The sequence below is a fragment of the Janthinobacterium sp. EB271-G4-7A genome (assembly GCF_020858075.1).
Taxonomy (GTDB): domain Bacteria; phylum Pseudomonadota; class Gammaproteobacteria; order Burkholderiales; family Burkholderiaceae_D; genus Janthinobacterium; species Janthinobacterium lividum.
In genome coordinates this window covers 1,290,371-1,348,041 of the sequence record NZ_JACYMI010000001.1, presented here as the reverse complement: position 1 = coordinate 1,348,041, position 57,671 = coordinate 1,290,371, and the positions used below count along the sequence as shown (strand labels likewise).

Below are 57,671 nucleotides of genomic sequence, written 5' to 3'. Positions count from 1 at the left end.
TATTTTCCGAATTTGGCCTGCCCAGAGAATAACATTTTGTCTAGCTGGAAAATACACGAAATCTCACTCGCCGATGACATGAACCAGGATGCGCCGAAAGGCGGGGCTCCACGAGGACTTAAAAAAGTTGGGGTTCGATGGGGGCTTACGACAGGGTCGCGGCGTTCGCGAGGACATGGAGGGGCGTCAAGTAGGCCTGGTCAATTCGGCCAGCAAACAAACATGCTCGGGCCTGGGAAAGAATCGTCAGTAGGAAAAACCTGTTTCAACCCATGCCAAATAATTGCAAACAAGCCCATGTTTTCGTAGGGGTAAATGCAGGGATAAAAACTCTCACCAAAGAAAAAGGCCACTCCGAAGAGTGGCCTAAGTCCTTGAATCTAATGGTCGGGGCGAGAAGATTCGAACTTCCGACCCCATGCACCCCATGCATGTACGCTACCAGGCTGCGCTACGCCCCGACGAGGTGGGAATTATAGCAGAGCCTTTTAGGTTTTTGCCATGCTTTGCGCATGATTCATATCGAACTGCGCAAACTTTTTTGCATGGCCCCGGCAAGCGGCCTATTCGTTCAGCAGCAGCGCCGTCAGGACGATGCGGAAGCCCGCGATCAACGGCTCGACTTTCACGTCCGGATTGTGAATGAGGCGCACGGGCAAGCCCTGGTAAATGGCGACGAGGGCATTCAGGCGGCCTTCCAGCATCTCTTCATCGGCCGGCAAGCCGCGCTTGATGCGCGCATCGCGGATGATGGAGAGAAACAACTGGCGCGAACGCTGGTCCGAGCATTGCAGCATTTCCGCGATCACCGGATTGCGCGATGCTTCCGCAAAAATTTCCAGCGGCATCATCCACGTTTTCGGGTCCAGCGCTTCGAGCACATGCTCGCCCGCATTGTCGATCACAGCCTGCAGCGGGTCTTCGCGCTGCGCCAGGTCCTGCATCAGGTTCGACACCCGCTCCGTATTCTGCATGACGAAGGCGGCGATGATCGCATCCTTGCTGTCAAAATAATTATAGATGTGGCCCGCGCTCATGCCGGCCGCTTTCGATATCTCGGCCATGCTGGCGCCGTGGAAGCCACGGCGGCTGAAACAGCTTTCGGCCGCATCGAGCACCTGCTTGCGCCGCGTGTTGGCGCGCTCGGGATCCGGATGCTTCTTTTCAACTTGGTTCATGATTTTCCAGTAGCGCGCCGGCCCTGCCCTTGCGGGCAAGGCCGGCGTCGGCGTCCCCGTGATTATTGGGCGCCGCCAGCCGCCGCGACGGCTGTCTGCTCAGGCTGCCAACCGCCGCCCAGTACCTTGTACAAGGTCACCAGGTTGGTCGATTTGGCCAGGCGCGCCGTGATCAGGCTCTGCTGCGCCGTGTACAGCGCGCGCTGGGCCACCAGGGCGTTCAGGTAGGACTCGGCGCCCTGCTTGTAGCGCGCGTCGTGGATGGTGTAGCTCTTCGTCGACGCCTCGACCAGCGAGACCTGCGATTGCAGGCGCTCGTCGATGGTGCCGCGCTGGGCCAGCGCATCTGACACTTCACGGAAGGCGACCTGGATCGCCTTTTCGTATTGCGCCACGGAGATTTCACGCTGCACCTTGGCGATATCGAGGTTGGCGCGGTTCACGCCGCCATCGAAGATCGGCAAGCTGATCTGCGGAATGAAGCTCCACGTGCCGCTGCCCGCCTTGAACAGGCCCGACAGGTTGTCGCTCAGCGAACCGGCCGTGGCCGTCAGCGAAATGCGCGGGAAGAAGGCCGCGCGCGCCGCGCCGATGTTGGCATTGGCAGCGCGCAAGGTGCGCTCGGCCGCCAGCACGTCGGGACGGCGTTGCAGCACGTCCGACGGCAAGCCGGACGGAATGTCCGCCAGGGCCGTGACGGCGCCGAACTCGCCTTGCGGCAGCAGCTCGGCCGGCACGGGGCCGCCCACCAGCAAGACCAGCGCATTCTGATCCAGCGCTACCTGGCTCGTGTAGACAGCCACGTCGGAACGGGCCGACTCGACGCTGGTCTGGGCATCGTACTTGTCCAGGCCGGAAGTAGCACCGGCACTGAAGCGGCGCACGGCCAGGTCATACGACGACTGCTGGCTCTTCAAGGTATCTTGCGCCACGCGCAGGCGCTGCTGGTCGGCCACCAGGTTCAGGTAGGTGCTGGCCACTTCGGCCACCAGGCTGATCTGCTGTGCACGGCGTGCTTCTTCCGTGCCCAGGTATTGTTCCAGCGCGCTGTCGGACAGGCTGCGCACGCGGCCGAAGAAGTCCAGCTCGTACGCCGACACGCCCAGGTTCGCCGTGTACTGGCGGTTGATGGACGCTTCGCCGTTGGCGCTGGCGTTCTTCGGCACGCGGCTGGCCGACTGGCCGCCGGACGCCGACAGGGTCGGGATCAGCGCGGCGCGTTCGATGCCGTACGTGGCGCGCGCCTTCTCGATGTTGAGGATCGAGACGCGCAGGTCGCGGTTGTTGGCCAGCGCCAGTTCCAGTACCTGGCGCAGGCGCGCATCGGCAAAGAACTCGCGCCAGGCGACGTCCGCCACCGGCTTGGCGTCGGCGGCGGCAGTGTCGGCCTTGTAGGAAGGACCGGTCGGCCAGCTTGTGGGCGCCGGCGCTGCCGGACGCTCATACGTAGGGGCCAGGCTGCAACCGGCCAGCAAGGCCAGTGCCGCCATGGAGAGTAGCGATTTTTTCATATTAATGTGCATCCTTGGAAAGCGTGACGGCTGGCGAACCAGGCGTCGCCGGCGTGGTTGGCGCGTCCGACTTCGAGAAGAAGCCGCGCACCAGCACGAAGAACACCGGCACGAAGAAGATACCGAGGAACGTGGCCGTCAACATACCGCCCAGCACGCCGATACCGATGGCGTTCTGGCTGCCGGAACCGGCGCCGCTGGAAATGGCCAGTGGCAACACGCCCAGGCCGAAGGCAATCGAGGTCATCAGAATCGGACGCAGACGCAGACGCACCGCGTGCAAGGTCGCGTCCAGCAGCGACATGCCCGATTCCTGCATTTCCTTGGCAAACTCGACGATCAGAATCGCATTCTTCGCCGACAGGCCCACCACCGTGAGCAAGCCCACCTGGAAGTACACGTCGTTCGACAGGCCGAACATCCACGTACCGAGCACGGCGCCGATCACGCCCAGCGGTACCACCAGCAGCACGGAGAATGGAATCGACCAGCTCTCATACAGCGCGGCTAGGCACAGGAAGACGATCAGCAGGGACAGCGCGTACAGCTGCGGCGTCTGCGAACCGGATTCGCGCTCTTCCAGCGACACGCCGGTCCAGCTGAAGCCGATGCCAGGCGGCAGCTTGGCCACCATTTCTTCCATCGCGTTCATGGCGGCGCCCGTGCTTTGGCCCGGCGCCGGCGTACCCAGGATCTCTACCGACGGCAAGCCGTTGTAGCGTTCCAGGCGTGGCGACGCGTAAATCCACTTGCCGGTGGCGAAGGCCGAGAAAGGCACCATCTGGCCGGCGGTATTGCGCACGAACCACTTGTTCAAGTCTTCCGGCAGCATGCGCGAACTGGCGTCACCCTGGATGAACACTTTCTTCACGCGGCCACGGTCGAGGAAGTCGTTCACATACGAACTACCCCAGCCGACGCTCAGCACGCGGTTGATTTCCGAGATCTGCAAGCCCAGCGCCGTTGCCTTCTGCTGGTCGATGTCGATCTTGTACTGCGGCGTATCTTCCTGGCCGTTCGGGCGCACGCCGACCATGGCCGGATTCTGCGACGCCATGCCCAGCAACTGGTTACGCGCCGCCATCAGGGCGTCATGGCCGACACCGCCGATATCCTGCAACTGCATGTCGAAACCGGTGGCGTTACCCAGTTCCAGCACGGCAGGCGGTGCAAACGTAAACACCATCGCATCCTTGATCTGCAACAACTTGCCCATGGCGCGGCCCGCTACTGCCGGCGCTTTTTGCGCCACGTCCTTGCGCAGCGACCAGTCTTTCAGGCGCACGAAGGCGATACCCGTATTCTGGCCGTTACCGCCGAAGCTGAAACCGGCCACGGCAAACACGGAAGCGACGTTATCTTTCTCGCTGTTCATGAAGTGGTCTTCGACCTGTTCGATCACTTTCAGGGTGCGCTCTTGCGTGGCGCCCGTCGGCAATTGAATCTGCGTAAACAGGATGCCCTGGTCTTCTTCCGGCAGGAACGACGTTGGCAAGCGCATGAAGATGAACACCAGGCCGGCCAGCAACAGCACATACAGCAGCATCGAGCGGGCGCGGTGCGTAATCATGGCGCCAACCATGCCCTGGTACTTGTTGCTGCTGCTATCGAAGCTGCGGTTGAACCAGCCGAAGAAACCCTTGTTGGTCGCGTGATGGCCCTTTTCGACCGGTTTCAGCAAGGTGGCGCACAAGGCTGGCGTAAAGACCAGCGCGACGACGACGGACAGCACCATCGACGAGACGATCGTGATCGAGAACTGGCGGTAAATCACGCCCGTCGAACCGCCAAAGAAGGCCATTGGCACGAACACGGCCGACAGCACCATGGCGATACCGACCAGCGCGCCCGTGATCTGCGTCATGGACTTGCGCGTCGCTTCCAGCGGCGACAAGCCCTCTTCGCTCATCACGCGCTCGACGTTTTCCACCACCACGATCGCATCGTCGACCAGCAAACCGATGGCCAGCACCATGGCGAACATGGTGAGGGTATTGATCGAGTAACCGAATGCATTCAGGATGCCGAAGGTACCCAGCAGCACGACCGGCACGGCCATGGTCGGGATCAGGGTAGCGCGGAAGTTCTGCAGGAACAGATACATCACCAGGAAGACCAGGATGACCGCTTCGACCAGGGTTTTGACCACTTCTTCGATGGACAGTTTCACGAACGGGGTCGTGTCGAACGCCACCTGGTAGCTCATGCCTTCAGGGAACTGCTTGCTCAGGTTGCCCAGCATGGCTTTCGCCGCATTGGCCGTATCGAGCGCGTTGGCGCCCGTCGCCAGCTTGATCGCCACGCCGGTTGCCGCATGGCCGTTGTAGCGGGCCACGGTGTTGTAGTTCTCGCGGCCCAGCTCCATGGTGGCCACGTCCTTCAGGTGCACCATGGCGCCGTCGGTCGTGGTTTTCAGCAAGATGGCACCGAACTGCTCCACCGTTTGCAAACGGCTTTGCGCCGACACGGTAGCGTTCAGCTGCTGGCCCTTGATGGAGGGCGTGCCGCCCAGTTCACCGGCCGACACTTCCGCATTCTGTGCCTGCACGGCCGTGATCACGTCCGCCGGGGTCAGGTTAAAACTTTGCAGCTTGGCCGGATTGAGCCAGATACGCATGGCGTACTGCGAACCGAACAGCGTCACATCGCCCACGCCGGCAACACGGCTCAGTGGGTCGACGACGTTGGCGGCCACATAGTCGCTCAAGTCGGTCTGGTCCATCTTGCCGTTTTCGGAAATGAAGCCGAACACCATCAGGAAGTTCTTGGTGGCCTTCGACACGACGAGACCCTGTTGCGTGACAGCCGTCGGCAGCAGTGGCGTGGCCAGCTGCAGCTTGTTCTGTACCTGCACCTGGGCGATGTCGGGATTGGTGCCGCTGGTAAACGTCAGCGTAATGCTGATGCCGCCAGTGGCGTCACTCGACGAAGCCATGTAGCGCAAGCCGTCGATACCCTTCATCTTTTGTTCGATGACCTGGGTGACGGCGTCTTCCACGGTCTTGGCGGAGGCGCCAGGATAGGAGCCGCTGATCGAAATCGACGGCGGAGCAATACTCGGGTACTGCGCGATCGGCAGGCTGAGGATCGAAATCACGCCGGCAAGCATGATGACGATCGCGACCACCCAGGCAAAAATCGGGCGGTCAATGAAAAAACGGGCCATTAATATTCTCCTGAATTAGTGGGCGCTGGCAGCCGATGCTGCGGCAGAGGCGGCAGCGGCAGGCGCGGCAGGCGCCTTGGCCGGCACGGCAACGGCTGGTGCGCCTGGCTTGACTTTTTGCAAGCCTTCCACGATCACGCGATCGCCTGCGGCCAGGCCGGACGTCACCAGCCAGTCGTTGCCGACCGTACCGCTGGTGGTCAGCACGCGTTGCTCGACCTTGTTTTCCTTGTTCAGGATCAGGGCCGTTGCCTGGCCCTTCTGGTTGCGCGTCACGCCCACTTGCGGCACGGTGATGGCTTTTTCATCGACGCCCGTTTCCAGCTGGGCACGTACGTACATACCTGGCAGCAATTCGCCTTTCGGGTTCGGGAACAGCGCGCGCAAGACCACGTTGCCGGTGGTCGGATCGACCGTCACGCCAGCGAACTGCAGCTTGCCCGGTTCGCTGTACTTGCTGCCATCCGGCAAGATCAGGTCGACCTTGGCCTGGCCTTCGCCCACTTTTTTCAGCGAACCGTCGGCCATCTGGCGCTTCAGGCGCAGCAAATCCGTGCTCGACTGTGTCACGTCGACATAGATCGGATCGAGTTGCTGCACGGTGGTCAGTGCTTCCGCCTGGCCCGCCGTGACCAGCGCGCCGGCCGTCACGGTCGAGCGGCTAGTGCGGCCGCTGATCGGCGCCGTCACGGTGCTGTATTTCAGGTTGATATTCGCCGATTCCAGCGCCGCTGTGGCGGACTCGACGTCTGCCTTCGCTTGCTCGAACGCCGCGACGGCGTCATCGTATTCCTGGCGGCTCACGCCTTCGATGGCGACCAGTTCCTTGTAGCGCGACGCTTTCGGACCAGCCGTCAGCAGGTTGGCCTTGGCTTTCGACAAGGCGGCCTTGGCCGAATTGTAGGCCGCCTGGTAGGTGGCCGAATCGATCTGGTACAGGGCCGTGCCTGCTTTCACATCGCTGCCTTCGACGAACAGGCGCTTCTGGATCAAACCACCGACTTGCGGGCGCACATCGGCGACCTGGTAGGCATTCGTGCGGCCGGGCAGTTCGGCGCTCATCGGCAACGCGGCCGGATTAACAGTAAACACGACCACCTGTGGCGCTTGCTGCGCGTGAGGTGCTTCCTGTTTTTTACTGCAGCCGGCCATGATTACAGTGGCGCACAGAACGGCAATAGCGCCGCTCGTACGCGGCGACGTCAGGGAAAAAGTTGGTTGCATCTTGGACTTTCTGAAAAAGAAGCTGGCTAGTGTCGTTAGAAATGACTAAATTTATTAACGCAGATCAAAGAATGAACGATCATTCTAAAATCGTCAAGCATCGTTACAATTGAAACATAGTAACTATCAAGCGAATTAAATTATCAATGAAGCAATAAAATGAGGACAGCGACAGCGTCTGCACGTCAGCCAATTGGAACAGGAAGCTGGCGGACGGCGGCAAAACGGCAATGCGGGAAAGTTGGATTGAATGAATACTGTAGCAGGGTAATGCGTTTTTTGCTGAAGCCTTGATCGCGCGCGCAACACTGCCCCACGCGCGGCCGCTGGCCGCCATGAATATTTACCAATGGTATCGAAAAGACATGCCGCGGCGAACGCGCTAGTATAGTCTCCACAGCGTGGCAAAGCGGGGGCGCAACGATGACAGCACAGGCGCGAAAAACACGGCGGCAGGATGGCGCCAGCGGCCCGGACACGCCGCCACTGCTGTCGACCGGCGTCGACGGCCTCGATGCCATCCTCTCGGGCGGCTTGCTGGCCGAGCGCCTGTACTTGGTCGAAGGCGTCCCCGGCACGGGCAAGACCACCCTGGCGCTGCAATTTCTGGCCGAAGGCGCGCGCAGCGGCGTGCCCGTGCTGTATATCGCCCTGGCGGAATCCGAGATCGAACTGCGCGGCGCGGCCCTGTCGCATGGCTGGGACCTGGCCGGCATCGCCATCGAAGAAGTGGCGCCCAACGACGACATCCTCGACCCCGAGCGCCAGTACACCATCTTCCACCCGTCGGAAATCGAACTGGCATCGACCAACCAGCGCATCCTCGCCGCCATCGAAAAGCACCGCCCTGCCCGCCTGGTGCTCGACTCGCTGTCCGAACTGCAACTACTGGCGGAAAACCCCCTGCGCTACCGGCGCCAGGTCGTGGCATTGAAACAATACCTGGCCAGCCGGCACTGCACCACCCTGCTGATCGATGACCGTTCCGCAGTGGACGACGGCTTGCAAGTGCGTAGCGTGGCCCACTGCGTCATTTCCCTGGAGCTGCAAAACCAGGATTATGGCAATGACCGGCGCCGCGTGCGGGTGGTGAAATACCGGGGCGTGCCGTTTCGCAGCGGCACCCACGACTACAAGATCGCCCATGACGGCCTGCTCGTCTTTCCGCGCCTGGTGGCGGCCGACACGCGCCGCGATGGCGACCATCGGCGCCTGTCGAGCGGCGTGCCCGAACTCGACACCATGATAGGGGGCGGCCTGGAAGAAGGCATGAGCACGCTCATTTCCGGCCCGGCCGGCAGCGGCAAGTCCACCCTGGCGGCGCAATTCGTGCACGCGGCCACGGCGCGCGGCGAATCGTGCGCCATGTTCCTGTTCGAGGAAGCGCGCAGCAAGCTGCTGAACCGGGCCGACAACGTGGGCATGCGCCTGCAGGCGGCGCTCGACTCCGGCCTGCTGAGCGCACAGCAGATCGATCCGGCCGAGCTGACCCCGGGAGAATTCGCCCAGGCCGTGGTCGACGCGGCAGAACGGGGCGCCCGGGTCATCGTCATCGATAGCCTGAACGGCTACATGCACGCGGTGCCAGACGAGCGCTTCCAGAGCACCTATCTGCATGAACTGCTCAATTACCTGGGCCAGCGCGGCGTGGCCACCCTGCTCGTCGGCGTGCAGCAAAACATGCTGGGCACCGCAATGACGACCTCGGCCGACGCCAGCTACCTGGCCGACGGCGTCATCATGCTGCGCTATTACGAAACGGAAGGCGAGGTGCGGCAAGCCATTTCCGTCTTCAAGAAGCGCGGCAGCGCGCACGAGCGCAGCATCCGCCGCTTCGAGATCAGTCCGCAGGGCATCCGCATCGGCCCGGCCCTGGCCGGCTTTCACGGCATCCTGTCCGGCTTGCCCACCGTCGGCGGCACGCCCTTCCCCTAGGAATGCCATGGAGCAGCGTATCCTGATCTACGCGCCTGGCGGCCAGGACGCCTCCCTGACCACCAGGGTACTCGCCAGCGTAGCCATCGCCAGCCACGCCTGCCGCTCCGCCGGCGAGCTGGCCGAGCAGCTGGCGCTGGGCGCCGGCGGCGTGCTGACGGTGGACGAGGCCTTGCATGCAGGCGTCTACGCCGTGCTCGACACCTACACCCGCCAGCAGCCGGACTGGTCCGATTTGCCCATCATCCTGCTGACGCATGCGGGACTCGACTCCTTGCCCTTGCGGCAAGCCGTCGCCACCCTGGGCAACCTGACCCTGCTGGAACGCCCCGTGCACATATTGACCCTGATCACCTCGGCCCACGCCATGCTGCGCGCGCGCCAGCGCCAGTACCAGGTGCGCGAGACGCAGCGGCGCAAGGACGAATTCCTTGCCAGCCTCGGACATGAACTGCGCAATCCGCTGGCGCCCATCAAGACTTCGGTGGCCCTGCTCAAGCACCTGTATCCGGCCTCGGAGCAGGTCAGCAAGGTCAGCGGCGTGATCGAGCGCCAGGTGACGCATCTGACGCGGCTGGTGGATGACTTGCTCAACGTGGCGCGCATCACCAACGGCAAGGTACTGCTGCAGCGCGAAAATATTGAATTACAGCAAGTACTCGACCATGTGATCGAACTGTGCCAGCCCGCTGCCGACAGCCGGCACATCAGCATCACGCAGACGTTGCCGACGCTTGCCATCACGCTGCACGCCGACTATGCCAGGGTGGTGCAGATCTTTGCCAATATCGTTTTGAATGCCGTGAAGTTCACGCCGGAGGGCGGCCGCATCCACATCACGGTGCGCCTGGCGCAGGGGCAGCTGCAGGTGACGATCGAAGACAATGGCATCGGCATCGAGCCGGACGCCATCCCGCGCATCTTTTCCATGTTCGAACAGGGACGCACGGTGGAAGGCCAGATGGCCAGCGGCCTGGGCATCGGCTTGAGCCTGGCGCGCCAATTTGCCGAGATGCATGGCGGCAGCATCGACGCGTACAGCGACGGCCCCGGCCGCGGCAGCCGCTTCATCGTCACCTTGCCGGCCAGCGCCGGCGACGCCCAGACAGCCACCCCGGCCACCCCGGCAGCAGCCGGCAGCGAGGCGCCCACCGGCGCGGACCCGCCCGTGCAAGTGCTGGTAGTGGATGACAACCTCGATGCGGCCGATTCATTGCAAAGCCTGTTCCAGCTCGAAGGTTATGCCGCCAAGGTCGCGTATGGCGGCGCGCAGGCGCTGGCGGCCGTCGATATGGCGTGGCCACAACTGATCGTGATGGACCTGGGCATGCCGGACATGGATGGCTATGAGGCGGCACGCCAGATACGCCAGCGTGCGCAGGGACGCGAGGTGCTGCTGGTCGCTCTGACGGGCTGGGGCCAGGGCGAGGCGCGCTCACGCACGGAACAAGCCGGCTTCGACCATCACCTGACGAAACCGGTGGATTTCGCCGCCATCGCCGCCCTGCTGGAACAGCACCTGGCGCGGCGGACGGGGACAGCTACGCGGACAAAATAGCGTTTATTTCCACTTGCCGCGCAATTCCTGCACCCTTTGCTGCAGCAATTCCGGCGTGGCGGCCTCGGGCGCCACGGGCATGCCCACGGCCAGCGACAAACGCGAGCGCAAGCCCGCCTTGAAAGCGCGCTCGAACAAATGGCCATTGCGATGGCTCAGCAGATGCCCCCACAAGCCGCGCAGCGCCAGCGGAATCACGGGTACCTTGCTGCGCTCGACGATCTTGGCGATGCCGCCCTTGAATTCGCTGATCTGGCCCGTGCGCGTCAGCTTGCCTTCCGGGAAGATGCACACCAGCTCGCCTTCGTGCAGCGCTTGCGCGATATCGATGAAAGCCTTTTCCATGAGAAACGGGTCTTCCTTGGCCGGCGCGATGGGGATGGCCTTGGCCGTGCGGAAGATCCAGCCCATCAGCGGCATCTTGAAGATGCGGTGGTCCATGACGAAACGGATGGGGCGCGGACTGGCCGCCATGATGACGATGGCGTCGACATAGCTGACGTGGTTGCATACCAGCACGGCCGCCCCTTCCGTAGGGATGCGTTCGCCATCGACCACTTTGACGCGGTGCACGGTCTGGATGAGTATCCACGCGAGGAAACGCATGAGGAATTCCGGCACCAGCGAAAAGATGTAGGCGGCCACCAGCGCGTTCAGGATGGCCGTGACGAGGAACAGCTGGGGAATCGTAAATCCTTGTCCCAGCAGCACGATGGCCACGCCGGCCGCCGCCACCATGAACAGCGCGTTGAGGATATTCATGCCGGCGATCGTGCGCGAAATGTGTTTCGGGTCGCAGCGCGTCTGGATCAGGGCGAACAGGGGCACGATGAAGAAGCCGCCGAAGACGCCGATCATGACGATGTCGATCAAAATGCGCGGCACGCCCGCCTGGCTGACGAACGCCAGCGCATCGACCACTTGCGTATTCGCATACGCATTGCTGGCGAAATACAGGTCGATGCCGAACAGCGACAGGCCGATGGAGCCGAACGGCACCAGGCCAATCTCGATCTTGTGGCCGGACAGGCGTTCGCACAGCAAGGAACCCGTGCCGATGCCGACGGAAAACACCGTCAGCAGCAGCACGAACACGCTGTGGTCGCCATGCAGGAAATCCTTCGAGTACACGGGGAACTGCGCCAGGATCAGGGCGCCATAGAACCAGAACCAGGAATTGCCCAGCATGGCCAGGAAGACGGGACGGTTCTTGCGCGAAAAATTCAGGTTGCGGAACGATTCGGCAACAAAATTCAGGCTCACCTTCAAGTCCGGCTCCGGCGCCGGCGTGCGCGGCACGCGGTAGCTGGCGACCAGGCCGAACACAGCCACGGCGATGGTCGCGCCAGCCACCAGTTCCACGCCCAGCGGCTTGTGCACGATCAGCACGGCGCCAAGGATTTCGCCCAATAAAATACCGACAAAGGTGCCCATCTCGATCAGGCCATTGCCGCCAACCAGTTCCTCGGGTTTGAGCTGCTGCGGCAGGTACGCATACTTGACGGGGCCGAACAGGGTCGAATGCACGCCCATGCCCACCACGGCCGCCACCAGCAGCCACAGCGTATGCGTCATCCAGCCGGCGGCGGCCACGGCCATGATGGCCAGTTCCATCCATTTCACAAAACGGGCCAGGCCCGCCTTTTCAAACTTGTCGGCCAGCTGGCCCGCCGTGGCTGAAAACACGACGTAGGGCAGGATGAACAGGCCGGGAATCAGGTTGGTGATGGTGGACGGATCGAGCGTGGTCCAGCTCAGCGCATCGTAGGCGAGGATCACCATCAAGGCCGTCTTGAACAGATTGTCGTTGAAGGCGCCAAAGAACTGGGTCCAGAAGAAGGGCCCGAAACGGCGCTGCGACAATAAGGAAAACTGGCTGCTTTGACTCATGGCATGGGGAACTGGCAATTAAGGAATTGCTAAAATACAGCACTATCTTGCGCACGACAATCTGAATGTCGACATCTTGCTTGGCGTCAATATGGAAAACGGCATGCCGCGTCATGCTCGCCTTGCCGCTCCATGCGCTGGCTGGCACTTACCCTGACACAACAGAAATCGCTTGTTTCTTGATAATAAGGTAATGTGCGCATACCGCTGGCGCCCTTGCCCGCCCCTCCCGGAAAGCTCCCCGACATGTCTGGATTCACATCATTGACCATCCTGGCCTTGCTGGTCACCGCCTTCGTGCTGGTGCTGCAGCACCGCAGGAAAGTAGCGGATCTGGAGTTGCTGACGGCGCGTTTGCGCAAGGAAGTCGACAGTATCCAGCAGCGCCTGCGGGCGCTGGAAGGCCAGGCCGAAGCGCCTGCGGCTACGTCCGTCGTTGCCGTAGCACCCGCCGAGCCCGCCAACGTGGCGTCGGTGGCCGTGCCGGCGCCCCTGCCGACGCCCAGCCCCGTGCCGCAGGCGGCAGCGCTCAAGGTGGCCGAAGTGGCGCAGGCCGCGCCGGCAGCAGCTCCCGCACCCGCCGCGCCCGTGCCGCCAAAACCAGCCCCGCCGATTCCAGCCCGGCCCGTTCCTGCCGTCCCCAACACCCCTTCCTGGATCGCGCACCCGGACGGCCTCGTTGCCAAGGCAAAGAACTGGCTATTCACCGGCAACCTGGTTGCCAAGCTGGGCTTGCTGATCCTCTTCCTCGGCGTCAGCTTCCTGCTCAAATATGTGTCGGCGCAGGTCACGCTGCCCATCGAACTGCGCCTGGCCGGCATCGCGCTGGCCGATATTGCCCTGCTGGCCTGGGCCTGGCGCATCCGCCTCAGCCGTCCCGGCATCAGCCTGCCGCTGCAGGGCACGACGCTGGCGATATTGATGCTGGTGACGTTTGGCGCCTTCCGCCTGTATGAACTGATCCCGGCCGGCCTGGCGTTTGCCGTGCTGTTCGTGCTGACGGCGTTCACGTGTCTGCTGGCCGTGCTGCAAAACGCCGTCTGGCTGGCCGTCTTCGGCATCGTCGGCGGCTTTGCCGTGCCCCTGCTCGTGTCGACGGGCAGCGGCAACCATATCGGCCTGTTCAGCTATTACGCGCTGCTCAATGCGGGCGTCTTCGCCATCGCCCTGAAACGCGCCTGGCGCGTCCTGAATGTGCTGAGCTTTGGCTTTACCTTCGTCGTCGCCACCACCTGGGGCCTGCTGCGCTACACGCCCGAGCACTACCTGTCGACGCAGCTGTTTTTGATCCTCTTCGTGCTGTTCTATATCGGCATCGCCATCGCCTACTGCGCGCGCCAGGCGCCGCGCCTCAAGCATTACGTGGATGGCACCCTCGTCTTTGGCACGCCGCTGGCGGCCATGGGCTTGCAATACGGCCTGGTCCAGCACTTTCACTTCGGCCTGGCCTTTTCCGCGCTGATTGCCGGCCTGGGCTACACGGGATTGGCCGTGGCACTGTGGCGCCGCGCAGGTTTCAAACTGCTGGCCGAAGCCTTCCTCGCGCTGGGCATCGTCTTCGGCACCCTGGCCATTCCGTTCGCCCTCGATGGCCGCTGGACCTCCGCCGCCTGGGCGCTGGAAGGCGCGGGCATCGTCTGGGTCGGCTTGCGCCAGCGCCAGACACTGGCCTGGGCCTTCGGCCTGCTGGTGCAGGGGGCCGCCTGGATTGCCTTCCTGATCGCCATGCAGGAACTCGATACGGCCGCGGCCCTGCACGCCAACATCTGGCTCGGCTGCGCGCTGCTGGCCGCCGCCGCGCTGGTGATGGCCTACAATTTCCGCCGCCACGCCAGCCATTTGCATCAGGAGTTCATGAGCAGCCTGTCCGTGCTGTTCCTGACGGCCGCCGCAGCCTGGCTGCTGGGCGGCATCTGGAGCGAAATCCTGCTGCGCACGGATGCCACTACGCAATTGAACCTGCTCACCGTCAGCGCGCTGGCTGTGGCCGCCTTGCTGGCGGTGCTGGCGCGGCGCGAACAATGGCATGCACCGCGCGCGCTGCTGCTGGCCGTGCAGGTGCTGGCCGGCATGGTCATGCTCAGCCGCGCCAGCTGGGCCTGGGACCAGCACCCGGCCAGCCTGTTCGACGGTTCCTTCCTCAGCGCGCTGCTGCTGGGCGCCGCCGCCTTTGCCAGCGCCCGCTTCCTTGCGCTGCGCGCGCGCGGCGGCGACGAACTGCTGGCCCTGGCAGCGCGCCCCCTGCTGGTCTGGAGCGGCTTGCTGTGGTTTGCCGCCATCCTCGTGCCGCTCGTCAGCTGGCTGCTGCGCCTGATCGACGGTAACCTGGAGCTGCAGCCGCACGCGGGCGAGCACTGGCTGGCGCTGTACCTGATCGCCGTGTCCGTCACGACGCCCGCGTTCGCCCTCCTGGCGCGGCGCCTCGATTGGCCGCAGCTGCGCTGGTTCACCGTCGCCACCTGGCTCGGTCTGGGCTTGTGGAGCGCCAACATGCTGCTGGCGCTGTACCTGCGCGATTACCTGCCGACCGGCTTGAGCTGGCTGGCGCTGGCCAGCGCCCTGGCGGCAGGCGAATACCTGCTGCTGGCCTGGCCGCAAGCGGGCTGGCAACTCGGCCTGCGGGCGCAGCGCCTGCTGCATACGCTGCGCACTGCCGCGCCATGGCTGATGCTGTGGCCGGTCGGCGCCATGCATGTCAACGCCTGGCTGGCACAGCATGAAGACCGCGTCAGCCCGGCCTGGGCCCGCTACTTGCCAGCCTGGGCCATGATGCTGGTGCTGGCCTTGCTGATCCGCCGCTGCCGCGCGGGCGCCTGGCCGGTGGCGCCGATTGCAGAGTGGTACCAGCGCACCTTGATACCGCTGGGCGCACTCTGGTCGCTGCTGCTGATTGCCGCCTGGAATATCTTCGACGATGGCGCCATGGCCCCGCTGCCCTACTTGCCGCTGCTCAATCCGCTGGACTTGAGCACGGGCTTTGCCATCCTGCTGGCCATTGCCAGCTACCGCCTGCTGCCGGCGAAGCAGTTGCCCCTGCCTGCCCTGTGGCAAGCACGTCTGCCTGCCGTGGCCGCCTGCTGCGTGTATCTGTGGTTCAACCTGATGCTGCTGCGCACGGTATCGCACTATGTCGGCGTGCCGTATACCTTTGACGCCATGCTGGCCTCGCAATTCGTCCAAGCGATGCTGTCGCTGGTATGGAGCATCACGGCCCTGCTGCTGATGCGCCACGCGGCGCGCCATCAACGGCGCCAGCAATGGAGCATGGGCGCTGTGCTGTTGGGACTGGTTGTCTTGAAACTGTTCCTGATCGACCTGTCGAACGTGGGCGGCATCGAACGCATCATCTCCTTTGTCGGTGTCGGCTTGCTGATGGTCTTGATCGGCTACCTGGCGCCTTTCCCCAAGGCTGCCGCGCCAGCGCCAGCCGAACCGCAACAAGGAGCAGCATGAAACACTCATTGATCTGCTGCAGCCTGCTGCTGGCAGGCGCCGCGCTGGCCGCACCTGGCCAGGACAGGCCACAGGACTACGGCTGGAGCATGCCGGTGACCGTGCCGGCCGGCGCGGGCATCGTCAAGCTGGCATTGCCCAAGGAAGTCTACCTGCACGCCAGCTCGGCCAGCCTGGCCGACGTGCGGCTGTTCGATGCCGACGGCAAGCGCCTGGCCTATGCCATCGGCGCGCCGCCCGCCCCATCGGCGACGCAGCGGACAGCCATTCCAGTGCGCATTTTCCCCGTGACGGGCGCGCCGGCAACTGGCGACGGCTTGCAAGGCATCGACATCCGCACGGCGGACGATGGCCGCTTGCTGTCGGTCAGCACCCGCGCCGGCACGGCAGCGGCCACGGCGGCGCTGCAAGCGCTGATCCTCGACCTGGGCAAGCAGACGCAAGACAGGCGCATCGCCGCCTTGCGCTTCACGCCACCGGAGCGCACGCAAAATTACAGTGCGCAAGTGCTGCTGGAAGTGAGCGACGACCTGAAGCAATGGGACGCCATCGGCACCACCACCTTGAATTGGCTCAGCAACAGTGACACGCAAACGCTGGCCAACGACAGCATCGCTTTTGCGCCACGCGCTTTCCGCTACGCGCGCCTGAGCTGGCAGGAAGGCCAGCCGCTGGTGTTTGCATCGATTGCGGCGCAAGCCGTCAGCGAAACCGAGGCGGCGCCGCCACGCGCGAGCATCGTGCTGCGCGGTGCGCCAGGCAAACTTGCTGGCGATTGGGCGTATGCCACGCCGATCGCCATTCCCGCCGACAGCATTGCGCTGCAATTCAAGGAGCGCAACGTGGTGCTGCCCGTCACCCTGGGCGTGTATCGCCAAAATAACTATGTGCCGCAGCGCCGGCTGTCCCTGCACCGACAAACGCGACCGGCAAATGGCGAATATTTTGAGCCGCTGCTGACCACCAGCTTTTACCGCATCAGCGAGGCTGGCAAGGAACGCGTCTCCGGCGACCTGGCCATGCCCGTGGTGCAGACCACGCAATGGGTGCTGCGGCCCGAGTCGCAAAGTACGGCGATGCCGACCAGCGCGCCGCTGTTGCGCCTTGGCTGGACGCCGGAAACGCTGGTGTTCCTGGCCGGCGGCAAGGGACCATATCATCTGGTGTTCGGCAAAGCCGACGCGCAACCGGTGGCGCAGCCGCTGTCGCAGGTGGCACCAGGCTATCGCGACGGCGAATTGCAGGCGCTGCCGATTGCCACATTGGGTGCGTTGACGGCGCGCGCTGGCGCAAGCGACGCCGCGCCGGCACCGGCTGGCACCAGTGCGCCATGGCGCCTGGCCGCGCTATGGGCGGCCCTGCTGCTGGGCGTAGGCGTGCTGGGCTTTTTTGCCTGGCGTTTGCTGACGCAGATGAAAGAGGAACAAGGCAGTACCGACAAGCAGCAACATTAGCCGGTTGGCCGCGATATCGCTGCCTTATTGCCGCAGCAGCGCCTTGAACGTCTGCGGCATCCACGGCCGCGCCGCCAGCATGAAGCTGATGGCCAGGCGCTCCTCACCAGGCAGGCGCGCGTCTTCCTGGTGTTGCTGCGAGAATTCCACCGCGACTTGCTTCAGGCGCTCCAGCAAGGCCGCCGTGGACTTTTTCGACAGCATCACGTTCACCAGGCGCAGCAATTCCGTTTCGCCATCGAATTGCGAATTCAAATAGTCGCCATAGGCTTCCTTTTTGAAATACGTATGGATGGGACCGTTCGGTATCCACGCAAACGTGCGCGCCACCAGCAGTTTGACCCGGTTATTCGGCAGCAGTTCCAGAAAACCGATCTTGTCGAGACGCAGCAGGTATTTCACGGCTTGCGCTTCGCTGATGTCGTAGATGGCGACGATCTGTTCCAGCGGCAACAGATTCAGGGCGGACACGGCCACCACGAACAGCCGGGTGTCCTCGATGATTTCCTTTTCCTGCGCATACGTCAGCCCCGTAATCAGGGTGGGCGCGGCCTGGGCTGACTGCACGGCCAGCGCCAGCTGCTGGAAATCGCTGCCGATGGCCACCAGGATCTGATCCAGCCGCTGCAGGGTAAATTGCTTCTGCGAAAACATCCGTTTGACGCTGGCTTCGGATACGCCGATGCGCTGGGCCAGCTCGGCATACGTGACGGAACGCGCTTTCAACAGGCGTTTCAAGGCTTCGATCAAGGCGTGGGTTTGCGGCATGCACTTCCTTTATATAAATAGCATCGGTTCCAGCGGCAAAAAAGTAGCGCAATACGCTACCTGCGGTATGCCTGCCCGCTACGAGTAGCGTTTTCATTGACCAATTGCCCACAGTCTACAATGATGGCGTTGCCACTTGGCACACTTGAAGGAGAAACACATGAAACGCCTGCTGCCCCTCTGCCTGTCCCTGTCGCTGTTGACGCTCTCCGTGGCCGCTCCCGGCCTGGTCCACGCCGCCGCCTCCGAGAACCTGTCGAAAGGCTCGCAAAACCTCAGCCAGGGTTCCGCCGTGGTCGTCGCGGGTTCCATGTCGATGCTGGTCGCCTCCGGCCAGGTGGTCGTCGCCAGCGTGGAAACGGTGGGCGAAGGCATCGTCATCGTGCTGAAAGGCGCGTCCGAAGCGGGCGGCGCTTCCATCCAGATGAGCGCGCAAGCGGCCAAGGGCCTGTCGCTGGCAGCCGGCACCGTGGTCAACGTGGTGGCGCTGTCCACCGGCCACATGCTGGTCATGTCCGGCAAGGCCATCGCCTTCATCCCGAACGAACTGGGCAAGGCGCTGCTGCACCACTCCAAAGCGTAAGCACCAATGAAGAAAGGACATCCCATGAAACACTTGCTCGCCACCGCCCTGCTGTGCGCCGCCATGGCGCCGCTGGCCCAGGCCGCCAATTCCGACACCACCAACGCGTCCGACAACGCCAGTATGGCCTCGGCCATCGTCCTGGTCGGCTCCATGTCGGTGCTGGCCGCCGCCGGTGAAATTGTCATCGACAAGGTGGAAGACGTGGCCGACGGCAGCGTCCTCGTGCTCAAAAGCACGGCCAAGGGTGCCTCGCAGGCTGCCACGGCCTCCGTCAAGCTGAGCCAGAAGGCCACGCAAGGCCTGTCGCTGGCGGCCGGCACGGTCGTCAACGTGGTGGCCGTCTCGACGGGCCACATGCTGGTGCTGTCGGGCAAGGCCATCGCCTATTTGCCGAACGCCGCCGGCCACGCCATCCTCTACCATTCGAAAGCGTGAATCCCATGAAACGCCTGACCGTGATTGTCATCAGCCTGGCCCTGGCCGGCGCCGCCCATGCGGGACGCTCGTGCGAGGAAAAGCAAACAGATGCGAGCACCCTCGTCAAATCGATGGACCTGGCGCAAAAGACCCTGCAGGCGCTCGATGGCTCGGGCGCGCAGGTGGCGCTGGTGGCGCGCGCCGGGCAAGACCTGTCGAAGTACAATTTGCGCTATTCGCACATGGCGCTGGCCTGGCGCGACCACCCGAAGGGCCGCTGGCTGGTGGTGCATGAACTCAATGAATGCGGCACCGCGCAATCGTCGCTGTACAACGAAGGCTTGGGCAATTTCTTCATGGATGATGTGTTCATGTATGAAACCCTGATCCTGATTCCCGGCCAGGATACGCAGCAGCAACTGGTGCGCCTGCTGACGTCGAACACGCCCAAGCGTCTGCATGAGCCGCACTACAATATGCTGGCCTACCCGTTTTCCACCAAGTACCAGAATTCGAATCAGTGGGTGCTGGAAACCCTGGCCGCCGCCAGCAACGAGCCGGGCAAGATCGAAACGCGCGCCGAAGCGCAAGGCTGGCTGCGCAGCGCCAGCTACGCGCCGCAAACGCTCAGCATACCCGCCGCCACGCGCCTGGGCGCGCGCATGTTCCGCGCCAATATCGCTTTTGACGATCACCCGTTCGAACGCCGCATGACGCGCCAGATCGATGTCGTCACCGTCGACTCCATCGTGCGCTTCATGCGCCAGCGCGAACCGAAGGTGCAGGAAATCGTCGTGCGGGGGAATTAAGGACGCGGCAGCACGGACGAGGTGGCCAGCATGGCCACCTCGTCATCGTTAAAACACCCAGAGCTTATCGGCCGGCATGTGCAGCCAGTACTTGCCCGCCTCGAGCTTGTGGCGCGAGTACGCGCGCAGGCTGATGTTCTCGGCGCCACCGCGCTCGAACAGGCATTCCCAGCGGTCGCCCAGGTACATGCACGTCAGCAGCGGCAGCTCGATGGCGTTGTCGACCTGCGTGGCGCTGATCTTCACTTCCTCGACGCGGATCATGGTGGTCACTTCCGTGCCCACGTTGGCGCCGCGCGCCACGCCCTGCATGGACGCGCCATCGACCAGCAGGCGCACCTGATTGCCTTCGCGCTGCACCACCTTGCCGGGCAGGCGGTTGTTACTGCCCATGAATTCAGCCGTGAACAGGGTGTCCGGCGTTTCATACATGCTTTGCGGCGTGCCCTGCTGCTCGATCTTGCCGTTATTGAGCAGCAGGATGCGGTCGGAAATGGCCATCGCCTCGCCCTGGTCATGCGTCACCATCAGGGCCGACAGGCCCAGGCGCACGATCAGTTCGCGCAGGAAGGCGCGCGCTTCCTCGCGCAGTTTGGCGTCCAGGTTCGACAGCGGTTCATCGAGCAGGATCACGGGCGGGTTGTACACCAGCGCCCTGGCGATCGCCACGCGCTGCTGCTGGCCGCCGGACAGCTGATGCGGATAGCGCTCGCCCAGGTGGCCCAGGCCCAGCTGCGTCAGCACTTCCTTGATGCGCGCGGCGATCTCCGTGCTGCCCATCTTGCGCAATTTGAGGCCGTAGGCGACGTTGTCGAATACGGTCTTGTGCGGCCACAGCGCATACGACTGGAACACAAGTCCCAGATTGCGATGCTCGGCCGGCATCTCGAAATGCTGCGCGCCGTCGAAGACATTGCGCTCGCCGATCTGGATGGTGCCCGCCTTCGGGCTTTCCAGGCCGGCGACGGCGCGCAGCAAGGTGGTCTTGCCGCTGCCCGAAGGCCCCAGCAAGGCGACCACTTCGCCTTTTTTCAGGTGCATCGAGACACCCTTCAGGATCTGGTTGGCGGCGGCGCCGGTGCCGTAGTCCAGGTACAGCTCATTGACGGTCAATTCATTCATGATGTGGTCTCAGTTCTTGTATTTAGTTATGCAACTCAGTTGTGTAACTTGACGCCGAAGCGCAGCGCGATGCCCAGGCCGATGGCCACCAGGGTGATATTGATGAAGGACAGCGCCGCCACCAGGTCGGTCGAGCCGCCTGCCCACAGCGATACCAGCATGGCGCCGATCACTTCCGTTCCCGGCGAGAGCAGGTACACGCCCGTCGAATATTCGCGCTCGAAGATCAGGAACACCATCAGCCAGGCGCCCAGCAAGCCGTACTTGATCAGCGGCAGGGTCACATCGCGCGTCACCTGGCCGCGGTTGGCGCCGACGGCGCGCGCCGCCTCTTCCAGCTCCGGCCCCACCTGCAGCAGCGCCGTGGAAATGAGGCGCATGCCGTAGGCCATCCACACCACCGAATACGCGAGCCACAGGGCGAAGATCGTCGAGCGCACTTCACGCAGCACGGGAATCACATGGCCGCTCAGCCACAAGGCCACGCCGTTGTCCATGCCTTTCAATATGCCGTCGAGCCAGGCCGGCACGAACAGGAACACCCACAGGAACGACAGGCCGGCCAGCAGACCCGGCACGGCGCGCGGCACCAGCACGCTGTAATCGAGCAGGCGCGTGATGCCGTCCTGCTTGCGGTGCATGGCCAGCGCGATGAAGCTGTAGCAGCCCACGGCCAGCGCGCCGCCGACGACGCCGATCAGGATGGTGTTGACGATGCCGCGCACCAGCGATGGCTGGTCAAAAATGTCGCGGAAATGCTGCAGGGTCAGCACGTCGGCCAGGTGCACGCCTTCGCCCCAGTACTGCACGAAGGAGCGCAGCACGATGCCTGTCAACGGCAGGATGATGGTGAAGATCAGCCAGCCGGCCAGCAAGGCAAACGCCAGCCACTTCCAGCGGCCCAGCGGCATGGCCTTGCTGCGCGCGCCCTTGCCCTTGATCGACACATACTTGTTCGCCGACTTCAGCAGCCAGCGCTGTATCATCACCAGCGGCATGGTCACCATCACCAGGCAGACGGCGACGGCGGCCATCAGGTGGTACGACGGCGTGCCCAGCTTGTTCGTCAGCTTGTACAGATAGGTCGGCAGCACCAGGTGGCCTTCCGGATCACCGAGCACCAGCACCAGGCCGAACACTTCGAAGCCGAGGAAGAACACCAGCACGCCCGCATACGCGAGCGCCGGCATGATCATCGGCAGCGACACGTTCAGCATCACCTGGATCGGGGAAGCGCCGGCTACGCGGGCCGCTTCTTCCACGTCCGAGCCCAGGCTTTTCAGGGCCGACGAGGCATACAGGTAGACGTGCGGCACGTGCGTCAGGCCGGCGATAATGACGATACTGGTGAATGAATAGATATTCCAGGGCACGAAGCCGAACAGCTCCTTGGCCCAGATCGAATAGAAGCCCACGGGCCCCATCGACACAACGTAGCCAAAGCCCATCACCATCGGCGACACAAAGATCGGCACCAGCAGCATGGGCGCCACCCAGCTGCGGCCCGGCAAATCCGTGCGCACCATCAGGAAGGCCAGCATGCCGCCCAGCGGCACGGCGATCACGGTCAGGCCGCAGGCCAGCATCAGGCCATTCTTGAAGGCCATCGAGAAATCGGGATCATCGAAGATGAAACGGTAGGAGTCAAAGCCGAATTCGCGCACGGGCATGAAAAACGGCGCGTTCAAAAAGCTCTGGTAAAAAATCAGGAACAGCGGCAGGAAGATGGCGATCAGGGTAATCGTCACGACCACGCCGCGCGACCAGTTCAGGCGCGACAAGGGAGAGCGCGACCGTGCAGGCAGCGGCAAGATAGCAGTTTGCATGATGAATCCAATGAATGAAGGGTGCGGCGTGCGCCCGCGAGCCAGGCTCGCGGGCGGCTAAGTCGGCGTTATTTCTTGCCGGCTGTTTCTTTCCATTGTTTTAAGAAGGCCATGCGCTTGGCAGGTCCCAAAAATTGCAGGATGATCGGATGCACGGGAATCGGCTTGACGTTGGCCGCGCCGATTTCCTTGATCAGGTCCGCCGAGGTGGTCTCGCCCGTGACGTCGGCGCGAATCGCGTACAGCTTGGCGCCGTTGGCGATGATGGTCTGGCCGCGGTGCGACAGGATGTAGTCGAGCCACAGCTTGCTGGCGTTGACGTTCTTCGCGTTCTTGTTGATGAACTGCACGCGCGACAGGATCAGGGTGTAGTCCTTGGGCAGCACCACGCCGATCGACGGGTCGGTCTTGGCGCGCACCAGGGCGTAGGAACCCAGCACGTTATAGCCGATCAGGTTTTCACCCGACGAAATGCGCTCCATCATGGTGCCCGTCGACGACTGCACGCGCACCTTGGCCACGCCAAACGCGTTTTGCAGCGCCAGGAATTTCGGATACTCCTTGGCGTCCTGCGACATGAACATGAAACCCACGCCCGACTTTTCAATGTCGTAGGTGGTGACCTTGTCCTTGAATTTCGGCGTGGCGATCAGCTTGGCGAAGTCGTCGTGGTTCTTCGGCACTTCCTTCGGATCGAGCAAACGCTTGTTATAGACGATGGCGGCCGGCTCGAACGTGGTGCCGTAAGCCTGGTCGTCCCACATGGCCCAGCCGGGGATCTTGGACGCTTCCACGGATTTGTACTTGAGCGCATAGCCGTCCGAGGCCAGGCGCATCTGCAAGTCCATCGCCGACGACCACATCACGTCGGCCGTGTTGCCGCCGGCGGCCACTTCGGAAATGAAGCGGTTGTACACTTCGGTGGAATTCATGTCGTTGTATTCGACCGAGATGCCGGGATACAGGGCGCTGAAATCCTTGATCAGCGGCGCGGCGGCCTTGCTGTCGGTGGCGCTGTAGATCACCACCTTGCCTTCCTTCTTGGCCGCGTCGATGATCTTCTGGTAGTCGGCCGGATAACCTGCCGGTACCTGGGCGAAAGCGGCGCCGCTGGTACCGGCGAAAGCGGCGGCCAGGGCGATGGCGAGAATGGTCTTGGTTTGCATGGTTTGTCTCCGTCTGTGATTGTTGTATGGTTGGCTAATGGATTCAGCGCATCAGGCCCAATTCGGCCGCCTGCCTGGAGTAGCGTTCGACCGCCTGGTTCACGTACTGCGTCAATTTGTCGCCCGTCAGCGCGAACGGATACATGCCCGCCTGCGTGCGCCACTGGGCAAACTGCGGCGTGGCCATGGCACGGTCGAACGTGGCCACCCAGCGCTGGTAATCCTGTTCCGGCACCTGCGGCCCCATCCACAAGCCGCGGATGATGGGCCACACCACATCGATGCCCTGCTCGCGCGCCGTCGGCACGCTGGCCAGCACGCCGGGCAGGCGCTTTTCCGACAGCACCGCCAGCACGCGCGCATGGCTGTCGCCCGCGTTCAGGGTCGCTTCCGACGTGTCGCCCGACATCACCTGCACATAATTGGCCTGCATCGCCGTGAAGATCTCGCCGCCGCCTTCCAGCGCGACGAAGCGCAGCACTTTCGGGTCGATGCCGGCCCGGCGCGCCACCAGCGCCATCTTCACCCAGTCCTGGCTGCCGATGGTGCCGGACACGCCGATCAGCACCTTGTCGGGGTGGCGCTTGAGCGCGGCGATCAGGTCGGCCAGGGTCTTGTAGGGCGAGTCGCTGCGCACGGCGATCATGCCGTAGTCGGCGCCCAGCGCCGCCACCCAGCGCACGTCGCCCGTCTTGGCGTTGCCGAACTTGCCTTGCGCCAGGTTCAACAGCGAGCCGCCCGAAAACACCACCAGGGTGTTTGCTTCGGCACGCCGGCGCTGCGAGCCCATCGAGCGCCACGCCACCGCGCCGATGCCGCCTGGCAGATAGCTGATGCGCACCGAGGACGCGAACGGTGCCGCCGCTGTGGGATCGGGCTGCAGCAAGCCTTTCTGCGCCAGCTTGCAGGTCAGGTCCATGGCGCCGCCCGGTTTGGACGGCACCACGCAGTCAACTTCAGGCGCGGCAGCATTTGCCAGCGCGGGCAGCAGCGCGGACAACAGCAGCAGCGACAGGAACACGGTGCGCAGCATGGTCATGCCTTAGAAGCGGTGCTGGATGCCGGCAATCAGGCCGCGCTGCGTGTCGCCAAAACCGGCATCGTCACGCGACAGGCTGACCAGCTGCTTGTGCTTGGCCTTGGCGTAGGCGCCGGCCACGTACAGGTCTGTGCGCTTGGACAGGGCATAGCGCACGCGCGCCACGTACATGATCGGATCGGCATCGAGGTTGGCGGCCACGTTCTTCACGTCCTGGTAGTAGATCACGCCCGTCAGGGTGACGACCGGCGTGGTCTTGTAGCTGACGCCGCCCCAGTACAGGGTGCCGCGCACGTCGGCCTTGCCGGCGGCAGCCGGATCGAGCTTGTAGTCGCGCGCCGCCGCCTGCACTTTCCACGGGCCGTCGTCATACATGGCGCCCAGGTGGTAGACGGTGGTCTTGTCGCGCGCGCCGCCGGCGATGGTGTTGCCGTTCACCTGTTCATATGTAGCGAGCAGGCTGACAGGACCCGTCTTGTAGGTGACGGCCGTGGACAGCTTGGCGCTGTCCGAATTGCCCGTCGACTGTTCACCGAAGCCGTACGATGCGCCGTAGCTGAAGTCGCCCGTCTTGCCCGAATACTTGACCATATTGTCGAAGGCCGTCGTCATGCCGTATTTGCTCGGACCCGTCGCGTGGGCCGAAGTGGCCCACGAGTAGAACGGCGCATAGGCCATCGGATCGAATGGCAGCACGAAGTCATACACGGTGGTGAACGAGCGTCCCAGCACGACGCGGCCAAACGCGCCTTCCAGGCCCACGTTGGCCTGGCGCTTGAACAGCGCTCCGTCGGCCGCGCCCGTGTCGACCAGGATGCCGCCTTCCAGATTGAAGACGGCCTTCAGGCCGCCGCCCAGGTCTTCGCTGCCCAGGATGCCCCAGCGCGAGGTGTTCATGCCGCCCGAGCTGACTTGCGTCATCGAGCTTTTGTTCGGACCGGCGTTGCTGGTGTTGCTGATGCCGGCGTCCAGGCGACCGTACAGGGTGACGTTCGACTGGGCGTGGGCGCTGCCGGCTGCGGCGAGTAGCGCCATGGCGGCCAGCGAGAATGCAGTTTTCTTCATGTAGAGTGTCTCCCTTAGATATAGTTATTAGTGATATGCCTGATCATTTTCATGAATCAGGATCACACTATATGAGCGCGATCCTTTCAATTCGCTTTCAGACTGACAGGTGTCGTCCGCCAGCCACAAGGCGGGCAAACATATTCATCGCCGCCCCTGTCGGCGCGGCGCCGGCAGGCTTACACTGCACCAATTCAAACGAATGGCGGAGACCATGCGCATATTATTAGTGGAAGACCATCTGGAGCTGTCGCACTGGCTGGCAAAGGCCCTGCGCGACGCGCACCTGACGGTGGAGACCGCCCACAACGGCGCCGATGCCGACGCCCTGCTGCATACGCAGGAATATTCCCTGGTGCTGCTCGACCTGACCCTGCCGAAGATGGATGGCCTGGACGTGCTGCGCCGCCTGCGCGCGCGCGGCGGCACGCGCGGCAAGACTCCCGTCATGATACTCACGGCGCGCGGCGGCCTCGATGAAAAAGTGCAGGGCCTGAACCTGGGCGCGGACGATTACATGGCCAAGCCGTTCGAGCTGGCCGAACTGGAAGCGCGCGTGAAAGCCCTGCTGCGCCGCAGCCAGGGCAACGAGGCACTCGTGCACACCTGCGGCGCCCTCAGTTTCGACACCGTCACGCGCATGTTCAGCTATCGCGGAGCGGCGCTGGCGCTGACGCCGCGCGAACACGCCGTGCTCGAAGCGCTGATCACGCGCTCGGGGCGGGCCGTGTCGAAGGAAAAGCTGTTTGACGAAGTCTTTGCGCTGGCCGACGACGCCAACCTGGACGCCATCGAACTGTATATCCACCGCGTACGCAAAAAACTCGAGAACGGCGTGGAAAGCGGCTCGCCCGACGGCGCCGTCATCACCACCCTGCGCGGCATCGGCTACCTGCTGCAGCCGCGCAGCGCGATGGCGCCGGCCGCGCCAAAATGACCGTGCGCGCCCCACGCCTGCCGCTGCTCGAACGCCTGCGCCGGCGCTGGGCGCAGAGCCGGCCGCTGGGCAGCCTGCGCAGCCAGCTGCTGCGCTGGCTGCTCATTCCGCTGGTGATGCTGGTGCTGCTCGATGCCGTTTTTGTCTACCGCAACGCGCTCGACGCGGCCGACATGGCCTACGACCGCTCCTTGCTGGCATCGACGCGGGCGCTGGCCGAGCGCGTCTCCATCGTCGGCGGCAAGGTCGTCGCCGAAGTGCCTTACGTGGCGCTCGACAGCTTCGAGACCGACACCCTGGGCCGCATCTACTACAAGGTGACGGGCATCAATGGCGAGCTGGTGTCAGGCTATGGCGACTTGCCGCCCGTGCCGAAAAACGTGCCCCGCTCGCAGAACTATCCGGCCCTGGTGCGCTTCTACCACGCCGACTACCACGGCAAGCCGATCCGCATCGCCGCCCTGCTGCAACCCGTGTATGACGACTCGATGCGCGGCATCGCCCTGATCCAGGTGGCCGAGACGCTGGACGCGCGGCGCGGCCTGTCGAACCAGATCCTGTTCGACACCCTGATCTGGCAGGCGGCAATGATACTGGTGATGGGCGCCCTCGTGTGGTTTGCCGTGCGCCTGGTGCTACGCCCGCTGATGCGCCTGAAAACGGAAGTCGAGACGCGCACCCTGTCCGATTTGTCCGACGTCGATCCCACGCTGGTACACAAGGAAATGCGCCCGCTGGTCAGTGCCATGAACGGCTCCATGTCGCGCCTGCAGCAGCTGATCGCCAGCCAGCGCCGCTTCATCGCCGACGCCTCGCACCAGCTGCGCACGCCATTGACGGTGCTGAAAACCCAGGCCGAACTGGCCATGCGCGAGTGCGACCGCCAGGCGGGCGCGCCGCCGGACATCGCCGCCCTGCGCGACATCGTGCGCTCGATCGCCGCCACCACCGATTCGACCGTGCTGCTGGCCAACCGCCTCCTGACCCTGGCGCGCATCGAGCATGGCGGCGAGAATCTGGCGATGGATACCGTCGCGCTGCGCGACGTGGCGCAGCAGGTGGGACTGGAAATGGCCATGACCGCGGTCGCCAAACATATAGACCTGTCGCTGGAAGCGCCCGACGAGGCACCCGTGCATGGCCAGGCCCTGCTGCTGCATGAACTGGTGGCCAACCTGGTCGACAACGCCCTGCGCTACACGCCGCAGGGCGGCAGCGTGATCCTGCGCGTGCGCGCGGCGCAGACGGGGATCGGACACGAACACGGCGCCGTGCTGGAAGTGGAAGACAGCGGCAAGGGCATCCCGCCGGCCGAGCGCGAGCGCGTGTTGACGCCGTTCTACCGGGTCGGCGCGGCGCTCGAGAGCAATCCTGGCGGCGCCGGGCTGGGCCTGGCCATCGTGCGCGACATCGCGGCCCTGCACGGCGCCCGGCTGGAACTGGCGACGGCGGCGAATGGACATGGACTGAAGGTCAGCGTGCATTTCAGCGGTGCCGCATGACGGATTGCGCAGACAGGCAGTTCACATGTTGCGTTGCTTAAAAACAACAAATGATTTATTTCTAATATTTTTAAAATAATTGCCTTACATAAACATATTCATCCCTATACAATTCGGCTCCCATTAAGCGGCGAGACAGTCTCTCCGCATTAATTATCTAGGATTAATATGAAAAAGCAATTGTTTGCAGTAGTCGTCGGCGCCGCTCTGGCATTCCCTTTGTTTGCACAAGCTGAAAACATTTATGTCGGCGCGAATGCCGGCCGTTCGGAATTGAAATTGTCGGGCGATGTCGCTTCGGGCAAAGAAAACAAAACCGGTTTTAAAGTTTATGCCGGTTACGACTTCACGCCTAACTTCGGCGCGGAAGCCGGTTATGTCAATTTCGGCAAACTGAAGGAAAGCGAAGGCAAGGAATCGCTGAGCATGGAAACCAGCGCAATCTACGCAGCCGCCACCGGCACCTTGCCATTGAACGCTGAATTCTCGCTGTTTGCAAAAGTTGGCGTTACTCAAAACCACACCAAAGCCAAATTGAACCTGATCGGTTTCAGCGCCAGCGAATCGAAAAACAAAACCGCTGCCCTGTTTGGCATCGGTGCTGCTTATAACTTCAATAAAAACCTGTCGGCCGTTGCTGAATATGAAAACTTCGGCAAAACGATGAGCCAGGATGGCATGAAACTGAAAGCCGACCTGCTGTCGATCGGCCTGCGCTACAAGTTCTAATTCACGCTCGCGCGAATCAGAATCAAGCCGTTGTTAGCGGCTGATAAAAAAAACCGGCTATGCAGCCGGTTTTTTTATGGGTGAATGGTAAGCAGGCGGCATGGATGCTAAGATCGCGCCCTGAGATTTTAAGGAAGGCACCGCCATGATGACCAAAGAAGATGTAAGCGAACTGTTTGCCAATATCGCCGAGAACGCGCCATGGGACCTGTCCCAGCCGCTGCTGTGGGGCTATTACTTCACCAACCCCACGTCCGAACCGCTGGAGCAGGCCGCCACCGTGCTGGCGCTGCAGGGCTACCGCCCGGTGGAACTGTACCAGCCGGAACTCGACGATCCGGCAGCACCGCCCGTGTGGGTGCTGCACGTGGAAAAGGCCGAAGTACATGGCGTCGACAGCCTGCATGCGCGCAATGGCGAACTGATGGCGTTTGCGCAGGACAACCAGCTGGCCAGCTATGACGGCATGGATGTGGGCCCCGTCGGCGCGCCCGACGTGCCGCAGCATTAAGACCGCCATCGGATGAAAAAACGGCGCCCGCGGGCGCCGTTTTGCATGGCTCGCTGAAAACGCTCAGCTCAGGTTTTCCAGGCGGATCTTGGTGACCGTGCCCACCACGCTGTTCAACGCTTCCATCTTCTCGATGGCGGCCGTGACGTTCTTTTCCTGCGTCTGGTGCGTCAGCATGATGATGTCCGTGTGCGTCTCGCCCTCGGCTGGCTCTTTTTGCAGCATGGCGTCGATCGAGATGCCGCGTTCGGCCAGGATGCGCGTCAGGTCGGCCAGCACGCCCGGCTGGTCGGCCACGTGCATGCGCAGGTAGTAGCTGGTGGTGATTTCCGACATCGGCAAGATCGCGATATCGGTCATCGCGTTCGGCTGGAACGCCAGGTGCGGCACGCGGTGTTCCGGGTCGGCCGTGGCCAGGCGGGTGATGTCGACCAGGTCGGCGATCACCGACGAGGCGGTCGGCTCGGCGCCCGCGCCGCGGCCCGAGTACAGGCTGGCGCCGACGGCGTCGCCATGCACCAGCACCGCATTCATGGCGCCTTCCACGTTGGCGATCAGGCGCTTGGCCGGGATCAGGGTCGGATGCACGCGCAGCTCGATGCCTTCCACGCCATTGACGGTGGCGCGCTTGGTGATGCCCAGCAGCTTGATGCGGTAGCCCAGTTGCTCGGCGTAGCGGATATCGACGGCATTGAGGTTGCTGATGCCTTCCACGTAAGCCTTGTCGAACTGCACCGGGATGCCGAAGGCGATGGCCGACATGATGGTGGCCTTGTGCGCGGCGTCGACGCCTTCGATGTCGAAGGTGGGATCGGCTTCCGCATAGCCCAGTTCCTGTGCCTGTTTCAGCACGGTGGCGAAATCGAGGCCCTTGTCGCGCATCTCGGACAGGATGAAATTGGTGGTGCCGTTGATGATGCCGGCGATCCATTCGATGCGGTTGGCCGTCAAGCCTTCGCGCAGCGCCTTGATGATGGGGATGCCGCCGGCGACGGCCGCTTCGAAGGCCACCATCACGCCCTTGTCCTGGGCGGCGGCGAAGATTTCGTTGCCGTGCACGGCCAGCAGGGCCTTGTTGGCCGTGACCACATGCTTGCCGTTGGCAATCGCCTGCATGACCAGGGTTTTCGACAGGTCGTAGCCGCCGATCAGTTCGACGACGATGTCGATCTCGGGATCGTTGACGATCAGCATCGGGTCATTGACGACCTTGCAGCCGCCGGCGACCAGCGCTTCGGCGCGCGCCACGTCGCGCACGGCGACGGCGACGACTTCAATGCCGCGGCCCGCGCGGCGCTTGATTTCTTCCTGGTTGCGTTTCAGGACGCTGAACGTGCCGTAACCGACATTGCCCAGGCCCAGCAGGCCGATCTTGATGGATTTCATAGTTGTGCTTGACTGCTCATAAGTGGCGCCCCCCTTGAGCGGCGCCAGGTTGATCGAGATTGCTGCTGGCTGATTCAGCCCCGGCCGTGACGCTTGCGGTAACCTTCGAGGAAGCGCGCAATGCGCCCCATGGCCTCGGTCAGGTCATCGGAGTTGGGCAGGAAGACGACACGAAAATGGTCGGGCGCGATCCAGTTGAACCCCGTGCCCTGCACGATCAGGACCTTGGCTTCGGCCAGTAATTCATAGGCAAACTGCTGGTCGTCGGCGATCGGGTAGATCTCCGGGTCCAGGCGCGGGAACATGTACAGCGCGGCCTTCGGCTTGACACAGGTGACGCCCGGAATATCGGTCAGCAGCTTGTGCGCCAGATCGCGCTGTTTCAACAGGCGCCCGCCGGGCCCCACCAGGTCTTGTATGCTCTGGTAGCCGCCAAGCGCCGTCTGGATGGCAAATTGCCCCGGCGCGTTGGCGCATAGCCGCATCGAGGCCAGCATGTTGAGGCCTTCGATGTAATCCTTTGCGTGGCGCTTTTCGCCCGAGACCACCATCCAGCCGGAACGGTAGCCGCAGGAGCGGTAATTCTTCGACAGGCCGTTCATGGTGATGAACAGCACGTCGTCTGCCAGCGAGGCGATCGACACGTGCTCGGCTTCGTCGTACAGCACCTTGTCGTAGATCTCGTCGGCGAAAATGATCAGCTGGTGCTGGCGCGCCAGTTCGACGATCTGCAGCAGCACGGAAACCGGGTACAGCGCGCCCGTGGGATTGTTCGGGTTGATGACGACGATGGCTTTCGTTTGCGGCGTGATCTTGCGGCGCATGTCCTCGATGTCGGGATACCACTCGTTCTGCTCGTCGCACACATAGTGCACGGGATTTCCGCCCGACAGGCTGACGGCGGCCGTCCACAGCGGGTAGTCGGGCGCCGGCACCAGCACTTCGTCGCCACTGTTGAGCAGCGCGTTCATCGACATGACGATCAGTTCGGAAGCGCCATTGCCCAGATAAATGTCATCGATGGTCACGCCGGCGATATTCTTGCCCTGGGTGTAGTGCATGACGGCCTTGCGCGGCGCGAACATGCCTTTCGAATCCGTATAGCCGGCCGCGTTCTGCAGATTAAGCATCATATCGCGCACGATCTCGTCGGGCGGATCGAAGCCGAATACGGCCAGGTTGCCGATATTGAGCTTGGTGATCTTGTGGCCTTCTTCTTCCATTTGCCTGGATTTTTCCAGGACCGGGCCGCGGATGTCGTAGCAGACGTCCGCCAATTTATTCGATTTCTGAATCGGTCGCAAAATAAATCCCTGTCGTGATGCGGCGCGGTGACCAGAACTTGCAGCATGATAGCCGCGCCAGAACTATGAACCCGTGAAACTGCAATGCGAAAGACTGCAAGGCGAAAACAACCATTCTCGCCGAAAACAGGCCATTTTATCAAATTAAACATGGCCAACCCCAGCATTTGACGCCGATTCTGCCACGCCGGCGCCTTCGGACGACAATCGGGCGGGCGCCATCTTCATCTTCCCTTAATCTTGCAGCATTACCATGGCGAAAGCAGGCATCGCCACTGTGGCGCCGAACATTGCAATTTGGAAAGGATGTTGCTTTTCAGTCGCTCTTTTCTGTCATTTATGGCATGCTTACGCCCTTGGCCGCGGCACGCAATTTGGCCGCGCGCGCACCGATCAACCGACACGACCAGCCCCCGATATCGCCATGAAACTCCATGCCAGCAGCACCCAACAATACCAGACTGTCACCGGCTATGACGAAAACGGCGTCGAGATCAATGCCCAGCCGTATAACTACAGTCTGATCGTCATGCCGGAAATGCCCCCGCGGGCGTGGGAGGTGGACAGTTTCGAACAGCTGAACGAAGCGCATTTCGCGCAAATCCTGGCCGATGCGCCCGACGTGGTCATCCTCGGTACGGGCGAGCGCCAGCGCTTCGTGCACCCGAAGCTGACGGCCGCGCTGACCATGCGCCGCATCGGCGTCGAATGCATGGATAGCCAGGCTGCCTGCCGCACCTACAATATCCTCATGGGCGAAGGCCGCAAAGTCACCCTGGCACTGATCCTGGCCCCGGCTGCAGGCAAGGCCGCATGAAAATCAATGTCAACGAGCTGCACTCGTCGCGGGTGCTGATGTGGTCGCTGCTGGGCATCTTCATCGTCGTCACCCTGTATGCGCTGGGCGTGCGCACCCTGGTGCCGCCCGACGAAGGCCGCTACGCGGAGATGGCGCGCGAAATGTTCGTCACGGGCGACTGGATCACCACGCGCCTGAACGGCATCAAGTACTTTGAAAAACCGCCGCTGCAAACGTGGATGAATGCGCTGACCTTCGCCGCCTTCGGCCTGGGCGAATGGCAGGCCCGTTTGTGGACCGGCCTGTGCGGCATCATCGGCGTGTGCATGACGGCCTACGCGGGCAAGAAAGTGTTCGGCCCGCGCGTGGGACTGTATGCGGGCCTGGTGCTGGCGTCGAGCCTGTTCTGGCTCGCTTCCGGCCAGATCAATTCGCTGGACATGGGCCTGTCGGGCATGATGACCCTCACCATGGGCAGCCTGCTGATCGCCCAGCGCGACGACGCCACGGCGCTTGAACGGCGCAACTGGATGCTGGCCTGCTGGGCCGCCATGGCGCTGGCCGTGCTGGCCAAGGGCCTGATCGGCATCGTGCTGCCGGGCGCCGTGCTGGTGCTGTATTCGCTGTGCGCGCGCGACTGGCGCATCTGGACGCGTTTGCATCTGGTCAAGGGCTTGCTGGTGTTCCTTGCCATCGCCACGCCGTGGTTCGTGCTGGTCGCCCTGCGCAATCCGGAACAGCCGCATTTCTTCTTCATCCATGAGCATTTCCAGCGCTTCCTGATGAAGGGCCACAAGCGCGAAGGGGCCTGGTATTACTTCCTGGTGCTGCTCATTCCCGGCATCCTGCCGTGGATAGGCGTACTGCCGCAAAGCCTGGCCGCCGCCTTCCAGCGCCAGGAAGGCGCCTTCCAGCCCCGTTTGATGCTGCTCGTTTGGGCCGTCTTCATTTTCTTCTTCTTCAGCTATTCGACCTCGAAGCTGCCTGGCTATATCGTGCCCATCTTCCCGGCGCTGGCCCTGCTGGTGGCGCTGTACCTGGAATCGGCCTCGCGCCGCCAGCGCATGCTGGCCGCCGGCCTGCTGTGCGTGCTGGGCGCGGCCGTCCTGATCGGCGGACCGATCGCCTTTGGCAAGGCCAGCGCGCGCGACGCGGAAGCCTTGATCGCGCTCAAGGGATACCAGCCATGGCTGATGGCGGCCGGCTTCTTCGCCCTGGCCGGTGGCGCCCTGGCCTTGCTGCATGCGCGCCAGCTGCGCCGCGACATGACGGTGCTGACCATCGCCGGCGCCGGCTTCCTGGCCACGCACTGCATCCTGGCCGGCTCCGAACTGTATGGCCAGAACCGCGCGGGCACCGACATGCTGCCGCAGATCCAGGCCGAATTGACGGCCGATACCAAGCTCTATTCGGTCGGCATCTATGAACAGTCGCTGACATACTACCTGCAGCGGCCCGTGATCCTCGTCGATTACTGGGATGAGTTCACGTTTGGCCTGAAACAGCAGCCCGAGCTGTCCATCCCGAGCATCGAGACTTTCATCACGCAATGGACGAACGATGCCAACGCCGGCGTGCGCGACATGGCGATTATCAGCCTGTACCGTTACAAGGAATTGCAGGAGCGTGGCGTGCCCATGCGTGTCATTGCCAAGGATGCGCGCCGCATGGTCATTGCCAACAAATAAATGTTTAAAGGGGCGCGAGGCAGTATGGATCGCGCCCCCGGCCAGCTTGCCCCGCCCCCGCATCAGCAGGATTTTTCACCGCTGAACCGGCTGCGCCGCCGTACTGACGATATAAAATAGCCATGCCTGCCAGCGGCCATTGACCGCACTGGCAGCCTCGGCAACGCCGATACCCTGACACAATACAGATCCAAGAACTGCGCCCCATGACCTCTACCCTGCCCTTTTTGCCATTTTCCAAACCCACCATCGATGAAGCGACCATCGCCGCCGTCGGCGAAGTGCTGCGCTCGGGCTGGATCACCAGCGGCCCGAAAGTGCAGGCATTCGAAGCCCAGCTGTCCGAGTATTTCGGCGGGCGTCCCGTGCGCACCTTCAATTCGGGCACGTGCACCATGGAAATCGCGCTGCGCATCGCCGGCATCGGCCCCGGCGACGAAGTCATCACCACGCCCGTGTCGTGGGTAGCGACAGCCAACGTCATCATCGAGGTGGGCGCCACGCCCGTGTTTGCCGACATCGATCCCGTCACGCGCAATATCGACCTCGACAAGCTGGAAGCGGCCATCACCCCGCGTACGAAGGCCATCATCCCCGTCTACCTGTCCGGCTTGCCCGTCGACATGGACCGCCTGTATGCGATTGCTGAAAAGTACAATTTAAGGGTCGTGGAAGACGCGGCGCAAGCATTCGGCTCCACCTGGAAGGGCAAGCGCATCGGCGCGTTTGGCGACTTCGTCTCGTTCAGCTTCCAGGCCAACAAGAACATCACCACGGGTGAAGGCGGCTGCCTCGTCCTCAACAATCTGGAAGAAGCGAAGCTGGCCGAGAAATACCGGCTGCAGGGCGTCACGCGCAGCGGCGTCGACGGCATCGACGTCGATGTACTGGGCGGCAAATACAACATGAGCGACATCATGGCCGCCATCGGCCTGGGCCAGTTCGCCAATATCGACGCGATCACGGCCCACCGCCGCGCGCTGGCACGCCACTATTTCGCGCAATTCGGCAGCGATTTCGAAGCGCAGAGCGGCGCCCAGCTGCCCGTGCAGGACTTTGAAAACAGCAACTGGCATTTGTTCCAGATCATCCTGCCCGACAATGGCCCCGGCACGCGTGCCGCCTTCATGCAGCAAATGGCGCAGCAGAACGTGGGAACGGGCTATCATTACGCACCGATCCACCTGTTTACCATGTACCGCGAACGCGGCTTTACCGAAGGCATGTTCCCCGTCTCGGAAAAGATCGGCCGCCTGACCGTGACCTTGCCGATGTTCTACGCCATGACGACACAGGACGTGGAACGCGCCGTCGCCACCGTCAAATCCATTCTCATCAAATGAGCAGCGCGCCGATGAAACCTGAACTGTCCATTATCATTCCAATCTACAACGAGCAGGATGGCCTGGCCAGCCTGTTCGCCCGCCTGTATCCGGCCCTCGATGCCCTGCAGACGAGCTACGAGATCATCTTTGTCAATGATGGCAGCCGCGACAATTCGGTGGCCATCCTGGCGGAACAGTTCCGCCAGCGCCCCGACGTCACGCGCGTAGTCTTGTTCAACGGTAATTATGGCCAGCACATGGCCATCCTGGCCGGCTTTGAAGCTTCGCGCGGGCAAATCATGGTCACGCTCGATGCCGACCTGCAGAATCCGCCCGAAGAAATCGGCAACCTGGTGGCAAAGATGCGCGAAGGCTACGATTACGTGGGCTCGATCCGGCGCAAGCGGCAAGATTCCGCCTGGCGCACCCTGGCGTCGAAGATGATGAACCGGCTGCGCGAGCGCATCACCAACATCAAGATCACGGACCAGGGCAACATGCTGCGCGCGTACGGCCGCAACGTGATCGACCTGGTCAACCAGTGCGCCGAAGTCAACACCTTCGTTCCCGCCCTGGCCTACACGTTTGCCCGCAAGCCCACGGAAATTACCGTCGAGCACGAGGAACGGGCAGCCGGCGAGTCGAAATATTCGCTGTACAGCCTGATCCGCCTCAATTTCGACCTGGTCACGGGCTTTTCGCTGATTCCCCTGCAAATCTTTTCGATGCTGGGCATGCTGCTGTCACTCAGTTCGGCCCTGCTGGTGATCTATCTGCTGGCGCGCCGCTTCCTGTTCGGCGCCGAGGCGCAGGGCGTGTTCACCCTGTTCGCCATCGCCTTCTTCCTGATGGGCGTGATCCTGTTCGGCATCGGCCTCGTGGGCGAATACGTGGGACGCATCTTCCAGCAAGTGCGCGCCCGTCCCCGCTACGTGGTGCAAACCATCTTGCAGGACGGCATGGCCCAGGCGGAAGCCGAGGCGCCATCGTACGTGCGCCTGGAAAAGCGCCAGGTGGGCCGCTGATGGGCGCCCCGCGCGCCGTCGTCTTCGGCTACCACAATGTGGGCGTGCGCTGCATCAAGGTGCTGCTGGCCGGTGGCGTCGATATCGCCCTGGTCGTCACGCACGAAGACAGCCCCACGGAAAACCTGTGGTTCGAGTCCGTCGCCAGCCTGTGCCAGGCCGAAGGCATCCCGTACATCACGCCCGGCGATCCGCGCGCGCCCGAGCTGCTGGCGCAGGTGCAGGCGGCAGCGCCGGACATGCTGTTCAGCTTTTACTACCGCCACATGCTGCCCGCCAGCATCCTGGAAGTCGCGCCCGCCTACAATATGCACGGCTCGCTGCTGCCGCAGTTCCGCGGCCGCGCACCCGTCAACTGGGCCGTGCTGCATGGCGCCCCGCAAACGGGCGCCACCCTGCATGAAATGACGGTCAAGCCCGATGCCGGCGCCATCGTCGCGCAAACGGCCGTGCCCATCCTGCCCGATGACACGGCCTTCGAAGTCTTCGGCAAGGTCACCGTGGCGGCGGAACAAACCCTGTGGAACGTGCTGCCGGCCTTGCTGGACGGCACGGCGCCACGCCAGCTCAACGATTTGCGCCAGGGCGGCTACTTTGGCGGGCGCAAGCCGGAAGACGGCCGCATCGACTGGAAGTTACCCGCGCAGCAGGTGTACAACCTGCACCGGGCCGTCGCGCCGCCCTATCCCGGCGCCTTCACCGAAGTCAACGATGTCATTTACACCATCGAAAAAGCCCGCTTGAGCAAGCATTCCGCAGGAAGTTTGCCACCGGGCTTGGCGGTAGTGGATAATTGCATCTTTGGCGTCTGCGGAGACGGCCGCATGCTGGCCATTTCCGCGCTGAGGGCTGCCGGGGAGCCGATTTCGGCTCAGCAATTGCAAGCAAGTCTGACCACCCGCGTCAGCACACACTGATATCACTCAAGAGAATCTCACATGAAAAAAGTCCTCATCTTAGGCGTCAACGGCTTCATCGGCCACCACCTGTCCAAGCGCATCCTGGAAACCACCGACTGGCATGTCTACGGCATGGACATGAACACGGACCGCATCACGGAATTGCTGGAAGATGACAACTACAAGTCGCGCATGCACTTCTTCGAAGGCGACATCACGATCAACAAGGAATGGGTCGAGTACCACGTCAAGAAGTGCGATGTGATCCTGCCGCTGGTGGCCATCGCCACGCCATCGACCTACGTCAAGCAGCCGCTGCGCGTCTTCGAACTGGACTTCGAAGCCAACCTGCCCATCGTCCGCTCGGCCGCCAAGTACGGCAAGCACCTGGTCTTCCCGTCGACCTCGGAAGTGTATGGCATGTGCCATGACGAGGAATTCGATCCGGAAAACTCGGAACTGATCTGCGGCCCGATCAACAAGCCGCGCTGGATCTATTCGAACGCCAAGCAGCTGATGGACCGCGTGATCTGGGGCTACGGCATGGAAGGCTTGAACTTCACCCTGTTCCGTCCATTCAACTGGATCGGCGCCGGCCTGGACTCGATCCACACGCCAAAAGAAGGTTCTTCGCGCGTGGTGACGCAATTCTTCGGCCATATCGTGCGCGGCGAGAACATCTCGCTGGTCGACGGCGGCGCGCAAAAACGCGCGTTCACCTACATCGACGACGGCATCGATGCGCTGATGCGCATCATTGCCAACAAGAACGGCATCGCCAGCGGCAAGATCTACAACATTGGCAATCCGATCAATAACTATTCGATCCGCGACCTGGCCGGCATGATGCTGACCCTGGCCGCCGAATACCCGGAATACGCCGAAGGCGCGAAACACGTGAAAATCGTGGAAACGACCTCGGGCGCCTACTACGGCGCTGGCTACCAGGACGTGCAAAACCGCGTGCCGAAAATCACGAATACCTGCGAAGAGCTGGGCTGGGCGCCGACCACCACCATGGCCGATTCCCTGCGCAATATTTTCGACGCCTACCGCAGCCAGGTAGCCCAAGCCAAAGCCCTGATGGATTAATGTTGAGCAAGCCGTTCCTGACCCTGAAAATCGACGTCGATACCTATCGCGGCACCCGTGAAGGCATGGGCAATCTGGTGCGCATGCTGGCCGCGCACCAGGCCAAGGCCACCTTTCTGTTCTCGCTGGGCCCCGACCACACGGGCTGGGCCCTGCGGCGCGCCTTGCGGCCCGGCTTTTTCAGCAAGGTGTCGCGCACCTCGGTGGTCGAACACTACGGCTTGAAAACATTGATGTACGGCACCTTGCTGCCGGGACCCGATATCGGCAAGCTGTGCGCGGCGCAATTGCGCGCCGTGCGCGATGCCGGTTTCGAGTGCGGCATCCACACCTGGGATCACACCCTGTGGCAAGACAACGTGGCCAAGCGCAACGCCGCCTGGACCATCAACATGATGCGCAAGGCCGCCAACCGCTATGAACAGGTGTTTGGCACCAAGCCGCACACGCACGGCGCGGCCGGCTGGCAAATGAATGTCAGCGCCTTTGTCGAGCACGACACGGCCGGCTACCGCTTTGCCTCCGATGGCCGCGCCATGCTCGACGCGCGCGGCGCCATGGTGCATCCTGGCAATGGCCCACACCGCGTGCGCAACGGCAACACCATCCTGCAATGCGTGCAATTGCCTACCACCCTGCCCACCCTGGATGAATTGCTGGGCTGCGAAATCGACGGCAAACTGATCACAACGAGCAATGTTGCCGCGCATATATTGTCGCTGACGGCGGATAATCCCCGCGATCACGTATATACCTTGCATGCGGAACTTGAAGGACAGAAACTCGCCCCCATTTTCGAACAACTGCTGGCTGGCTGGAAAGCCCAGGGCTACCAGTTTGCAGCGATGGGCGATTATTATGAAAAGATAAAAAATACGGACTTGCCCGTTTGTCCCGTCACCTGGGATGAGTTGCCAGGCCGTTCGGGACGCCTGATTGTGCAGGGCAAAGCGGCCTGAATGCTGTATTGTTGCACCTGGATGCGTTGCCAGATTAAAAACAGCGCTGATGATCACCGTTCAGGAGAGAACCTGTGGCTGATAGCCAATCCCTCGTTAGCATACCCGACTTTAGCGCCGCCATGACCAGCGGCAAGACCTTTCAGTTGCTGGGCCGTCCGGCCAAGGCCACGGTGCTGTTTTTCTATCCGAAGGACAACACCCCTGGCTGCACCACGGAAAACATCGCCTTCCGCGATGCGTATTCGCAATTCGTCGCTGCCGGCGTGGAAATCTACGGCATCAGCCGCGATTCCCTGCGCTCGCACGAAAGTTTCAAAGCCAAGCTGGAACTGCCGTTCGAGCTCATTTCCGACCCGGACGAAGCCGTTTGTCTGCTGTTTAACGTCATGAAGATGAAACAGATGTACGGCAAGACGGTCCGTGGCGTCGAGCGCAGTACGTTTGTGATTGACGCCCAGGGCCGATTGGTGAAAGAATGGAGAGGCGTGAAGGTCGCAACTCACGTGGAAGAAGTGCTGGAATTCGTAGCGCATCTGAATTGATCGTCCATTTTTGATCCAATGCGCGTTGTCGGCTTCCAGCGAGCCTGGTTCAACCGCAGTTCAGTTCACGGTACCTATCGCCATTTTGAGTCAACGAAGCGCCTCCATCCACTCCGCCAGGCGGGCATGCAGCCCGTCGATGGCGTCCATGACCGGCCATGCTGCCGGCCTTCCGGCAGTTACTCGTCCTGTAGCATTGTTGTTCCCCCGCATCCACCCCATGAGAAGTGCCGCCAGAAGCTGGCTGCCCATGGGCGATTCATTCCAGAAATTTTTTGATTGAGATCCTGATGCCACTGCCAAAATTACCGAGCAAGCCAGCCACTATCCTGGCCACCCAAGATTACCCAACCGCAGGCGCAGCGCGCCCGGCCACCAAAACCCCGGCAGCCAAGAAAGTGGCTGCACCGATTATTGAAGCGGCGATCGCCGAAGTTGCCAAGCCGGTCCGCAATGCGGCCACGAAGATCAAGCAAGTGGCGGCCCTGATGGTCGCCAAGCCGGCGCCAGCCGTTGCTGCACCGACGCCGGTCGCGGCCGCGCCTGCCGCCGTTGCTGCGCCTGCAGCGAAAGCCAAGCCGGCGGCAAAAGGCAAGGTCACGCCGATCAAGCCCGTCAAGCAAGCCGAGCAGCCACATCCTGCCAAACACAAGGCTGTCGAAGTGCAGCTCAAATCGTCCGCCAGCCGCGCCGCCGACCAGCGCGGCATCAGCAAGCTGTTCGTGCTCGACACGAACGTGCTGATGCACGATCCATCGTCGCTGTTCCGCTTCGAGGAACACGATGTGTACCTGCCGATGATGACCCTGGAAGAGCTGGACAACCATAAAAAAGGCATGACGGAAGTGGCGCGCAATGCGCGCCAGGTCTCGCGCACGCTCGACGCCCTGATCAGCAACACGGATGACGACGCCATCGAACACGGCATCCTGCTGTCCAAGCTGGGCAACAAGGATGCCAAGGGCCGCCTGTTCTTCCAGACGCGCCTGCAAAGCGCCGACTTGCCGGCTGGCTTGCCAGTAGGCAAGGCCGACAACCAGATCCTCGCCGTCGTGCGCTCGCTGGAATCGGAACAAGAAGGCCGCCCTGTCGTGCTGGTGTCGAAAGACATCAACATGCGCATCAAGGCGCGCGCCCTGGGCCTGCCGGCCGAAGATTACTTCAACGACCATGTGCTGGAAGACACGGACTTGCTGTACTCGGGCATCGTGCAATTGCCGGACGACTTCTGGAACAAGCACGGCAAGGACATGGAATCGTGGCAGGAAAGCAAGAACGGCTACAGCTCGACGTTCTACCGCGTGACGGGCCCGTTCATCCCGTCGCTGCTGGTCAACCAGTTCATCTACCTGGAACCGAAAAACGGCGAAACGCCGTTCTACGGCCAAGTGAAACAGATCAACGGCAAGACGGCCGTGCTGCAAACCCTGCGCGACTTCAGCCACACGAAGAACAATGTGTGGGGCGTGACGGCGCGCAACCGCGAGCAAAACTTCGCGCTGAACTTGCTGATGAATCCGGAATGCGACTTCGTCACCCTGCTGGGCCAGGCCGGTACCGGCAAGACCCTGCTGGCCCTGGCCGCCGGCCTGGCGCAAGTGCTGGAAACCAAGCTCTACAATGAAATCATCGTTACCCGCGTCACGGTACCGGTGGGCGAAGACATCGGTTTCCTGCCAGGCACGGAAGAAGAAAAGATGTCGCCATGGATGGGCGCCTTCGACGACAACCTGGAAGTGCTGAACAAGTCCGACTCCGATGGCGGCGAATGGGGCCGTGCGGCAACGCAAGACCTGATCCGCTCGCGCATCAAGATCAAGTCGCTCAACTTCATGCGCGGCCGCACCTTCGTAAACAAGTTCCTCATCATCGATGAAGCGCAAAACTTGACGCCGAAACAAGTCAAGACCCTCGTCACGCGCGCCGGTCCCGGCACGAAGATCCTGTGCCTGGGCAACATCGCGCAAATCGACACGCCGTACCTGACGGAAGGCTCGAGCGGCCTGACTTACGTGGTCGACCGCTTCAAGGGCTGGACCCACAGCGGCCACGTCACCCTGGCCCGCGGCGAGCGCTCGCGCCTGGCCGACCACGCCAGCGAAGTACTGTAAGTGATAGCGGGCGGCGCGAGCTGCCCAGTCATTCGAAGCCCCGGCTGCAGCGATGCAGCCGGGGCTTTTTTCATGTGCGCGACTTTTCATGGCGGCATGTTCTAATACCGCTCCTTTCCTTCTGGACACATAGCCCGATGCATCCCGCCTTTCAGTTGTTGCTCTGCTTCATCCTCTTCATGTCCATCCACATTTCCGTCATGGCGGCCTGCGCCAGGCTGTTCGGCATCACGGTGCGCAGCATCAGCTATGGCGTGGGACCGACTGTGCTGACCTGGGGAAAAGTCCACGTCAAGCTGCTGCCGCTGGCCGGCAGCTTGGTGCTGAAAGATACGCGTGAAGAAGAACTGTATGACGATGATCCCTGCCTTGACGCCTACAACTTCCAGCCGCTGTGGAAGCAGGTGCTGCTGCCATTGAGCGGCGTGGGGCTGCTGCTGGCATTGTCGCTGGGCATCATGGGAGCCTCGGGCTGGGACAGCTTTGTCGCGGCCTTCGGGCAAATCGTCCACGGCGCGCTGGCACCGTTGTCGACGGCGCAGGAATTGCTGGGCAGTGGAGAGGCGTTTGCCCGCACACACGGCTTTGCGCTGGCGTTCGCCCTGTTCTCGTTGAAACTGTGCGCCTTGAACCTGTTGCCGTTTGCCGGCTTGAACGGGGGACAGGCGCTGCTGGCCATCGCGCGCGGCGGCAAGCCGTATGTGACGTGGGAAGAGACGGCAGCAAAATGGCTGCTGCTGCCGGGGCTGGCGATCCTGCTGGCGTGGGCGGCGGCACTGGCCGTGTATTGCTGGCGCGCGCTGGGGCTGTAATCGCACAGCCCCAGTTGGCTACAGCTAGAAATTCACCTTCAGACTCAGCAGGGCTTCGCGTTCGGCGCCACGGAAGATGCCGCCAAAGTATTTCTTGTCAAATACATTGCCGATATTCAGAGCCAGGCGGTAACGCGCCGTTTCGTAGGCCACGGCGATATCGGCCAGGGTGTACGGATCATTCATGTACAGCGCATTGGCCGCGCCATTGTAGGGCGAACTGCCACGGTAGCGCAGGCCGCCAGCGAGCATCATGCCGGGCACGGCCATGGGCCGGTAGTCGAGCCAGACGCTGGCCGCATGGCGCGTCGTCTGCAGGGTCTGGCGGCCGATTTCGTAGTCGCGGTTGCTCTTTGTCGTGCGCGGGTCCAGATAGGTATAGCCGGCCAGCACGCTCAACTCGGGCAAGGGTTTGAACGTACCTTCCAGTTCCACGCCCGTCGAACGTACCTCGCCCGTCTGTAGTGACGAACGCGGGTGCAGCGGATCCGGCGTGGTGACATTCGTTTGCGTCAGATCAAACAGCGATGCCGTCAACATGGTCGATGTGCCGGCAGGCTGGTACTTGATACCCATTTCCACCTGCTTGCCCTTGCGTGGCTGAAAAGCCTTGCCGTCAAAGTCGCGGCCCGTGGCCGGGTCGAACGAGGTGGCATAGCTGGCATACGGCGCCACGCCATTGTCGAACAGGTACAGCAGGCCGGCACTGCCCGTGGTGGCATTGTCGTCGATGCGCGTGCTCGCCGAATTGAGCTGCGTGCTGCGCGCGCGGTCGTGGCGCAGGCTGGCGTTCGCCACCCATGCGCCCAGCTTGAACTGGTTCAACGTGTAGATACCCGTCTGCTTGAGTTCAGTGTCGGTATAGTCGAGTCCCGGTGCGGCGATCAATTGATGGTAGACCGGCGCATGGATATCCAGGTTCGGCACATCCCAGCCAAAGCCCAGGCCATCGTTTTCCTTGTATTTCAGGTAATCGATGCCCGCCACGAAGCGGTGCCCGATCTCGCCCCAGCGAAAGTCCTTCTGCGCGCGGCTGTCGACCGTCCAGGTCTTGCCGTCCACTTTTTCCGCCAGGCTGCCGCGCGTGGCCGTGCGCCCGTCAGGCAGCAAATCCATGGCGTAGATATGCTGGTAATCAACCTTGATGGTCGCATAGCGCGAGTTTTGCGTCAGCTTCCATCCATTCCCTGTTGCATGCTCGAACATATAGCCAAGGGCGCGCGTATCGCGGTCGAAATAGTCGAAGGACGGGTCGCCCGCCGTGCGGCTGACGGGCAAGTCCTTGATGTGCGGATGGACAAACAGGCTGGGCCACCATGGCTTCGGCGTGCCCCGCTCTTGTGAATATGTGCCCAGTACGGTCAGGCTGGTGCGCGCCGAAATGTCCCAGCGCAGCGAGGGCGAGATGGAAACGCGGTTATTCTTCGATTCGATGGGACGATCGTCGGCATCGCGGCCCGTCAGCGTGACGCGGTACAGCAGGCCATCATTGCCCGCGACAGCGCCGCCCAGGTCGGCATTGATCTGATAGCGGTGATAGCGTCCCGCGGAAAACCCCACGCTATTGACGTGGTCTGCACCCGGCAGCTTGGAAGTGACATTGATCATGCCGCCCGGGCGGCCCTGGCCGTAGAAGACGGACGCGGGCCCCTTGATGACTTCGACGCTGTCGAGGTCTTCCATTTCGCTATTCCACGAACCATAACTGCCCGCCGACAGCAGCTTCAAGCCATCCTGGTAGTACGAGCTGCCATCGCTGAAGCCGCGGATGGTGGCGCCCGACATGCGCACGTCGGCACCCGTCACGTCCGTCAGCACGCCCGCCGTATAGGCCAGCGCCTGTTCGATGCTTTTCGGGGCCTGCGTCTTGATCTGTTCACGCGTGACAACGGAAATGGCGCGCGGCGTCTCGAGCAATGGCGTGCCCATCTTGGTGGCGGCCACGCTGATGGGCACATAGCCGCGCGACACCGTGCCCTCGCCCGCGTCAGCCGCTGCCATGACGGAAATCAATGGCATGACGGCGTCGGGCGCCGTGCTGGCCACGGCAGGCGCGGCGCGCAGCACGTAGCTGCCCGCCTCCAGTTCGACCGCCTGCAAGCCCGTACCCGCCAGCAAGACGGCCAGGGCAGCCTGCGGCGTGTACTGGCCTTGCAGGCCGGCCGTGCTCTTGCCGCTGGCCTGGTCTGGCGTGTAGCTGAGCAAGACATTCGCCGCGCTGGCCAGGCTGCGCAGCGCGGGCGCCAGCGGACCGGCAGGAATATCGTAGGCCAGGCGCATGGCGCCAGCCTGCTGGGCATTGGCCGCTTGCGCCTGCGCCAGGGCTGGCATGGCGGCGTACAGCGCCAGGCTGCACACGGCCAGCGACACGGCACGGGCGATGGGAAGGATTTGCGGTGTAGAAATATAGTAGCGCTGCTTGCGGCGAACGGACATGGTGTAAAGCCTCTCAAATGGACTGCTGAAATGATTCCCTTACTTAGCAGGTGCCTTGAGAATGCGAATCGGTCAGGCTGGACACGAAAAAATAATGCCTGCCGGCAGTATCGACTGGCCGGCAGGCATGCGCTGTACTGCGGCGATCAGTTCACGCGCTTGGCCGGCATATCCTGCCCCTCCTGGCGCAGCACCAGTTGTTGCGTCTTGCCATCGGCATCCTTGCTGAAACGCACTTCCGCATCGACTTCATTCGAGAAGAAAGCCGTCTCGCTCATCGGCAGCATGGCCAGCTTGCGGAAACCCGTCACCTGGGCGAAGAATTTATCGCCTTCGCGCGTCACTTCCAGGTAGACCTCGGGCGCCAGCGCATACTTGCCCACGTAGGCATCGAATTGCGCCGTCGTCATGGCGACCACCGTACGCGCCGGCTTGGCGGCGCTGGCGCGTTCGTGCACCGTCTTCGATTCGCCGCCGTCATTGAGGATCAGCTGCGCCTCGCCCTTCGGTCCCCGCTCGAATTCGGCAGTGGTGAGCGTATTTTCGATCAGAAAGCCATTTGGCGAGTACGCCAGCATGCGCTGGGCGGGACGGCCCGTGCGCTGCAGCAGCAAGTTGCCCTCGAAGTTACGGATCGTATAGCCGGCCTTGTCGTTGATGGCGTACACGCCCGCGTACGCATCGAGGATGGCGGGCTTGAGCGTGATGACCTTGATCTCGGGATATGGCCGGCCCACGGCGACAGCAGCCGCCTTGCGCGCCACCACGTCGGGATTGACCAGGCCCGTGTCCGAGTTTTCCAGCACGGCCACATAGACTTTTTCCTTCGGCAAACGCATCGCATACGTGGCAAAACCATTGATGCCGCCGCTATGGTGGATGACGGGCGTGTTTTGCCAGGTGCCCACCTTCCAGCCCAAGCCGGAACGGGTCGCCTTGCCATCGTTCAGCTTGGCCTGCGTGAACGCCTGCTGCCAGGTGGAAGCCTTGAGCAGCTTGCCGTCGGAGATGGCCGCGTCCCAGCGCGCCAGGTCGTCCACCGTGGAAACGAGCGCGCCGGCAGCATACGGCTGCGTCATGCTCAGGGGCAAGTTCGGCACATAGGTCTCGCCCGAACGGATATGCCCGGCCGCGCGCTTGGCCGGCCGGCGCTCGTGGCCTTCATAGGCCGTATCGTTCATGCCCAGTGGCACGAAGATCTGCTGTTCCACAAACGTGGCATACGGCTGGCCCGATGCCTTTTCAATGATGGCGCCCAGCAGGAAATAGCCGGAACTGCTGTAACTCCACTGCGTGCCCGGTCAAAGTCGGGCGGATCGTTCTTGAAGAAATCGATCATCTGCGCCACGCTCAATTCTTTCGTGCTGTTGGGCACAAATTCCGGCTTCCTTGTGTAGTCGTGGATGCCGGACGTATGCGCGAGCAGCTGTTCGATCGTGATTTTCTTGCCGTGCGTCGGATAGTCGGGCAGGAACTTCGTGATGTCATCGGTGATGGCCAGCTTGCCCTGGTCGGCCAGCAGCAGGATGGCGACGGCCGTGAATTGCTTGGAAATGGAACCCAGGCGCAGCGACATGTCAGGCGTCAGCGGCTGGCCATCCTTCACGCTGGCCAGGCCATACGCCTTGCGCAACAGGGGCTGGCCATCCTTGACGACGATGACGACGGCGCCAGGTTCCGTGGCCTTGTAATAGGGAGCGATACTGGCGTCGATTTGCGCGGCCAGCGCTTGCTGCTGCTGGCTCAGGGGCGCCGGCTGGCCAGCCCAGCCGGCTGGCGCTTGCAACAGGATCAACGTGGCGAGGCAGATGCTGGAAACTGTAAACATGCAGATCACTTTCACAGGAAGGATAAACAAGCTTGGCCATGCCCCTGGCGGCGGCTATCGGGATGGAATAATTTTTTTAGACAATATTTCAAATTTGCCCACCCAGCCTAGCAGACGCGTCACGCATAATTCTCTCCATTTATCACCATGATAGTTTGTGCCTGCTGACGCTATTATTTTCGGGATACCTAACGTATGCTCGCACCAGTGACTTGATGGCATAGAAAAAAGGAGCTGGCATTTTCTCATTCGACACTTGCGGCAAACGCCTGGCCCTGTTGGCCATTCGCGCTTACCAGCGCTACCTGTCGCCCTATAAAGGCTATTCCTGCGCCCACCGCGTGCTGACAGGCCGCGACAGCTGTTCCGCCTATGGCTACAAGGTCATCGCGCGCCACGGCTTGCGTCCGGGACTGGCGCTGTTGCAACGCCGCCTGCGCGCCTGCGGCGAACGCCATCGCCAGCACGGCGCGCTGCAGCCACCGGCACGGCACAGTGCGCGCAGGCAGGCACAGGCGGGGTATTGCGACTGCGATGTGCCCCTGGTCGACTGCGCCTGCGACTGCGCCGACGTGGCAAATGTACTGAACTGCAGTTGGCCGGGTCAGCATAAGCAGACAAGCTGGTTTCGCAATGGCTATACGACAAGCAAGGCATTGAAACAGCAGCAGGCGGCACATCGCAAGAAGATCAGGCAAGGGCAGAACCCGGACAACTGAAATTCACACGAATACTTACAAATGAAATATTCATTCATGAAATGAATAATACCCATTATCACTGTGAATTGGCTGGAAGCGGGCCTGCGGCCTATACTCATGCCGTCTCCCCTACTTTGCTTCCCATGCACACCCTGCTCAGCCCGCATATATCGCGGGCTTTTTGTTCCCGGCAATTGCCACTCTGTCTTTCCCCTCTTACCGATCACCAGGTGCGCGTTTCCCCGCCAGCCCAGCTCCACACCGGGAGTACAGCATGATCGTGCGCGAGCGTCCCTCGGCGCTACGGCTGTTCCTCGTGGTGCGCGGTTCCGTCCTGCCGCGCATCCGCACCACGCTCATTGTCAATACCCTGATCGCCACCCTCGTCACCTGGTGCCACGGCACCCTGTTCGACCACAAGGTCATCCTCACCACCATCCCATTTACCCTGATCGGCTTGCCACTGGCCATCTTCCTGGGTTTTCGCAACACGGCCGCCTACGACCGCTATTGGGAAGCGCGCAAGCTGTGGGGCGAACTGGTCTTGCGCAGCCGTAATTTCTCGCGCCAGTGCCAGACGATGATACGCAGCGACACGCCGGCCCACGCGAAGCTGGGCCTCAACGATGTGCGCGTGCGCATGATTTACCGTACCATCGCCTTTTGCCACGCGCTGCGCCACCAGCTGCGCGACACGCGCGGACCGGACGACTTGCAGCCGCTGCTGCGCCCGGCCGAATGGGAAGCGGCCTGCAAGGCGGCGAACCCGTCCGACTACCTGATGCTGCAGATGGGTCACGACCTGGCCGATTGCATCGCGCAAGGCCGTATCGACAGCATACTCGCCACGCAGATCGATAACACGGTCTCGGCCATGGTAGCGGCAGGCGCCTCGTGCGAACGCATCCGCAGCACGCCGATTCCATTCTCGTATTCGCTGCTGCTGCACCGCACGGCCTACCTGTACTGTTTCCTGCTGCCTTTCGGCCTGGTCGATTCGCTCGGTTTCATGACGCCGTTCGTCGTCGCCATCGTCGCCTACACCTTCTTTGGCCTCGATGCGCTGGGCGACGAGATCGAGGAGCCGTTCGGCGAAGATGCCAACGATCTGCCGCTATCGGCCATGTGCCGCGCCATCGACATCAGCTTGCGCGAATCCGTGCAGGACGAAAACGTGCCGCCGCCCATGCAAGCCGTCGACTTCCTGCTCCATTAAAACGCCGCAACGCTTCCGCTTGACCTTCCCACCGGGGCAAGGATTACAGTGGAGGCACTTAATCATTCAAGGAGTGCTTGCCATGTATCAGTTACAAGTTGAAAACATGAGCTGCGGCCATTGCGTCGGCTCGGTCACGAAAGCGGTGCAGACGATCGATCCTGCGGCACAGGTGCAGATCGACCTGGCCAGCAAGCGCGTCACGGTGGAGTCATCAAGCGAACTGGGCGCCATCAGCGCCGCCATCGTCGATGCGGGCTACCCCGTCACCAGCGCACAATAACAGCAGAGCAGCACCAGGACAGCCGGCCTTTGCGCCGGCTGTTTTTTTATCCGTCCAGCTCAGGGTAATGGCGAAAGATGCCTTCTTCATTGAAGGCGATTCTGCGCTTCGACTTCAGGTAGCGGGCGATATTCGGCCGCGCCGCCACCGCATCGTGCAGCGCAAACAGGGCTGGATACTGCGGCGCCAGGCGCGCCATGGCTTGCGGGAACGCATAGCGCAGGCCAGCCAGCATCTGGAACAGCGACAGGTCGCCATACGTGAGTCTGGCACCCACCAGGTACTGGCCACGGCTGCGATTATTCAACAACACTTGCGTGAAATAGGAAAGAAACTTGGGCAAACGTGTTTCGCGGAAATCCGCGCTGCGCAGCATGGCCGCCTGCCGTTGCTCTTCGTAATATTGATTCATCGACAGCGGATGATGCGTGTCGTGCACTTCCGTCAGCCAGTCGGCCATCGTCAGCTGCAGCTGGTTCAGCCACAAACGGCCGCTTTCCGTACGCGGCGCCAGCCCCAGACGCCGGCCCAGGTACAAGAGGATATTCGTGGTCTGGCCGATCAGCACGTCGCCATCGCGCAGCACGGGCGGTGCGTAGGCCGCCTGTGGCATGCTGTCGCCATCGAGGCAGGCCAGCATGGCGGGAACGCCTTGCCCCTTGCGTTCAGGCAAACGGGCGATATCGCGGTAGTCGGCGCCCGCCTCTTCCAGCGCCAGCCGGATGAATTCGCCGCGCCCCTGTATCGTGGGCCAGTAATGCAGTTCATACGCCATAGCCCCTCCGTTGATTCACATCAATGGCAACATGCTTTCGCGTCCGTGTCACCAGCCAGCCCCAGGCTTTGCAGGATGGGGCAATCGGGCTTGTCGTCGCCGTGGCACGATTGCGCCAGGTGGGCCAGGGTATCGCGCATTTCCGTCAGTTCGGCGATGCGCTTGTTGAGCTCGGCCACGTGGGCCAGGGCGATGCCTTTCACGTCCGCGCTGGCGCGCTGGTCGTTTTGCCACAGCGACAGCAGCTCGCGGATCTGTTCCAGCGAAAAGCCAAGACCCCGCCCGCGCTTGATGAAGCGCAAGGCGTGCAAGTCGTTCGGCGTGTAGATGCGGTAACCGGCGTCGCTGCGCGCGCTGGGTTTTAACAATGCAATACTCTCGTAGTAGCGTATCATTTTTGCCGATACGCCCGTTTCGCTTGCCGCCTGGCCGATATTCATCCTATGACTCCTTGGTATGCGCGCTACCTGCATGACTGCGCGCTTTCCAACGCCGCAGCAACAGGGCATTGCTGATCACGCTGACGGAACTGAAGGCCATCGCCGCGCCCGCCACCATGGGGTTGAGCAGGCCGAAGGCGGCCAGCGGAATGCCGATCAGGTTATAAATGAATGCCCAGAACAGATTCTGCCGTATCTTGCTGTAGGTGCGGCGCGAGATATCGATGGCATCCGCCACCAGGGCCGGATCGCCGCGCATCAGGGTGATGCCGGCCGCATGCATGGCCACATCGGTCCCCGTCGACATGGCGATGCCCACGTCGGCGGCCGCCAGCGCCGGCGCATCGTTGATGCCGTCGCCCACCATGGCCACCTTCGCGCCCTCGCCTTTCAGCGCGACAATTTTAGCGGTTTTATCGGCCGGCAGCATTTTCGCCGCCACCGTGTCGATGCCCAGCAGCTTGCCGACGGCGTCGGCGCTGCCCTGGTTATCTCCCGTCAACATCACCGTGCGGATGCCCAGGCTGTGCAGATGGGCAATGGCGGCCTGCGCGTTCGGCTTGACCTGGTCGCTGAAGGCAAACAGGCCCAGCAGTTCCGATCCCGACGCCAGCCACGAGATCGTGTTGCCCGTGGCTTCCAGTTCCTGCGCCTGCGCGGCCAGCGGCGTCATGTCCACGTTCAACTCCTGCATCAGCCGCGTGCTGCCCAGCTTCAGTTCCAGGCCATCGACGTGGGCCGCCAGGCCGCGGCCCGGCAAGGCCGACAGGCTCGTGGCTGGCAAGGGGGCGATGTGGCGGGCGGCAGCCACATCCAGCACGGCCGTCGCCAGGCTGTGTTCGCTGCCACGCTGGATGCTGGCCGCCAGCTGCAGCAGCCGCGCGTCCTCGATGCCATGCGCATGCAGGGCCGCCAGCGCAGGTTTTCCTACCGTCAGGGTGCCCGTCTTGTCGAACACGACGGTATTGACGGCGTGCGCCACTTCCAGCGCTTCCGCATCCTTGATCAGGATGCCGTAGCGGGCAGCCACGCCCGTGCCAGCCATGATGGCCGTCGGCGTAGCCAGGCCCAGCGCGCACGGGCAGGCGATGACCAGCACGGCCACGGCATTGATGATGGCGTTTTCCAGCTCGCCGGTAGCGAGCCACCAGCCCAGCATGGTCAGCAGCGCCAGCACCAGCACCACGGGCACAAAGATGGCGCTGACCTTGTCGACCAGATGCTGGATCGGCGCCTTGGCCGCCTGCGCATCTTCCACCAGGCGGATGATGCGCGAGAGGGTCGTCTCGCCGCCCACGGCTTGCGTGCGCACCAGCAGCAAGCCGTCCGCATTGATGGCGCCGCCCGTGACCTTGTCGCCCACATGCTTATCGACCGGCAAGCTTTCGCCCGTGATCAGCGATTCGTTGATCTGGCTGGCGCCTTCCACTACCACGCCATCGACGGCTACCCGCTCGCCGGGACGGATGACCACCAGGTCGCCCACTTTCACCTGCTCCACGGGCAAGTCCAGCTCCACACCGTCGCGGCGCACGCGCGCCGATTCCGGACGCAAGACTTGCAGCGCGCGGATGGCGGAGGCCGTCTGGCGCTTGGCGCGGCTTTCCAGCCATTTGCCCAACAGCACCAGGGTGATGACGACGGCCGACGCTTCGAAGTACAGGTGCGGCAGCATCGCGCCCGCCGTCAGCCATTGGTAGACGGACAAGCCATACGCGGCGCTCGTACCCAGCGCCACCAGCAAGTCCATGTTGCCGCTACCGGCGCGGGCAGCCTTCCAGCCCGCCTTGTAGAAGCGCGCGCCAAAGTAAAACTGCACGGGCGTGGCCAGCGCGAATTGCAGCCAGCCTGGCAACATCAAATGGATGCCGGCCCACTCGAGCAACATGGGCAGCATCAGGGGGAAAGCCAGCACGGCCGCGAACGCCACTTTCATGCCGTCGCGGTTCGGTGCGGCAGCGGGCGCGCTGGCCTGGCTGGCGGCGGGCACCTTGGCGGCATAGCCGGCCTTGTCGATGGCGGCGATCAGGGTGCCAGCTTCCAGGCCGCCCGTCACCTTGATGCGCGCGCTTTCCGTGGCCAGGTTGACGCTGGCGGCCAGCACGCCTGGCACTTTCAGCAAGGCCTTTTCCACCCTGCCCACGCAAGAGGCGCACGTCATGCCGGCGATGTTCAGGTCGATCTCGCGCTGCGCCACCGTGTAGCCAGCCTTTTCCACTGCCGCCTGCAAGGTGGCCAGGGGAATCGGCGTGCTGGACGTGACTTTGGCCACTTCGGTGGCCAGGTTGACGCTGGCCTGGCTCACGCCGGGCACGGCGGCCAGGGCCTTTTCCACGCGGCCCACGCACGAGGCGCAGCTCATGCCTTCAATGGCCAGCGCCTGCGCATGCGCGGCGTCGGGAGGGAAAGCGGCGGGGACGAGTGCACTCTGGTTCATGGCAGATCCTGTACGAAAGATTAACGAATAGGGTCAGGATCTGCTATCCAACGATGGGAAGGTCAAGCCCTATTTGCAAAGTGTGCGGGCTTGTTTGCGGATGCTTAACGCACCACGCAGTCGATGGCGGCAGGCTTGCCGCTGTTGGCGCCGGCGCCCGTGCTGGACAGTGGCGTCGAAAACGCCGGCGGCGGGGTGAACGGGATGCCGGGATTGACGGGCAGCATCACGGGCGGCTGCTTGAAGCTGGGCGTAAAACCGAACTGGCCGGCAGCAAAATTTTGCGTCCCGGCAGGATTGGTGACATGAATCAAGCCATCGAGCACCTGCACATACAGGCCCGGCGCCCTCGCCGCCCCGACTGGCGGCGATACCGTTGGCAGCGCCGGTGCCGACGGTGCTACGTAACTGGCAACAAACGTCGTGCCGCGGATGCCGATGGTGGCGGCAGGCGTCTTCATCTCGAAGCGCTCCTTGTTGCGCTTGCCCAGCAATCCCGTGACGGAACGCAAGCCGCCCTTGAGCAAACTGAAGATGGCATGGTCGCCGTCAGGCTGCTCGGCCGTGTAGCTGAATTGCTCGATCACGAAACTGGTATTCGGTTTCAAGGTGATTTCGCTATTGTCGATCAGCCTGATCAAGGCATAGGTTTCCTTTTCCGTCAGCAAGGTGTCCCCCTGCTCGACTTCGGACTTGATGGCCAGGATTTTCACCTTGCCATCCGCCTTCTTGGCCATCAGCGGACCACTCAATTGCATCACCGTGCCGGCCACCTGGCCGGCCCAGGCGTGCGCACCCACGCACATCAGGGCCAGCCACAGCAGGGCCTTAATTGCAGTACATTTTTTTAGTAGGGTCATCGAATTTGTATCCTGTGGGTTTATCTGTGGCATCGGCAACATCCTTGCTGTCCGGCTTCTTGTCGTCCAGCTTGGCTGGCGGCGTGGACGCGAGCGTGTCGTTGGCACGGTCAGCCTGCTTGATGATACGCAAGGCATCGTCGATGGCCGCGCTCGTGGCGGCATCGATCACGGGCTTGTCGATGGTCGTCGCAGGCAGGAAGATGGCGTCCGCCATGCTCACCGTGCCATTCGGCGCCAGCAGAATCACGCCGCTGCGCTGGCGGTTGATGCGCACGCCCGAGTCGCCCGTGATGCTGCCCGTTTTCGCCAGCACGCTCATGCTGGACGCTGCCGGCAAAGCGACGCTTGCCGTGTCCGCAAAGCGCACATGGCCTTCCGCGCTGGCGGCAAAATTGCCACCGCTAACAATCTTCGCATTGCCGCCGACATGGATGTCGCGACCCGCCGTCAAACTGACATTGCGCGCAGCTGCCAACTGCGCGCCATCGCCCAGCAGCACGTCCGTGCTGGCATTGAGGGCGATATCATTGCCCTCGATCTTGCCGTTGACAGTGACGGGGCTGTGCGCCGTCACGCTGACGTTGCCGCCATGCGCATTGATATTGCCAGCCGCGACACCGCCCGTGTTGTCGATGGCGATATTGCCCGCGCCTGTGGTGAGCGTTCCCAGGGTCAAGGTACCCGGCGCCGAGGTATTGTTCAGCGCAATACCGCCCCCTGCACTATTGCTGGCGGTAAAACTACCCACCTGGTTGCCCGCATTGCCCAGCACGATGCCATCGCGCGCCTGCGCAGCCAGACTGCTGGCGAGCAGCGCGCCGTCCTGGCCGATGGCGCCGTTCAGGGCGCTCAATTTCACTTCGTTCGCCGCCAGGCTGGCGAAACGCAAGTTGCCAGCCGCTTGCGTGATGGCCAGCTGGCCGGCCAGCCGGATGGCGCCGGCCGCCTGGCTGAAGCTGTTTGCGACGAGTAAGTTGCCCTTGCCGCTCAGCATACCGCCGCCTTGCGCGTAGCGCTCCGCCGACAGGCTGCCGTTCAGCAACAGGCTGCCGCCGTTGATTTCCAGGCCGGCCAGGCCGCTCAGCACGGAGAGGTCCAGCGCGCTTTCCCCCAAGGTCAGGCTGCCGCCCGTCAACAACAAACCCGTCGCCGAGTTCAGGTTTTTCAGGATGGTGCTGCCGGCCGCCGCGCTGTAGGTGACGATGCCCTTGCTGTTGCTGAAGTCGACCGCCAGCACGTTCGCGCCTTCCGGCACCACGCCGCCGTCCCAGTTGGCGGCATCGCTCCACAAGCCGCTGCCGCTGCCGACCCAGGTGGACAATTGTTTTTGAGCAATTGATGCCTGCGCCGTGCCGCCCGTCGTTTCCAGGGTGTAGTTGCCCGCATCGGCGCCCGCCAGGCGGAAACCGGTGGCCGTCACCAGCTTGCCCGTACCCGCATTCTTGTCGGCAAAGCTGCCGCTGCCGCCCACCACGCTGACCACATCCTGGCCCAACACGCCGTTCGCCGATGCGCTGACCGCCGCGGAAGTGGTTCCGTCATACACCTTGCCGGCGGCGCTCAGGCTTGCCAGGGTCAGGCTGGCCGGTGTAATGCTGGCCAGCAAGCCCGTCGGCAAGACGATAAAGTAATTGCCTGCATCGGCGCCCGTCAGCGCCGCGCCGCTGAGCTGCACGGCCTTGGCCGCGCCCACGTTCTTGTCCGCAAAGCTGGCTACCGCCGAGGCCGTCAAACTGTCACCGGCGACACGGTCATCGCCTAGACTCAGCTGCGCACCCGTCGTGCCATCGTAGACCTTGCTGCCCACCACGCCAGACAGGTTCAGCGCGCGCGCCGCGATATCGGCCGTGGTGCTGCCCGCATTGCTGCTTAGCACGTAGTTGCCAGCATCGCCGCCACTCAACGCCACATCCGTGACATTGACGGCCTTGCCGGCACCGGCATTCCTGTTGCCGAACGCGGCGCTGCCGCTCACGCTCAAGGCGTCGCCCTGGATGCGGTCGTCGCCAAAGTGCACTTGCGCGCCCGTCGTACCGTCATACGTCTTGTTGACGCCATTGAAGCTCACGTTCAGGGTGCGCGCCGCGATGTCGGCCGTCGTGCTGCCTGCATTGCTGCCCAGCACATAGTTGCCAGCATCGCCGCCGCTCAAGGCCACATCCGTGACATTGACGGCCTTGCCCGCACCCGCATTCTTGTTGCCAAACGCGGCATTGCCCGCCACCGTCAAGGCATCGCCCTGGATGCGGTCGTCGCCAAAGTGCACTTGCGCGCCCGTCGTGCCGTCATACGTCTTGTTGACGCCATTGAAGCTCACGTTCAGGGTGCGCGCCGCGATGTCGGCCGTCGTGCTACCCGCATTGCTGCCCAGCACATAGTTGCCCGCGTCACCGCCGCTCAACGCCACGTTCGTGACATTGACGGCCTTGCCGGTACCCGCGTTCCTGTTGCCAAACGCGGCATTGCCAGCCACCGTCAAGGCATCGCCCTGGATGCGGTCGTCGCCAAAGTGCACTTGCGCGCCCGTCGTGCCGTCATACGTCTTGTTGATGCCGTTGAAGCTCACGTTCAGGGTGCGCGCCGTGATGTCGGCCGTGGTGCTGCCCGCATTTCCATTCAGCACGTAGTTGCCCGCATCGGCGCCCGTCAGCTGGCCCGTCGCCACCTGGTAATCGACCACCTTGCCGGTGCCGACATGCTTGTCGCGGAAGCTGCCCTGCAAGCCGGCCATGCTGACCTGGTCGCCCGTCACCAGGCCTTCGAAGTAGCCGTTCAGGCCCGCTTGCAAGGTGCCGTCGTAGACGCGGCTTTGCGCGCCCGTGACGCCATAGTTCAGCACGCGCGCCGTGATGTCGGCCGTCGTGCTGCCCGCATTTCCATTCAGCACGTAGTTGCCCGCAG

General features: G+C 62.7%; 45 protein-coding genes, 1 tRNA gene and 1 pseudogene. 24 read left to right on the top strand and 23 right to left on the bottom strand.

Going from position 1 to position 57,671, the window contains the following annotated elements; genetic code table 11:
- Nucleotides 1-384: 384 nt before the first annotated feature.
- The 6 genes from IGS58_RS06100 to IGS58_RS06075 all read right to left on the bottom strand — a co-directional run bounded on the left by IGS58_RS06100 (nucleotide 385) and on the right by IGS58_RS06075 (nucleotide 7,416).
- Nucleotides 385-461, bottom strand: a tRNA-Pro gene (locus IGS58_RS06100).
- Between the two features lie 102 nt (nucleotides 462-563).
- Complete coding sequence (locus tag IGS58_RS06095; RefSeq protein WP_070282345.1) at nucleotides 564-1,178, bottom strand: TetR/AcrR family transcriptional regulator; 615 nt, start codon at nucleotides 1,176-1,178, stop codon at nucleotides 564-566.
- 62 nt (nucleotides 1,179-1,240) lie between these two features.
- Entirely contained in the window at nucleotides 1,241-2,689 is a 1,449-nt protein-coding gene (adeC, locus tag IGS58_RS06090; RefSeq protein WP_070260576.1) for an AdeC/AdeK/OprM family multidrug efflux complex outer membrane factor, read from the bottom strand.
- Nucleotide 2,690: 1 nt separating this feature from the next.
- Complete coding sequence (locus IGS58_RS06085) at nucleotides 2,691-5,855, bottom strand: efflux RND transporter permease subunit (protein WP_092606381.1); 3,165 nt, start codon at nucleotides 5,853-5,855, stop codon at nucleotides 2,691-2,693.
- A 15-nt stretch (nucleotides 5,856-5,870) separates the two neighbouring features.
- Entirely contained in the window at nucleotides 5,871-7,079 is a 1,209-nt protein-coding gene (locus IGS58_RS06080) for an efflux RND transporter periplasmic adaptor subunit (RefSeq protein WP_052140403.1), read from the bottom strand.
- Between the two features lie 103 nt (nucleotides 7,080-7,182).
- Nucleotides 7,183-7,416, bottom strand: coding sequence for a hypothetical protein (locus tag IGS58_RS06075; RefSeq protein ID WP_139144300.1), 234 nt, complete (start codon nucleotides 7,414-7,416; stop codon nucleotides 7,183-7,185).
- An 86-nt stretch (nucleotides 7,417-7,502) separates the two neighbouring features.
- Between IGS58_RS06075 and IGS58_RS06070 the strand changes: the two genes are divergently transcribed.
- Together IGS58_RS06070 and IGS58_RS06065 are read left to right on the top strand one after the other, a co-directional pair.
- Nucleotides 7,503-9,014 carry an ATPase domain-containing protein gene (locus IGS58_RS06070; RefSeq protein ID WP_230520878.1) on the top strand — a complete coding sequence of 504 codons (1,512 nt, stop codon included), beginning with the start codon at nucleotides 7,503-7,505 and terminating at the stop codon, nucleotides 9,012-9,014.
- 7 nt (nucleotides 9,015-9,021) lie between these two features.
- Nucleotides 9,022-10,572 (top strand): hybrid sensor histidine kinase/response regulator, encoded by a 1,551-nt coding sequence (locus tag IGS58_RS06065; RefSeq protein WP_230520877.1) that lies wholly within the window; start codon nucleotides 9,022-9,024, stop codon nucleotides 10,570-10,572.
- 3 nt (nucleotides 10,573-10,575) lie between these two features.
- On the opposite strand, the gene IGS58_RS06060 is transcribed toward IGS58_RS06065, so the two are convergent.
- Nucleotides 10,576-12,462 carry an MFS transporter gene (locus IGS58_RS06060; RefSeq protein ID WP_092606387.1) on the bottom strand — a complete coding sequence of 629 codons (1,887 nt, stop codon included), beginning with the start codon at nucleotides 12,460-12,462 and terminating at the stop codon, nucleotides 10,576-10,578.
- A 246-nt stretch (nucleotides 12,463-12,708) separates the two neighbouring features.
- On the opposite strand from IGS58_RS06060, the gene IGS58_RS06055 reads away from it, so the two are divergent.
- Complete coding sequence (locus tag IGS58_RS06055) at nucleotides 12,709-15,915, top strand: DUF2339 domain-containing protein (protein ID WP_230520876.1); 3,207 nt, start codon at nucleotides 12,709-12,711, stop codon at nucleotides 15,913-15,915.
- Complete coding sequence (locus tag IGS58_RS06050; RefSeq protein WP_230520875.1) at nucleotides 15,912-17,369, top strand: DUF3999 family protein; 1,458 nt, start codon at nucleotides 15,912-15,914, stop codon at nucleotides 17,367-17,369. The genes IGS58_RS06055 and IGS58_RS06050 overlap by 4 nt, the downstream gene beginning before the upstream one ends.
- A 24-nt stretch (nucleotides 17,370-17,393) precedes the next feature.
- On the opposite strand, the gene IGS58_RS06045 is transcribed toward IGS58_RS06050, so the two are convergent.
- The gene (locus tag IGS58_RS06045) at nucleotides 17,394-18,137 is read right to left on the bottom strand and encodes a helix-turn-helix domain-containing protein (RefSeq protein ID WP_034785491.1); all 744 of its coding nucleotides are present in this window, start codon (nucleotides 18,135-18,137) and stop codon (nucleotides 17,394-17,396) included.
- A gap of 160 nt (nucleotides 18,138-18,297) precedes the next feature.
- On the opposite strand from IGS58_RS06045, the gene IGS58_RS06040 reads away from it, so the two are divergent.
- From IGS58_RS06040 to IGS58_RS06030, 3 genes are read left to right on the top strand one after another with little or no spacing between them, the layout of a single operon-like run.
- On the top strand, nucleotides 18,298-18,720 hold the full coding sequence (locus IGS58_RS06040; protein ID WP_052140399.1) for a hypothetical protein: 423 nt from the start codon (nucleotides 18,298-18,300) through the stop codon (nucleotides 18,718-18,720).
- Between the two features lie 24 nt (nucleotides 18,721-18,744).
- Nucleotides 18,745-19,158, top strand: a complete 414-nt coding sequence (locus tag IGS58_RS06035; RefSeq protein ID WP_230520874.1) for a hypothetical protein — start codon at nucleotides 18,745-18,747, stop codon at nucleotides 19,156-19,158.
- 5 nt (nucleotides 19,159-19,163) lie between these two features.
- Complete coding sequence (locus tag IGS58_RS06030; protein ID WP_034785488.1) at nucleotides 19,164-19,949, top strand: DUF2145 domain-containing protein; 786 nt, start codon at nucleotides 19,164-19,166, stop codon at nucleotides 19,947-19,949.
- A gap of 48 nt (nucleotides 19,950-19,997) precedes the next feature.
- Here the strand turns inward: IGS58_RS06030 and IGS58_RS06025 are convergent, their stop codons facing one another.
- The 5 genes from IGS58_RS06025 to IGS58_RS06005 all read right to left on the bottom strand — a co-directional run bounded on the left by IGS58_RS06025 (nucleotide 19,998) and on the right by IGS58_RS06005 (nucleotide 26,167).
- Nucleotides 19,998-21,071 (bottom strand): ABC transporter ATP-binding protein, encoded by a 1,074-nt coding sequence (locus IGS58_RS06025; protein ID WP_034785487.1) that lies wholly within the window; start codon nucleotides 21,069-21,071, stop codon nucleotides 19,998-20,000.
- A 35-nt stretch (nucleotides 21,072-21,106) separates the two neighbouring features.
- Nucleotides 21,107-22,897: an ABC transporter permease gene (locus IGS58_RS06020; protein ID WP_230520873.1), complete on the bottom strand. Its 1,791-nt coding sequence runs from the start codon at nucleotides 22,895-22,897 to the stop codon at nucleotides 21,107-21,109.
- 68 nt (nucleotides 22,898-22,965) lie between these two features.
- A complete protein-coding gene (locus IGS58_RS06015; RefSeq protein WP_070260560.1) occupies nucleotides 22,966-24,063 on the bottom strand; it encodes an ABC transporter substrate-binding protein in 1,098 nt (365 codons plus the stop codon).
- Between the two features lie 43 nt (nucleotides 24,064-24,106).
- Nucleotides 24,107-25,102 (bottom strand): Bug family tripartite tricarboxylate transporter substrate binding protein, encoded by a 996-nt coding sequence (locus IGS58_RS06010; RefSeq protein ID WP_070260558.1) that lies wholly within the window; start codon nucleotides 25,100-25,102, stop codon nucleotides 24,107-24,109.
- A 3-nt stretch (nucleotides 25,103-25,105) separates the two neighbouring features.
- Nucleotides 25,106-26,167 (bottom strand): porin, encoded by a 1,062-nt coding sequence (locus tag IGS58_RS06005; RefSeq protein ID WP_034785482.1) that lies wholly within the window; start codon nucleotides 26,165-26,167, stop codon nucleotides 25,106-25,108.
- A 214-nt stretch (nucleotides 26,168-26,381) separates the two neighbouring features.
- Here IGS58_RS06005 and IGS58_RS06000 point away from each other — a divergent pair, with 214 nt between their 5' ends.
- From IGS58_RS06000 to IGS58_RS05985, 4 genes are all read left to right on the top strand, one after another.
- Nucleotides 26,382-27,104, top strand: coding sequence for a response regulator (locus IGS58_RS06000; RefSeq protein ID WP_070260636.1), 723 nt, complete (start codon nucleotides 26,382-26,384; stop codon nucleotides 27,102-27,104).
- Complete coding sequence (locus IGS58_RS05995) at nucleotides 27,101-28,606, top strand: sensor histidine kinase (protein WP_115057558.1); 1,506 nt, start codon at nucleotides 27,101-27,103, stop codon at nucleotides 28,604-28,606. The genes IGS58_RS06000 and IGS58_RS05995 overlap by 4 nt, the downstream gene beginning before the upstream one ends.
- A gap of 168 nt (nucleotides 28,607-28,774) precedes the next feature.
- A complete protein-coding gene (locus IGS58_RS05990) occupies nucleotides 28,775-29,335 on the top strand; it encodes an outer membrane beta-barrel protein (protein ID WP_034785479.1) in 561 nt (186 codons plus the stop codon).
- 145 nt (nucleotides 29,336-29,480) lie between these two features.
- On the top strand, nucleotides 29,481-29,846 hold the full coding sequence (locus tag IGS58_RS05985; protein ID WP_052140398.1) for a ribonuclease E inhibitor RraB: 366 nt from the start codon (nucleotides 29,481-29,483) through the stop codon (nucleotides 29,844-29,846).
- Nucleotides 29,847-29,909: 63 nt separating this feature from the next.
- Here IGS58_RS05985 and IGS58_RS05980 read toward each other — a convergent pair whose 3' ends face one another.
- Nucleotides 29,910-31,232 carry a homoserine dehydrogenase gene (locus IGS58_RS05980; protein WP_034785478.1) on the bottom strand — a complete coding sequence of 441 codons (1,323 nt, stop codon included), beginning with the start codon at nucleotides 31,230-31,232 and terminating at the stop codon, nucleotides 29,910-29,912.
- Nucleotides 31,233-31,306: 74 nt separating this feature from the next.
- A complete protein-coding gene (locus tag IGS58_RS05975; protein ID WP_034750427.1) occupies nucleotides 31,307-32,536 on the bottom strand; it encodes a pyridoxal phosphate-dependent aminotransferase in 1,230 nt (409 codons plus the stop codon).
- 424 nt (nucleotides 32,537-32,960) lie between these two features.
- On the opposite strand from IGS58_RS05975, the gene IGS58_RS05970 reads away from it, so the two are divergent.
- The 10 genes from IGS58_RS05970 (at nucleotide 32,961) to IGS58_RS05925 (ending at nucleotide 43,791) form a co-directional block, all read left to right on the top strand.
- Nucleotides 32,961-33,353 (top strand): Mth938-like domain-containing protein, encoded by a 393-nt coding sequence (locus IGS58_RS05970; protein WP_070260554.1) that lies wholly within the window; start codon nucleotides 32,961-32,963, stop codon nucleotides 33,351-33,353.
- Entirely contained in the window at nucleotides 33,350-35,023 is a 1,674-nt protein-coding gene (locus IGS58_RS05965; RefSeq protein ID WP_230520872.1) for a glycosyltransferase family 39 protein, read from the top strand. Before IGS58_RS05970 ends, IGS58_RS05965 begins: the two co-directional genes overlap by 4 nt.
- 206 nt (nucleotides 35,024-35,229) lie before the next feature.
- Nucleotides 35,230-36,366 carry a DegT/DnrJ/EryC1/StrS family aminotransferase gene (locus tag IGS58_RS05960; RefSeq protein ID WP_070260552.1) on the top strand — a complete coding sequence of 379 codons (1,137 nt, stop codon included), beginning with the start codon at nucleotides 35,230-35,232 and terminating at the stop codon, nucleotides 36,364-36,366.
- An 11-nt stretch (nucleotides 36,367-36,377) separates the two neighbouring features.
- Nucleotides 36,378-37,373 (top strand): glycosyltransferase, encoded by a 996-nt coding sequence (locus IGS58_RS05955; protein ID WP_070282401.1) that lies wholly within the window; start codon nucleotides 36,378-36,380, stop codon nucleotides 37,371-37,373.
- Nucleotides 37,373-38,290: a formyltransferase gene (locus IGS58_RS05950; RefSeq protein ID WP_034785471.1), complete on the top strand. Its 918-nt coding sequence runs from the start codon at nucleotides 37,373-37,375 to the stop codon at nucleotides 38,288-38,290. Before IGS58_RS05955 ends, IGS58_RS05950 begins: the two co-directional genes overlap by 1 nt.
- Nucleotides 38,291-38,311: 21 nt before the next feature.
- Nucleotides 38,312-39,364, top strand: a complete 1,053-nt coding sequence (locus IGS58_RS05945; protein WP_034785470.1) for a bifunctional UDP-4-keto-pentose/UDP-xylose synthase — start codon at nucleotides 38,312-38,314, stop codon at nucleotides 39,362-39,364.
- Entirely contained in the window at nucleotides 39,364-40,323 is a 960-nt protein-coding gene (locus IGS58_RS05940) for a polysaccharide deacetylase family protein (protein ID WP_070260550.1), read from the top strand. Before IGS58_RS05945 ends, IGS58_RS05940 begins: the two co-directional genes overlap by 1 nt.
- Nucleotides 40,324-40,397: 74 nt before the next feature.
- Complete coding sequence (locus tag IGS58_RS05935) at nucleotides 40,398-40,868, top strand: peroxiredoxin (RefSeq protein ID WP_034785468.1); 471 nt, start codon at nucleotides 40,398-40,400, stop codon at nucleotides 40,866-40,868.
- A gap of 290 nt (nucleotides 40,869-41,158) precedes the next feature.
- Nucleotides 41,159-42,979 (top strand): PhoH family protein, encoded by a 1,821-nt coding sequence (locus tag IGS58_RS05930; protein ID WP_230520871.1) that lies wholly within the window; start codon nucleotides 41,159-41,161, stop codon nucleotides 42,977-42,979.
- Between the two features lie 137 nt (nucleotides 42,980-43,116).
- Nucleotides 43,117-43,791 carry a site-2 protease family protein gene (locus IGS58_RS05925; protein WP_329957971.1) on the top strand — a complete coding sequence of 225 codons (675 nt, stop codon included), beginning with the start codon at nucleotides 43,117-43,119 and terminating at the stop codon, nucleotides 43,789-43,791.
- Nucleotides 43,792-43,815: 24 nt separating this feature from the next.
- On the opposite strand, the gene IGS58_RS05920 is transcribed toward IGS58_RS05925, so the two are convergent.
- The 3 genes and pseudogenes from IGS58_RS05920 to IGS58_RS29130 all read right to left on the bottom strand — a co-directional run.
- Nucleotides 43,816-46,227, bottom strand: coding sequence for a TonB-dependent siderophore receptor (locus IGS58_RS05920; protein ID WP_230520869.1), 2,412 nt, complete (start codon nucleotides 46,225-46,227; stop codon nucleotides 43,816-43,818).
- A 146-nt stretch (nucleotides 46,228-46,373) separates the two neighbouring features.
- Nucleotides 46,374-46,637 (bottom strand): DUF3471 domain-containing protein, encoded by a 264-nt coding sequence (locus IGS58_RS29135; RefSeq protein ID WP_230522200.1) that lies wholly within the window; start codon nucleotides 46,635-46,637, stop codon nucleotides 46,374-46,376.
- Between the two features lie 396 nt (nucleotides 46,638-47,033).
- Nucleotides 47,034-48,055 (bottom strand): annotated as a pseudogene (locus tag IGS58_RS29130) (serine hydrolase domain-containing protein); the annotation flags it as partial.
- Nucleotides 48,056-48,294: 239 nt separating this feature from the next.
- Here IGS58_RS29130 and yidD point away from each other — a divergent pair.
- The 3 genes from yidD (at nucleotide 48,295) to IGS58_RS05895 (ending at nucleotide 50,255) form a co-directional block, all read left to right on the top strand.
- On the top strand, nucleotides 48,295-48,774 hold the full coding sequence (yidD, locus tag IGS58_RS05905) for a membrane protein insertion efficiency factor YidD (protein ID WP_080753757.1): 480 nt from the start codon (nucleotides 48,295-48,297) through the stop codon (nucleotides 48,772-48,774).
- Between the two features lie 256 nt (nucleotides 48,775-49,030).
- Entirely contained in the window at nucleotides 49,031-49,972 is a 942-nt protein-coding gene (locus IGS58_RS05900) for a bestrophin family protein (RefSeq protein ID WP_230520868.1), read from the top strand.
- An 82-nt stretch (nucleotides 49,973-50,054) separates the two neighbouring features.
- Complete coding sequence (locus tag IGS58_RS05895) at nucleotides 50,055-50,255, top strand: heavy-metal-associated domain-containing protein (RefSeq protein WP_230520867.1); 201 nt, start codon at nucleotides 50,055-50,057, stop codon at nucleotides 50,253-50,255.
- A 46-nt stretch (nucleotides 50,256-50,301) separates the two neighbouring features.
- On the opposite strand, the gene IGS58_RS05890 is transcribed toward IGS58_RS05895, so the two are convergent.
- The 5 genes from IGS58_RS05890 to IGS58_RS05870 all read right to left on the bottom strand — a co-directional run.
- Entirely contained in the window at nucleotides 50,302-51,030 is a 729-nt protein-coding gene (locus IGS58_RS05890; protein ID WP_230520866.1) for a glutathione S-transferase, read from the bottom strand.
- A 20-nt stretch (nucleotides 51,031-51,050) separates the two neighbouring features.
- A complete protein-coding gene (cueR, locus tag IGS58_RS05885) occupies nucleotides 51,051-51,470 on the bottom strand; it encodes a Cu(I)-responsive transcriptional regulator (RefSeq protein WP_034788623.1) in 420 nt (139 codons plus the stop codon).
- Between the two features lies 1 nt (nucleotide 51,471).
- Nucleotides 51,472-53,907 carry a heavy metal translocating P-type ATPase gene (locus tag IGS58_RS05880; protein ID WP_268989814.1) on the bottom strand — a complete coding sequence of 812 codons (2,436 nt, stop codon included), beginning with the start codon at nucleotides 53,905-53,907 and terminating at the stop codon, nucleotides 51,472-51,474.
- A gap of 104 nt (nucleotides 53,908-54,011) precedes the next feature.
- Complete coding sequence (locus IGS58_RS05875; RefSeq protein ID WP_230520865.1) at nucleotides 54,012-54,767, bottom strand: FecR family protein; 756 nt, start codon at nucleotides 54,765-54,767, stop codon at nucleotides 54,012-54,014.
- On the bottom strand, nucleotides 54,736-57,671 hold a 2,936-nt coding region (locus IGS58_RS05870), incomplete at its 5' end, for a beta strand repeat-containing protein (protein WP_230520864.1). The genes IGS58_RS05875 and IGS58_RS05870, both read right to left, overlap by 32 nt.

Bases quoted from the DNA above. Each gene is read 5' to 3' on its own strand.
- IGS58_RS06095 (WP_070282345.1), bottom strand. From the start codon at position 1,178: ATGAACCAAGTTGAAAAGAAGCATCCGGATCCCGAGCGCGCCAACACG.
- adeC (WP_070260576.1), bottom strand. From the start codon at position 2,689: ATGAAAAAATCGCTACTCTCCATGGCGGCACTGGCCTTGCTGGCCGGT.
- IGS58_RS06085 (WP_092606381.1), bottom strand. From the start codon at position 5,855: ATGGCCCGTTTTTTCATTGACCGCCCGATTTTTGCCTGGGTGGTCGCG.
- IGS58_RS06080 (WP_052140403.1), bottom strand. From the start codon at position 7,079: ATGCAACCAACTTTTTCCCTGACGTCGCCGCGTACGAGCGGCGCTATT.
- IGS58_RS06075 (WP_139144300.1), bottom strand. From the start codon at position 7,416: ATGGCGGCCAGCGGCCGCGCGTGGGGCAGTGTTGCGCGCGCGATCAAG.
- IGS58_RS06070 (WP_230520878.1), top strand. From the start codon at position 7,503: ATGACAGCACAGGCGCGAAAAACACGGCGGCAGGATGGCGCCAGCGGC.
- IGS58_RS06065 (WP_230520877.1), top strand. From the start codon at position 9,022: ATGGAGCAGCGTATCCTGATCTACGCGCCTGGCGGCCAGGACGCCTCC.
- IGS58_RS06060 (WP_092606387.1), bottom strand. From the start codon at position 12,462: ATGAGTCAAAGCAGCCAGTTTTCCTTATTGTCGCAGCGCCGTTTCGGG.
- IGS58_RS06055 (WP_230520876.1), top strand. From the start codon at position 12,709: ATGTCTGGATTCACATCATTGACCATCCTGGCCTTGCTGGTCACCGCC.
- IGS58_RS06050 (WP_230520875.1), top strand. From the start codon at position 15,912: ATGAAACACTCATTGATCTGCTGCAGCCTGCTGCTGGCAGGCGCCGCG.
- IGS58_RS06045 (WP_034785491.1), bottom strand. From the start codon at position 18,137: ATGCCGCAAACCCACGCCTTGATCGAAGCCTTGAAACGCCTGTTGAAA.
- IGS58_RS06040 (WP_052140399.1), top strand. From the start codon at position 18,298: ATGAAACGCCTGCTGCCCCTCTGCCTGTCCCTGTCGCTGTTGACGCTC.
- IGS58_RS06035 (WP_230520874.1), top strand. From the start codon at position 18,745: ATGAAACACTTGCTCGCCACCGCCCTGCTGTGCGCCGCCATGGCGCCG.
- IGS58_RS06030 (WP_034785488.1), top strand. From the start codon at position 19,164: ATGAAACGCCTGACCGTGATTGTCATCAGCCTGGCCCTGGCCGGCGCC.
- IGS58_RS06025 (WP_034785487.1), bottom strand. From the start codon at position 21,071: ATGAATGAATTGACCGTCAATGAGCTGTACCTGGACTACGGCACCGGC.
- IGS58_RS06020 (WP_230520873.1), bottom strand. From the start codon at position 22,897: ATGCAAACTGCTATCTTGCCGCTGCCTGCACGGTCGCGCTCTCCCTTG.
- IGS58_RS06015 (WP_070260560.1), bottom strand. From the start codon at position 24,063: ATGCAAACCAAGACCATTCTCGCCATCGCCCTGGCCGCCGCTTTCGCC.
- IGS58_RS06010 (WP_070260558.1), bottom strand. From the start codon at position 25,102: ATGACCATGCTGCGCACCGTGTTCCTGTCGCTGCTGCTGTTGTCCGCG.
- IGS58_RS06005 (WP_034785482.1), bottom strand. From the start codon at position 26,167: ATGAAGAAAACTGCATTCTCGCTGGCCGCCATGGCGCTACTCGCCGCA.
- IGS58_RS06000 (WP_070260636.1), top strand. From the start codon at position 26,382: ATGCGCATATTATTAGTGGAAGACCATCTGGAGCTGTCGCACTGGCTG.
- IGS58_RS05995 (WP_115057558.1), top strand. From the start codon at position 27,101: ATGACCGTGCGCGCCCCACGCCTGCCGCTGCTCGAACGCCTGCGCCGG.
- IGS58_RS05990 (WP_034785479.1), top strand. From the start codon at position 28,775: ATGAAAAAGCAATTGTTTGCAGTAGTCGTCGGCGCCGCTCTGGCATTC.
- IGS58_RS05985 (WP_052140398.1), top strand. From the start codon at position 29,481: ATGATGACCAAAGAAGATGTAAGCGAACTGTTTGCCAATATCGCCGAG.
- IGS58_RS05980 (WP_034785478.1), bottom strand. From the start codon at position 31,232: ATGAAATCCATCAAGATCGGCCTGCTGGGCCTGGGCAATGTCGGTTAC.
- IGS58_RS05970 (WP_070260554.1), top strand. From the start codon at position 32,961: ATGAAACTCCATGCCAGCAGCACCCAACAATACCAGACTGTCACCGGC.
- IGS58_RS05965 (WP_230520872.1), top strand. From the start codon at position 33,350: ATGAAAATCAATGTCAACGAGCTGCACTCGTCGCGGGTGCTGATGTGG.
- IGS58_RS05960 (WP_070260552.1), top strand. From the start codon at position 35,230: ATGACCTCTACCCTGCCCTTTTTGCCATTTTCCAAACCCACCATCGAT.
- IGS58_RS05955 (WP_070282401.1), top strand. From the start codon at position 36,378: ATGAAACCTGAACTGTCCATTATCATTCCAATCTACAACGAGCAGGAT.
- IGS58_RS05950 (WP_034785471.1), top strand. From the start codon at position 37,373: ATGGGCGCCCCGCGCGCCGTCGTCTTCGGCTACCACAATGTGGGCGTG.
- IGS58_RS05945 (WP_034785470.1), top strand. From the start codon at position 38,312: ATGAAAAAAGTCCTCATCTTAGGCGTCAACGGCTTCATCGGCCACCAC.
- IGS58_RS05940 (WP_070260550.1), top strand. From the start codon at position 39,364: ATGTTGAGCAAGCCGTTCCTGACCCTGAAAATCGACGTCGATACCTAT.
- IGS58_RS05930 (WP_230520871.1), top strand. From the start codon at position 41,159: ATGCCACTGCCAAAATTACCGAGCAAGCCAGCCACTATCCTGGCCACC.
- IGS58_RS05925 (WP_329957971.1), top strand. From the start codon at position 43,117: ATGCATCCCGCCTTTCAGTTGTTGCTCTGCTTCATCCTCTTCATGTCC.
- IGS58_RS05920 (WP_230520869.1), bottom strand. From the start codon at position 46,227: ATGTCCGTTCGCCGCAAGCAGCGCTACTATATTTCTACACCGCAAATC.
- IGS58_RS29135 (WP_230522200.1), bottom strand. From the start codon at position 46,637: ATGACGACGGCGCAATTCGATGCCTACGTGGGCAAGTATGCGCTGGCG.
- IGS58_RS05900 (WP_230520868.1), top strand. From the start codon at position 49,031: ATGATCGTGCGCGAGCGTCCCTCGGCGCTACGGCTGTTCCTCGTGGTG.
- IGS58_RS05895 (WP_230520867.1), top strand. From the start codon at position 50,055: ATGTATCAGTTACAAGTTGAAAACATGAGCTGCGGCCATTGCGTCGGC.
- IGS58_RS05890 (WP_230520866.1), bottom strand. From the start codon at position 51,030: ATGGCGTATGAACTGCATTACTGGCCCACGATACAGGGGCGCGGCGAA.
- cueR (WP_034788623.1), bottom strand. From the start codon at position 51,470: ATGAATATCGGCCAGGCGGCAAGCGAAACGGGCGTATCGGCAAAAATG.
- IGS58_RS05880 (WP_268989814.1), bottom strand. From the start codon at position 53,907: ATGAACCAGAGTGCACTCGTCCCCGCCGCTTTCCCTCCCGACGCCGCG.
- IGS58_RS05875 (WP_230520865.1), bottom strand. From the start codon at position 54,767: ATGACCCTACTAAAAAAATGTACTGCAATTAAGGCCCTGCTGTGGCTG.